We start from the raw sequence: 57149 nt of genomic DNA, 5'->3' as shown, positions 1-57149 counted from the left end.
CCGATAGGCTTTTCCGGGGGCGATGCCATGATTTTATTCAGCCTCGGCACGGTGTTGGTCCAGATTTTCCGATACCCTTTCAAGAATCTGCTGCAGCGTTCGCTTCTCGTCGGCGGCAATGTCGCGCCAAAGCAGATCATGAAGCCTATCCGCGGAGCCTCTCAGTTCGGGCAGCAGATCGTCAAGCTGCTCCGTGAGGATGAGCTGCCACGCTCGCCGATCCGTCTCAGCTCGAAGCCTTTTCATCAGCCCGCGTGCGCAAAGACCTGCAACCGCCTGGCCGATGGTCGCCGATTCCAGTTCCAGTTTCTTGGCGATTTCAGCCTGCGTAAGGGCAGGATCGCGAAGAAGTTGTCCGATGATCCTCCACTGTGTCTGATTGAGACCGATCCTGGCGACCCTCGCATCGTACACTCTGCGCGCGCCGCGACTGATCTCGTCCATAAGATAGAGAATGCGGTCATTATCGGTGATGACCTTCTGCCGACGCTGAGACCGTGACATGGTATCTGGTTTTTCATCCATAGCGCTGTGTAGTCGGATAGCCTCGGATGCCCAAATGCAAACTGCTAAATGCCTTTACTATTTGACTCACGGCTCATAGGGCGCGAGACGCGTTCACCTTTTACTGAGGCTGCCGAAAGAGTCAGATGACCGATAACTCCAACCAACCGGAGCAGGAGGGCACAACCCCAACGAAACCGCAATCGCGGCGTGGCTTGCGCATCGTGCTAATCATCGTTGGTCTTGCCGTGCTGCTTGGCGGGATCTGGTGGTACTACCGGCACGTAACCTACGGACAGTACATGCAGTCGACCGATAACGCCTATGTCGCTGCCGACAGCGTCGTTATCTCTTCCAAGGTAGCGGGATACGTCGAAGAGGTCTTCGTGGGGGAGAACGAGCAGGTTGCTCGCGGCGGAGCCCTCGTACAACTGGATTTGCGGGATTATCAGGCGCAAGCGCAACAGGCGCGCGCGCAGATCGCTGCGACCCTGGCCGGTGCCGACACAATCCGTTCTCAGGTAGCCGAACAGGATGCAGCCATTCGCCAGGCGCGGGCCCAACTCGCCGCCGCGCGCGCAGCACTGGACCTCGCGAACGACCAGGTGGCGCGATATCGGCCCCTTGCCGCGACAGGAGCCGAACCGCGGGAAAAGCTAGACCAGTATGAGGCGCAGGCGCGGCAGGCGCGGGCCGAACTCGCCGCTGCGCAGGCGGCGGTGGCTGCCGCGACCGCTCGCCGGGGGACCCTGTTCGAGCAGATCAGCCAGACCCAGGCGCAGGCGGACGCTGCCCGCGCTCAGCTGGAAACAGCCGACCTTACGGTTGAATCGACCTTGCTGCGCGCCAGCAAGGCCGGCCGCGTCGGCGATCTCTCGGTGAGGGTGGGCCAGTTCGTGCAACCGGGTCAACGTTTGATGACGGTGGTTCCGGTGAGCGCGATCTACGTGACCGCGAACTTCAAAGAAACGCAGGTCGGCCTCATCCGGGCCGGCCAGAGCGTCAGGCTCGAAGTTGACGCCCTGCCAGGCCTTGAGATCGCGGGACGAGTGGTCAGCATATCGCCGGGAACGGGCGCGGAATTTTCCATCCTCCCCCCCGAAAATGCCACCGGCAACTTTACCAAGATCGTTCAACGGATACCCGTCCGCATCGCTATCGATGCTCCCCCTGAAGTGCGGCGTCTGCTCGTTCCCGGCATGTCGGTAGTGGCTACGGTCGACACCCGGAATGCTGCCGGCGAATTGGAAGAGATCTCGAGTCGGACTCAATGACCGAGATACTGGCAGCGCAGGACACTTCGATCGGGCCGGCCGGGAGCCGAAAGAACGCAGACGTGACTGCCTGGGTCGCTGTGGCCGCGGGCGCGCTCGGCGCCATGCTCGCGACGCTGGACATATCAATCGTCAATTCCGCACTCCCCGTCATTCAGGGCGAGATCGGTGCCACAGGCGCCGAAGGCACCTGGATTGCTACGTCATTTCTCGTTGCTGAAATCGTCGTCATTCCGCTGAGCGCTTGGCTGGAACGGCTGTTCGGTCTGCGAACCCTCCTCATCATCGCTGTCAGCGCGTTCACCGCATTTTCGGTGCTATGCGGTGTAGCCACCGACCTTACGACCATGATCATCGGCCGAACGGGCCAGGGCTTCATGGGCGGAGTCCTCATTCCGACCGCAATGACTATTGTGGCTAAACGATTGCCGCCGCACCAACAGCCCATCGGAATGGCCCTGTTCGGCATGACTGTGGTTCTTGGCCCCGTGATGGGGCCATTGATCGGCGGCTGGCTGACCGAGAACCTGAGCTGGCACTATGCCTTTTTCGTCAATGTGCCAGTCTGCGCAATCCTGCTGCTCCTGCTGTTTATCGGGCTGCCTCACGAGAAGCCCAAGTGGGAATATCTCACGGACGCCGATTGGGCTGGCATTCTCGGGCTGATCCTCGGACTGGGCGGTCTGACTGTTGTACTCGAGGAAGGGCACCGTGAAGAATGGTTCGAGTCCTCACTCATTCGCTGGCTAACGGTGGTGACCATTATCGGCTTTGCCTGTTTGATTTACGGACAAGTGAAAGCACGCAAGCCGGTCTTGAAGTTGCAGCTCCTGTTCAATCGACAGTTCGCCAGCGTCGCGATCATGGCTCTCGCCCTGGGCATGGTGATGTATGGTTCAACCTACGTTATCCCCCAGTTCCTCGCGATCATCTCTGACTATAATGCTTTTCAGACGGGACTGGTCATCTTCTGGATGGGTGTCCCGGCCTTTCTCCTGATGCCGGTTCTGCCCCTGATGATCCGCAAGGTGGACATCCGCATTGCCGTCGGCACCGGAATGCTGCTGATGGCGATCAGCTGCTTTGTCAGCACGAGTCTGACCGCGGAATCCGGCGGCGCAGTCTTCACTGAAAGTCAGCTTATCCGCGGGGCCGGAATGATACTTGCGATGATGTTCCTGAATCAGGCAACGGTTGCGTCGGTGGCCAAGGAAGACGCGGGCGATGCCTCGGGCATTTTCAACGCGGCCCGCAATCTCGGTGGCTCTTTCGCTCTTTCGGCTCTGGCATCGTTCCAGGACCAGCGGATCTGGCATCATAGCCGGCGGATGGAAGAGACCCTGAATGCGAACAGCGTTTCGCTACAGGCCTATCTCGAAGGGCTGGCGCGAAACTTCGGCGGCATGGAGGGGGCGATGGCCGTCCTGAGCCGCACCCTCCAACGCGAGGCGTTCATAATGACCTACAATGATGTGTTCCTGGTTATGGGGATTCTGACCCTCGCGACGGTTCCGCTGGTCCTCTTCCTGAGGCCGCTTCCAAAAAATGTCTCCCTTTCGATGCACTGAGCCCTACACGATGCGCCACTTGCTACCTCCGCTTGTCACTATCGCCTTGCTAGCTGGATGCACGGCAGGGCCCGATTATGCAGGCCCCCCGGAAGTTATGTCAGCAGACACGGGCACTCGCTTTGTGCGCGCTGGCAGTGATGTGAGCGCATCTGATCCGGTTGTCGCTCGATGGTGGCTGCTGCTCGGCGATCCCGAGTTGACGCGGCTGGTGGAGGCTGCGCTGTCCGGCAATCCCTCGCTCGCCGCAGCGCAGGCGCGCATTGCTCAGGCACGGGCATCCATCAGGCAAGACCGTGCGGGTCGAATGCCATCGCTTGGGGCACAGGCCACCACCGTGCAGGGCCGGCTTCCTGGTCTCGACCTTCAAGGCGGGGCGCCCCCCCCGTCAGAGCAAACCAATTCCGACGCAGAAACCGATGACTCGCTCAGCTTTTACAATGTGGGCCTTAACGCCAACTGGGAGCTGGAGTTTGCCGGTGGCTCGCGCAGGCGCATTGAGGCCAGCAATGCCCAAGCTGCTGCAACGGTGGCCAATGCAGAGGACGCTAAGGTCCAGTTGACTGCCCAAGTGGCCAGCACCTACGTCAATTTGCGGGAGGCCCAATTCCGCGCAGAGCAATTTGAGGCGCAGATTTCGTTGCAGGAAGAGATCCTGGCGCTGACATACCAACGCTATCAGCGCGGTGCATTGCCGCTTTTCCCGGTAGGCACCGCGAATGCCGAACTGGAGGTGCTCAAGTCACAACTTGCCGAAGCTGAAGCGGATATCGCAGTCCTGTCTGATGCGCTCGCTATACTGACCGGACAGGTGCCGGGATCAGCTGATGCAGCGCTCACGACTGTGCGCTCCATTCCCATGCCGCCAGAGCAGGTCGCGATTGGCGATCCGGCAAGCCTGGTGGCGCGTCGGCCTGACATAAGGGCGGCCGAACGGTCTCTTGCCGCGTCGACGGCGCGGATCGGGGTGGCCGAGGCGGCGCGGTTCCCGAAATTGTCCTTCACAGGGATCCTGGGCCTCGGCGGATCCTCGTTGGACGACGTTGTCGATGTCGGCGAATTCTCCGCACTCGCGATCCCGCGCCTCCAGTGGAATTTTCTGGATTTCGGCAGGGTAGACGCTGCGATCGACCAAACCGGGGCGGCGCGCAACGAAGCAGTCGCCAATTACCAGCAGACGGTGCTTCTGGCACTGCAAGACGCCGAACGTGCCTTGGCTCGCTTCGGCCAGCAGCGTGTTGCGCTCGCTGCCAGTATGCAAATCAAGAAGCAGGCTGACGTCGCGGCGGACCTGAACCGCCAACGTTTTGCTGCAGGAGCGATCTCGAAGGCTGACCTCAACCGGGCCCTGCGAGAACAGCAGCAGGCCTCAGCAGACCTCGTCCGGGCAAAAGGCGCCCTTACGCTGGCGTGGATTGCGCTGCAGAAGTCGCTGGGCCTTGGGTGGCAAGAGCCTGTTCGAGATCAATAGTCCCGCCGCGCTGATCAATTGATCCGGTTGACGAGAAGTAGGCGCCCCTGCCGCTGGCGACCAACTTGCCGTCGGGCTCGAGAACCCGGGTTTCCGCCACCGAAATCTGTCGCCCGAGCTTCACGATCTGTCCGTGAGCAGTGAGAGGTCCTGAGGTTGCAGAACGGTGGTAATTGACATGCAGATCGGCCGTCGCTCTCGCCGCGACGCCCGCCGCAAGCAGAGTATAAAGCCCGGTGAGGTCGACCAGTGAAGCCAGGATCCCTCCATGCGCCGACCCAATCATAGGGTTCGACACGATCTCTTCGCGCCATGGCATGGTGATCGCGATTCCCTGGTCGGAGCATGTTGCAATCTCCAGCCCAAGCCATCGGTGAAACGGCGCTATATGCAGCATTTCCTGCAAGCGCTCTCGATCGATCATAGCTCCCTCGTCCCCTGTGGCTGAGCCGTATCGCGAGAGTGATGGCGCCCTAGGAAATCGACGATAGCGGCGGAAAAGGCATCGTTCGCATCGCCCACGACCATGTGCGTGGCATCGGCAATATCGGTGTATTCTGCATGGGGGACGAGTTGTCGCAGATGCAAAACGGCCTCTTCGGAAACAAGATCGCTAGAGCCGCCTCGGATGAGGTGAAGCGGAAGCGTGAGATTCGCCGCAGCTTGGCTCAGCATTGCCGATTGACGTTCTTGGCTGTCTGGGTCGCCTTGTCTGGCTGACATTATATTACGGATAAACACAGGGTCCCAGTGCCAATAGAAGCGCCCATCCGGCTTCTGCCTCAGATAGTTTTTCAGACCATCGCTCGCGCCCCGCCTGGGACGATGCGGCATGTAGCGAGCGATCACGTCGGCCGCCTCCTCTGGTGAGGCGAAGCCGCTATCGACATGCTCTTCCATGAAACCAACCACGCGCATCACACCGCTAGGCTCCATGCGCGGGGCAATGTCGACCAATGTGAGTGAAGCAAAGCTACCTGGAGCAAGCTCCCCTGCGGCAATCAGTCCGGCGAGCCCGCCCAGTGAAGCGCCGACCAGCGCTGGCTTCTGGTCCAGGCGCGACGCTGCAGCGACCAGATCCGCCGCGAAGTCGCGCATTTCATAAGCTCCGCATGGCGACCAATCGCTGTCTCCGTGACCGCGCATGTCGAAGGCGATTGCGCGAAAGCCGGCTTGAGCCAGCTCGCTGACCACCCTTCTCCACGCGCGCCGTGTCTGCCCGCCGCCGTGCGCAAGAAGGACGGGTATGGCGTAGGCATCCCCCTCAGCCTCGGCTGTAAGAGAAATTGCGCCTGCGCCCTCAATCGTAAAGGTTTCTCTCGCCATCACTGGATGGTAGGAAAGGCGCGCTAAATAGTAAACCGATTTACTTTGTGGCTCTCGGCTCCGTGTTGGCTGTCCTGCAAGTGCGTTTTAACGACGGCAAAAGTCTATTCCAAGAGGGGTTTCTCCAGACCATTCTCTAATGCACCGGCTTGCGATTCGGTCAGCAGTCGCTGTCCGCTTAATCCGCTCAAAGATATAAAAGCTGCCTTTCCGCTTCCGGCCCCAATTGTGGTCAGGGAGTAGTCTTCTTCCCAACGGCGAGCAGCCGCTCGGGTTTTGCGGGAATACTTTTCTTGATGCCTAATGCCTTCTGGCCGACGATAAAAGCGCGATGGAGGAACACCTCTAGCGATGAGAGCAGTTCGGAAACCTCCTGACTGTCGGGCTCCCAGCCGCGATGCGCAGCCGCATTACCCGCATCCGTAACAACGCCGAGGATGTCCCGCTCAGTTTGCCCGATCCACCCTCCGTTGCGCAGCTCGTTCAGTTTCTCATCAAATGTCTTGGCCGGGTCGATGCCGATGACTTCGGTTGCACGGTCCAGTGCCGTTCTGAGTCCTATCGCCGTGAGGATGTGTGCCTGGTTGTCGTGCGCTACGTACATCTGGCTCAGGATATTGCGCAGCTGGGGGTCAGCCTTTTGCATGGCGTCGAACCATACCGGCTTCGTCTTGGCCTCTGGCTTCGGATAAGTTTGTATCTCCCTCGGATGCTCATACTGCTCCTGCCCCGCCGCATCGTAGTAGTGATCGGTGTCTTCGCTGTTCCAGCTGGAAGTTTCGTAGAAGACCGTCTCGCACCCTTGACATTCGAGCAGAGAGTGGTCGACACCGCCGTTGACCGAATGGCCATATTGCTTGTCCTCCCAGTCCCAAGCCTTGTAGATCGAGCCGTGGATTTCGCAGGTGCGCTCGCCATCGCAGGTGGGACAGTGCCCCTTCTTCGTTGCGTTTGTTGCTGTTGGTGTCGTGGCCATAGAGCCCGATAGCGAGCACTGACGAACTTTTCCAACAGTGTGCGTGTAAGTCGGCGCATCCTAAGTCCGCTTTTTGGGTTTGGCCGCTCTAGAGCCGCCATTCTGCTTCCGGCCCACAGTCAGCCAATGGAGTTCGGTTGCGGAAAGGTCAGGAAGTGCGCCGGTTGCGGACTTTAGCAGTGACAGCAAAAACCTAGAGTAGTTCAGTCACCAGTGTCATCGCTTAGATCTAACCCGGGTGGAGGGGCCAGCGGCATGCGGGGCGGGGCCGTGCGCCACATGAGAGCAACTTCCTCGTCGGTCAGGCGACGATCCATTCATCAACGGTCGGCAGTATCAAAGCTGAGTCATTGACCATGTATTGGCCTTGGTCAGTGCAGACTTGGGCATAGAAAGCGATGCGCCGCAAAAGGACCTTCGGGCGGTCAAAATCCTCAAAGTAGTCGACAGCATCCTGAATCTCATACCAGCGATAACTTCCGGCCTTCCGACCTGGCCATTTCGCATCCTTCTTCGGAGGCTGCCAATTAGCTGGTTTGGGTTCTAGCTGTGTTCGGAAAGACTCGAGATGCCGAAGTACGCTCGGATATTCTTCAATGTCGATACCTCGCCGAGCGAAGATCATCCAGAGCCCGTTCCACTCCGGCAGCCAGCGGCCAATGTCCTGACCGCGCAGGTAGGGCTTGATGATGTCGGCTGCTTTCGGGTCATCGCCAACAAGCTGATCGCGTGTGGCGGTGTCGATCAGAAATGCCTCATTGAAGCCCGTCTTCACGCCGTAAAGCGGACTAGCCCCGGCATATTCCTCAAGCGATACGCCGCGCTCACGAATCTTCTTGAGCAGGGCGGCTACGTCTGGCGGCTCCAGCACCCATGCTTCTTCGGTCAGGTCGGAGCGTTCGGCACGATAGGTCGCGGCGTGGACTGCTGCCGACAGACCCTCAATCGCTGAACTACTGGAACCTGTTGCCTCCCCTGCCATCGCTCGAATAGAGGTCAGAAGCAATTTCTCGTCAAGTACTTGTGCCGTCTTTGACCTGGAATGCAGTGAGCAGAAATTCGCTGATGGACGCCAAGCCGGGAGGCTCATTGCGATGGCAGACCAAACGCCAACCATCTGCGCTTGAGTCCGAAACTATCATACAATTTTCGGACATGCCGCTTGTCTACCTTATGCCACCTCGGCGCATATGCCTCGCTATCATGACACTCGAGCGAGGCGTTCGCATGCAGGACCGATCAGCGTCCAAATGGCATCAACAACCTCCCGCAGCTCCACATGCTCGAGCTCAATCGAAGCTGCATAGGCCTTCCACTGTCGCTGTTTGTTGGCGTCATGCTTGGCGGCGGCATAGTCGGTGAAGATACCTGTCGAATTGCCGATCGCTTCGCAGATCGCCTTGTCGGCAAGATCGCCTTGCGGCCAGACGCCGCCGACGAGGCCTTGCGCCATTTCGCAGGAGTTGATCGACAGCTCGTTCATGAGCTGCGCCTTCTGGCTAAACTCCTGCATGATCTTGTTGCACTCGGGGCAGATCGTGTCGATCGCGAGGCTGAAGGCAAAGCCCACCGCATTGTTGGCGACGGCTTTGAGGAGTGCGACCATCTCGCTTGCATTGATGAAGGAAAAGGAGCCGGCGAAGATGTCGATCCCGCCGCAGCCTGCCCGCGCACGCGGCAGCTGGAGATTGGCAATGTTGGTGGTCTTCTGGGGAAAACGGGTCCAGACATTGCCCATGGAATAATAGCCTGCCGACTGGCCTTCGAAGGCAGTCGGGCCAGTGACATTGGCGGCCGCGCCCATGTCGTCCATGAAGCGGTCCATGCTGTTGCCGACATCCTGCGCACTTGCGGCTATCGGTGCGGTGGTCATGGCGAGCGCGCCCAGTGCGAGCGCGAGTGTTCCGATCCTAGTAGTCATGGCCGGCTTCCCTGGTGGTGAGGAGGTAGATGCGATCCTGCAGCTCGTCGGCCGAGAGCACGCCGTAACCGATGGGGATCGGGCGGCGGGTCTCGCTGTCCCACAGGACGACCGCAGGGGTGATGCCGGGCTCGAGACCCATGCGCGGACGTTGGCCGTTCTCGACGGTGTAGTTGGGGAAATGGCGCGAAGGCCCGCCATCGGTCGAGATCGCGCGCACCGTGATGCGCCAGCGCTCGGCAACCGACTTGACGATCGGGCTCATCACCTCGCAGGCGCCGCAGGTCTGGGCGAAGAAGTAGAACAGGCCGTAGCGCTCGGAGAGCCGCGCCATGACCACGTCACGCTCGGCAGCGCGCGCATCTTGCCATTGCCTTTTGGCGAGCGCGCCGACGGGGCGTTCGAGCGTATAGTCGAGCGCGGGATCCTGCCACAGCGCGCGCTGCCACACATCGGAGAACAGCGAGGCGCGATCGAGTTGTTCGCGCTGGAAACGGATATAGGCGGTGACGTTGGCGGGCGTCGGATAAAGGATCGCCTGGGCTTTCAGCTCGCGCAGCTCGCCGGTGATGGCGTCGAGCTCTTCGGCAGCGCTTGCCGTGGAGGCCTGTATTGCCTCTTCCCCGCGCGGCTCCGGCTCGGGGTCGATGCAATAGAACCAGTATCCGAGCCGGCGCTCCTGGCAGTAGAGCGCGTCAGCAGTACTGACGCTAGGCTGAGCATCCTGCGCGATGGCTGCATTGGTGGAAGTAAGCACGGTCATCGACAGCACCAGCGCGAGGCCGATGAATTGGGCGGCACGGCGCATCACGGGTTGCTCCTTGTGTAGTAGTCTTCGATTTTTTGCTGGATCAGCACGCTGGTCTCGAGTTCGTCGGGCAGGCGCGCCGCCTCGGTGAACTCGGCATAGACTTCGGAGAAATCCATCTGGCTGAGGTCGAGCTGCGCGAACTCGTCGAGCGTGAAGCCTTCGCAGGACTCTTCCTTGGGCTCGTCCCACGGCTTGGGCAGCTGCGCGCGGCCCTGTTCCTGTAGGATGCGCGAGAGCTTGGACTCAAAGCAGCAATAGGCTTTGCGCTTGGTGAGGCACACGCCAAGAAACTTGTCCGAGCAATAGGTGCCGATATAGGCGCAGAGGCCCTGCGCATCGCGCTCGTGGAGCAGCACTTCCTCGCGGTCGCAGCCCAGCGCCACGAGCAAGCTGATGCCGGGAATGAGAGGGAAGCCCTTGCCCTTGCAGCAGTTGAGTACGCCGAAGACCTTGGACGAGCAGGTGTTGCGGATACCGGTGAAGAGGGTGAGCGTTTGCGCGTCGAATTCGCCGCGCGCCTGGTTCATCGCATTGAGGGCAACGACCGCGTGCTTGAACTCGTCATTGGCAGTCCGCTCGATGGTCTCGCACGAGCCATCGATGCAGTAGACATCGCCGTCACAGATATATTGCGCAGGCGCCGAGCCATCGGGCGGCAAGGCGCATTCGTAGAGCCGCTCGCTGGTCTGGCAGGGTGTCTCGTCGGTGAGGCATTCCTCGCGCAGGAAGCGGCATTCGGGATTCGCTTCGATTTCACCGCAGTCATTGCCCGTGACCGTCTCGAGACACTGGTAGTCGCGCTGCCATTCCCAGCAACTACGGGTTATCGAGACACCATCGACCACGCGCGTCTGCGGGCTGGCATCGGTGCAGGTCTCGGTCATTTGTGAGCAGGTGGAGGCCTGGGCAAGCGGCAGGCACTGGCTGTCGTCGAGCCCGACATCGACCGTCCGGGTGGTCGTCACATCGTCGGGCGCGAAGCCACCGATCTGCTCGCCGCAGCGGAAGCGGTGGACTTCGATCATGTTCTGCCCGCGGCAGGGAATGCTCGAGAATGACGGCAGGCTCGCGCAATGCACGAAGGCAGTCTGGTAGAGATAGCAGCTGCCACCGGTATAGTTCGCGCACGACCACTTGCCGTCATCGGGCGCATTGTTGGGGAGGCAATAGTAGTCGTATTCGCTGATTGTGGTGACTTCCGGCACGAGGCCGGCAGTGCAGCTGGCATCGACGAGCTCGCCGGAGGTCCCGCTATTGCAGGTGGCGACATAAGTGCCTGCCGAGGACGCACCCGGCGGCAGTTCGACGCACTGGCCCTGGGCACCGTCAATGGCCATACCGCTGGTATAGTCGAGCGGTGCGTCGTTGATGGCGCCAGCCCGCGCGATCACCGCCTCGATCTCGGTGGGATCGAACCGTGCGCGGCGCGCGAGGCTTTCTTCCATCGCCCGGTAGCCTTCGTGGACCTGCGCAGCGCTTCGCGAGTTGCTCTCGATCCGGTCGGGATCGACGGCCAGCGTCTCGAGGCCCTGCACGCCTGCAGGATCGAAATTGGGCAGGCGATTGGCATCGACCGGGGCGGAAGCGCTACCGCGCGCGGTTTCAAGCAGATCGCGCGCGATCTCCTTGCCATCGGCGCGCGCGGCATCGGTCGATTGCGACAGGGCGCTTCCCGGCAAGGCGAGGGCCAGCAGGCAAGCGAATAGAGGTGCCAATTTCATGGCCGGGCTCCTTCAAGCTGCGTGAGATGTTGACGGGCTGCAGTGGCCCCGGGACCGCCGCCTCCGGCAAAGGTCTCGAGGACGTAGGCGACGCTGACATTGCCTGCGATGCGGTCGTGCGGGGGTACATGGCTGGTGCAATCGAACCCGTCGCAGGGAGAGAAGTCGCCGCCGAGCATGACGAAACTCGGCGCGGCCTCGACCCCGAAGGCCCGGAAGAGGCGTGGATCGATCCCGAGTGCGCCCGTTTCGCTACCGTCGCTCCAGATCGAAGCGAGGCGCCGCTTGAAGAGATCGGCATTGCCTTCGGGAAAGCCGCGCAGCACGGTGACGCCGCCCGCGCGCGCCATGTCCTGCACCAGCGCCTTGAGCGATGCTTCGGGCATGGAGAGCGAGGCGAAGGCGATAAAGCGCGGGCTGGTCCCCAATGCGCTGCGTTCGGCGGTCGCCTGTTCGCGAACCATGGCATCGAAATCGAGCACCTCGCCCGATGTGTTGGTGCCAACGCTTGCGACATAGGCCGCGCGGTTGGCTTCGGCCTCGCTCTGCGTGCTGCGCGCATCCTCGACGAGCGTCTCAGCACGGCTGAGCACACTGGTGGCGAGCGCCTCGGCATCCTCGGTGAATTCGCCCGCCCGCGCACGGATTTCTTCGAGATCGAGCTCCGGACCGGTATCCTGCGCGGCGACGGCAGCGAAGCCGGCGGCGGTCACAAGCGCAATGACGACAAGAAGGGGAAATGTGTGTTTCATAGCGCGCAGCAATTTCTCTTGCGCCAGACGAGGTAGCCCATGTCCTCGCCGATGGCGGGGATGACCTGTCCGGGTTCCTGAAGCGTGGTGGAGGCGCCAATCGGCGGGCAGGCATTGCGGCCCGATGTCGCCGGATTGGGGTTGGTCATCTGGAAGCGGTATTGCTGCTTCCGCATCACCGGCATGAGGTACTTGCCGCACAGCCCGGCGCTTCCCATCGTCCCCCAGGAGACGAGTTCGCGGTGGAGCTTGTAGGCAAAGCGCGAGAGCACGAGGCGCGAGGCCTGGACATGGCCGATCGAGGCCGAGACATTGCCGTTCATCGGGTACATCGAGCCCTGGCAGCCTGCACACCAGAACATCTCGTCAAGCGGCAAATTGGCGGTCGAGGCGGCGCAATCGGCGGCGCAGGCGGCCAATGCCAGCGGGTTGGCGAAGAGCACGGCTTCGGGGTTGATGATCGCGGTGAGTTCGGAATCCTGCCACAGCGGATCGATCTCGGAGATATAGAGAATGTCTATCGAGCCGGGCTCAAGGCACAGGAAATCGGCAACGATCTCCATCCAGTAGATCAGCGGATAGGCATACCAGTGGACGTGCCAGCTCGAATAATACTGGCTCGCCCCGCCAATCGCCGAGGGTCCCGAGATCGAGCGGAACCCGATATCGAAGCCGGGATCGAGCTTGGTGCCGCCAAGGTTGACGAAGCACCAGGGCTTCATGCTGACATCGGCGAGCCGTACCGGTTCCCAGAAGCCCATGGCGATACCAGGACGGATACCGCACAGGCACAAGGGCAGGTCGGGATTGTCGGGATCGGGACGGCTTGAGGGCCAGATATCAAGCGCACCGATCGAGATCGGGAACAGGCACGACCAGCAGATATCGGTAATCGGGTTGACGAAACTGCCGGTGCATTTGCCCGGTTCGCCGCCCGCTGCGGCAGGTGTAGCGAGGGCTAGCGATAGTGCGGCGAGGACGGCGGCAAGGAATTTGCGCAAGGCTGTCATTGGTCTGCCTCCGCCTTGGTGGACAACGCGATTTCGCTGACTTCAAGCTGGCGACCCTGCTGGCGCACGCGGGCAGGAATGGCCGTGATGCCGAAGTGCGCGGTTAGCGTGCCTTGCTGGTCGAAATAGAACCGCCGCTGGCGCGCGCGCATCAGCTGCAGCGGCGCGCCACTGACAAGGATCAGCTTGGGCTGGCCTTGCTGGCCCAGCGCCCAGGCGAGCTGTTCGGCATCGTCGCCGTCGAGGAAAAGGAGATCGGCACGCAAGGCGACGCTGTCGAGCGGATTGACGCGGGTTCCGGCTGCATGGATGAGTTCGCCGCGCGCACCCCGGATATCCTGTTGCAGCGCGATGGTCGGATCGAAGAGCCAAGAGCGGCTTTCGCTGGCGCGCGCAATTCCGGCAACGGGCGCGGGGCGCTCGACCCGCGCGAGCGTGCGGCGCTTCAGCTCCTCGTTGAGCCGCGCGGTCTCGCCCGATGCTTCCATATTTGTGAGGCGCGACTGGATCTGTTCGAGCAGGTCGCGCTCCACCACCGGAAAGACCGTGCCGCGCTGACCGTAGTCGCGGGCCTGGGCGGTCGCGGGCAAGGAGAGCGCGACGCCGAATATGAAAAGGGCGCGGCGCATCACAGGATCGCCCTTCCGCTGCCGAGGATCTGGCCCCGGCAGACAAAGCCGATCTCGGCGTAGCGGCTGTCGAAGCCGCGCGGATGGTCGGTCCCGACATAGAAGCAGTTTTCAGGAACCGGTCCGTCAGGTCCGCGCGTCAGCGCAATGCCGAGCCGGGTACGGGCTAGCCGCGTGGCGACCTGCTTTCCGTTGACGAAGACCTCCATGCCCTCATGGCTCACCACATCGCCCGGCATTCCGATCACCTTCTTGCCGAACATCTGCGGGTCTTCCCCGAAATGTTTCGCAACAAGCGCGCTTGCAGGCGGCTTGAAGAAAATGAGGCTGCCGCGCTTGATCGGTGCGGACTTGTCGAGCCAGAAGGCCCAGTTGGGGAGACTCGGGCTCGCATTGATGAGGAAGGCATGGCTCGTGCTGAAGGCGTCGATCGGCGCCCAGGCGAGCGGGAGCGCGACGAGGCCGCACAGCAGGGCCATGCGCTTCCAGTTGAAGAGGTGCCTCATGGCTGCGCCTCCGTTTCGAGCTTGACGGCGATGCGGGCTTCAAGTTCGGGGGTTGCGTCTTCGGCAGCGCCCGCAAGCACGGCTTCGGCGACCAGCACCACGCGCCCATCCTTGCCCATGTCGGCGACTGCCAATTCCGCAGCCTGGAGGTAGGCGAGGCTTGCCGCCTGCACGGTGGCGGAATCGGCATCGGCGCGCGCGGCCTCGTCGATGAACTCGCCGATGGTCTCCGCAAGCCGGACAGTCACGATCCGCGGCGGCTCGTCCATGAGCACCGAGCGGGTTATCCAGCCCGCCCAGAGCAGCACGGCTGCAATCGCGAGCGTGGCGACGATTTTCAGCGCCAGCGGACGCGGAGAAGCCCAGTCAGTCATGCGGCATCTCCCGATCAAGTTTGGAGCAAAGACGCCGGATAAAGGCCGGCAGGCGCAGCAGGGTGAACCCGCCGGCGAGGACCAGGAACGCCAGCTGCAGATCGCGGCTGAAGGCGATGCGCGCCGGTCCCTCGGCGCTGGCATAATGGTCGGCGAGATTGCCGAGCTGGGCGAACAGCAGCCCCAAATCCCATCCGGCGAGGAACAGGAAGACGAACAGCGGCAGGCCGAGCACCGTGAGCAGCGTACTCGCGGCAAAACCCGCCGCCTCGATCAGCACCAGACAGGTGCCTTGCACTGTTGGCCAGAGCGCGATCCTGGGGTTCGGGAAGGTGCCGTGCTCGATCCGGTCGAGCATGGTTTCGACATGCATGCACATCACGCCTCTCCCCCAAGAACGTCAGGGCGGCCAGCAACGAGCGCGATGGCTTTGTCGAGCGGCATGCCGGTTTCGACATGGCCATGGATCGCGGCGTAGGTGTCGGGATCGGAGGAGAAGATCGTCGCCGAAAGCGGGTCGAGCACGAGCCGCCCGACCGCCTCGACCTCGGCCCCCTTGATATAGAGCTCGCTGTACTCAGACCCCGAGCGCTTCAAGGAACGGATCAGCGTCTCGGTGCGGTCATCCATGTCGAGCCGCGCCTCTTTACGGAAATCCGCGATGGTCTCGGGCTTTTGCTGGAGCACCAGCATCCAGTCGCTGTTCTCGAGCGCGGCGCGCGCACCGTCGGACTTGTAATAGTCGTTGAGGGACTGGGTCGCGGTCGCAAGCGCGCCGCCATATTTGCGCGCGGTACGGGCATAGGTCTCGACGAACTCGCCCATCGAACCACCCTTGAGCATGGCCCAGGCCTCGTCGATCAGGAGCAGCTTCTTTGTGCTGCGCGAGCTGCGCGTCATCGCCTGGCCGGTCATGAACATGATCGCGGAGAGGACCACGCTCCTGAGTTCCTCGCGGCTTGCTAGATCGCTCATCTCGAAGACGGTGAAGTCGTCGTCGAAGGCAAAGCTCGCCTTGCCGGAAAAGAACCCGGCATAGCTGCCGCCGCGGCAGAAGGGCGCGATTGCAAGCGCGAGCTCCTTGCCGGTCTCGTTCTCGCTTTCGTGCAAGGCATGGGCGACATCGTCGATCGATCCGCCACTCCCAAGGCTCGCCCAGACCAGCGAGATCGCCTTGTCGATAAGGCCGCGTTCGGTGTCCGACGGCGCAGTGCTCGGCCGCGCCATCTGCCCGACGATCGCTTTCACCATGGCGAAGCAATCGAGGCGGTAATCTTCGTCTCCTTCCGCGCGGGCATCGTCGATCAGCGAGAAGGGATTGAGCGAAAAGCCCGAGGCCAGCGTGAACTCGACGAAGCGCCCGCCCTGGAGCTTCACCGAATGCTCGAAGCTCCTCCCGTCATCGATGACGACGACCTTGGCGCCCGCACCGCGCAGCGCGGCGCACAGTTCCTGCAGCAGCACCGATTTGCCCGAGCCCGACTTGCCGCAGATGGCGATGTTGTGATTGCCCGCACCGTTCTCGAACGGCGACCAGAAGAAGGGCTGGCCGCGTCTGCCGACAAGCAGCAGGTGCGGGACGGGGCCGCCGAGATACTCGCCCTGCAGCGGTGCGATATTGGCGGCCGTGGCCGAAAGCATGGTGCGCAGGCGCTTGAGACGCGTCATGTCCGAGGCGAGACCGTCGGCTAGGCTGAGCGGAAAGGCCGCGACCAGCCCCTGCAATTGCAGGAACCGTTCGTCGGCGAGATCCCAGCCTGCCGCCTTGTAGATGGCCTTGACCACCCGTTCATGGGCATCGCCTTCACCAAGCGGCGAATAGGTGGTGAGCCCGTAGAAAAGCTTGACCAGCTTCTTGCCTTCCTGGAGCTCGGCCTGGACGTGTTTCCATTCGGCGGACTGCTCGCCAAGCCGCGGCAGGAAGCGCGCGCTCTTCGTATCGGCAAGGCTGGTGGTGCGCATGAACTTGTAGCCCGCGCGCGCGGCAGCGGCCTCCTGGTCGGGATAGACAAGGCACAGCATGGTCGCGGCAGGGCAGGGGAAGCGCAGCTTGTCGGTGAACATGTCGCCGATCAGCCGCGCGCATTCCCACGGCGCCCAGCGTTCGGGCGCGGTGCGCAAGGCATAGTGGCGCAGGTCAAAGCGGTCGGGATAGCATGCACCGACCTGCGGCACGCCCTGCCGGTCGCGTCCGGTCTCACGGAAGCGTTCGGTGCGCAGGATCAGGCGGTCGTCCTCGACCTCGAGTTCGATGTCACGGCGGATCGCCTGGACATCGAGGGTTTCGTGCGGGTTCCAGTCGATGCGGTCAGGCTCGCGCGCGGTGGTTGGCGAGGTCAATTCATCGATGAGCGCAAGAAGCCCTGCCGGTTCGAGCGGCGCCGCATGCAAACCTAGCGAATGCAGCATGCCCAGGAGGCCCTCGCGGCATTCAGTAAGCTCGGCATCGCTGATGCTTCCTGGAACCGGAACGCCGAGCGAAACCACGAGACGGCTGCAGCGGGCATGGAACGGAGCATGCGCGCTACCCGAGCGCCAGGCGAGATCGTAGAGGCGGCTCGTGCGTGCCCGCGCGATTGCCTCGTAAATCCCGCCCTGTTCATAGCGCGGAGCGAACCAGGGACTTACGACATTGCCGATCCTAGGGCTCGCGAAGTTGAGCACCTGCAGGCAGGCACCGGGCGGCAGGCCTTCGGAGAAAAATTGACCGAGGATCTCGCCGGTGCGCTCGTCCGCACCCACCAGCGGGGTCACTTCGAGCACGAAGCCTTTGGACACACGGTTACGATAGAGTCCCGCGCGTTCGTCATAAACGCGGTAGGGCAGCCAGTCCGAGAGCATGTCGAGCGCGAAATGCGCAGCACCCTTCTCGGCACGGTCGGTATCGGCGAACAGGCCTGCCATAAGCGCATCGCGCGCGGCAGCGAAAGAGAGGGTCATTCCTCGTCTCCATGGGTCTGGGAAGGGTGGGGCACCCGGACGCGGGCCGCCTGCTCGGCGCCGGGTGCCCCTGTTGCCGGCGCATCAGCGCCGGGCTCTGCCGGAACGGGCTGCCAGGGGGGAAGCAGCACGTCCGGCATTTGCTCGGGGGTGTTGGTGGAAGCGTTTGCGGTGGCTGGCTTGCCGCTACCGGCAACCGAGTTGCCGATCGCGCGCAGCACCTCTCCCGTGCGTTGCGGCGCGCGCCAGTTCACGCCTGCCGGTTCGGGCAGAGTCACATGGACCACGCGCGCCTCGTGCGTGCGGCCTGCTTCGTCGCGCCAGGCGGCGAGCACGATCCGCAGGCTCTGGCCGCTCGCATCTGCGGGCGTTCCTGCTGGTACCGGGGCAGCGCTTGGCTGCGCATCGATCCCGGTGGCTGCCGCATCGATCAGCGTCGTCGGCGCGCACGATCCCTCGGGGGCGCGGCAGGCGAAGTCGCCCGACACATTGCCGCCCAGTGTCGAGCAGCCGGCTGTCAGCATAAGCAAGGCAAGGCCCGGTGCGCGCAGGTGCGAGAGCGCGCTCACTTGCGCTGCTCCTTGGCCGGCCGAGCAAACTCGCGCAGCGTGGCAGCATCGCGGTAGCCGTGGAGCACTGCGCCATCGCTTGAGCGGACGATGACCGGGGTTCCGGCAAAGCCATTTGCGCGCGCGAAGGCCTCGTTGGCATCGAGCCCGCGCGTCTCAGCACAGCTTGCTCCGCTCGGATCGAGCGCGCCTTCATAGGCTTGGTGCAGCGCGCTCGCGGGATTGCTCGCGCAGATCACGGTCTCGGCAAGGCGGCGGCTTTGAGAGCCGAGGATGGAGATGGGGCGCTCCTCGACGAGCACTCCCGCCTTGCCGAGTTCGTCTACCAGGCGGCGGCAATAGCCGCACTGGAAATCGGAGAAGATGACAAGCTTTGGACCCTTTTTGTTCCCCCAATGAATTGCCCCTTCGGCGGGCAGGGTGGAAAGATCGACCTTTTCCGCTACCGGCGCACTGGCGGCAGCGGCATTTTCGTTTGCCGAAGGCTTGGCGCGCGCGGCGCCCGCTGCAATCAGGTCGGGGTTGAGTTCGAGCAGCCGCGAGGCGGTGACATCGCGACGCTCTTCCATGTCGTAGAGACGCCCGACCAGCAGGTAGCGCGCGCTCTTGTCGATATAGAACAGCGTCTCGCCCGAGACGACCTCGCACCAGGGACCGAACCTGTCGCAGGCGATCTCGTCGATCGGCGTCCTGGGCAGGCGCAGCTGCAAGGCCTGGGCTACATCGCTGGCCAGATCCTGTGCCGTTGCAGGCATGGCGGTGACCGCGCTGACGCCGACAGTCAGCACCGCGGCCGCGCTGCTCGCAGCAATGGCGACATGCGCAAGGCGGGCCTTGAGGCCGGGCTGGTTCTCGGAATATTTCATTGGGGTGTGCTCCTGACATGGACGCCGTCGAGAAAGACGATCTCGACCTCGATGCCGGTCGGCATCTCGACGACTGGTTGGTATTGTTCGGCGCGTTCGATGAGGTAGCGGCTGACCGTATCGGCCGCTTCGCCCGCGCCCTGGCCGATGCCACCGGCAAGAATGTCGGTCGGCGAAAGCGCCTCGCGCTGGCCGTTGGCACCGACCTGGCCCGTGAAAATCCCGTTGGCATTGGCGGAAAAGCCGCGCCCGAACCCGCCGACGATCCCGGCAAGCAGCGCCTGGCTGACCAGGCTACCTTCGCGGCTGACCACGCGGCCGCGCACGCCCGACTTGCCGGCAAAGGCGATGAAACCCTTGACCTCGCTCACCGCGAAGCGGCCACCGGGCTGGGCGCAGGTCATGCGCACCAGCTGGACATAGACCTTCTCCGCCGAGAGATCGCCGCGCGCCGCGCCATTGACGAGGCAGCCGGTGATATCGGTCGACAGCAGTTCGTTTCCGCGCATCACGGAGCGCGCGGGTCCTGTGATCCTGAGGACCACGGGCAGCGGATCGGTCTGGCTGGCGACCCCGGTCGAGGCGTCGACCCCGACGATAACGCGCGCGGGCGCATAGGAATTGGGCGGAAGGTAATCGCGGCTTGCTTCGAGCATCAGCGCGGGCGCACGCTCGGCATTTGCGGGCCGGGTACTCGCTGGCGTAGGCTCGCCAAAGGTCAGCATGTCCAGCCCGCCGGGCCGTGTGGAAGAGACATTCGCGTCGCCGCTGCCCGCGTCAGGCGGTGTGACGCCGGGGCCGTAAGCCGGCGGCGGCAAGGCAGGCGCTGGCGTACCCGCTTCGCGCGAGCGTTCGAGTTCGGTCCTGAGTGCAGCATTCTCGGCCGAGATCGCGTCGATTGCGACCTGGCCGTCGCTCATCATCCGCGCGTTCTCGCCGCGCAGGGCTTCGAGTTCCTGCTCGATCTCGGGACGCGGGAGCTGGGTGTCCTGCAAATCCTTGATTGCGCGGCCCTGCGCATCGAGGCGGTTGCCATAGGTGGCGACGAATTCTCGTTGCGAGAGATTGCGATTGACGAGCCCGCCGGTGTCGATGCTTGCGACACTGTCGCTGTTACCCGGCGCGCTGTCGTCATCGTCGAGGATGAACCAGGCCCCGGCCAGCAGCGCCACGCCGCCAATCCCGGCGAGCAACAGCTTCTGGCGCTGCGCGATATTTGCGTTGAGGTTGCGCCGCGTATCCTTGCGTTCGGTCGATCGGACGTTGGTCTCGTGCTTTGTGTCTTTGTTCTCGGCCATCACTCCGTCCCTCCCGCCGCAAAGACGAGGAAGGCGCTGGTCGCTTCGCCTGGAGCAAGCGTCTCGCGGCCATAGGCAAAGGCGAGCGCGCCTGCGGGTGCTTCGCGCTCGCTGACAAGGTCGAGCGGCGCATCGCCGAGATTGCGGATCAGGAAACGCTGGCCGGTAAGTTCGGCGCCGTCATATTGCGCGACCTGTTGTACTTCGATGCTGCCGGTCCGGCGCGGGCGCGACAATTCGGCGCGCGCGGCAAAACCCGGAAGGACAGCGTCGCTCGCCATGGCCTCGATCAGGCGGATGGCATTGTCGGAAGGGTTCGCTCCTGCCTGCCATTCCTCGACCTCGCTATGTGCGAGCGCGGGATTGGTGATGAAGAGCTGGGTCGCTTCATCGCCCGCAAGACGGCAGGCAAACTTGTAGACATGGCCCGCCTGGCTCGTCGCGAAGAAGCTGATCCGGTCCGAGGCATATTGCGGCGGAACCGAGATATAGATGTCTCCGCGCACCGGTTCGTGCGTCACCTGGAAATCATTATAGGGAAAGCCGCTGGCGATCTTCGAGACATTGGCAAAGCCGTCCTCGATGAGCGCGATGCGGGTGAGCTCGCCGCGCGCCAGTTCGCAATCGATCGTCGAGCCATCGCTTGCTTCGATAAACTGTTCTGCAAAGGCTGGTGTCGGCACGAGCGCAAGGCCCAACGCGGTGAGGCCGGCGAGCTTCAATGCGACGTTGCGGCGTTGACGTGCGCCCACGCTGAAGAGCGCGAGACCGCCCGCGGCGAGTACGGCGGATGCGGGATTGCTGAGGAGGTTCATTGGTCCTGGTCCTCTTGCGTGGAATTCTGCTCGAAGCCGGTAAGCGCGAGGCTGAGCCCGCGCTTCGACCAACGGAAAATGAAAGTGCGCTCCTGGCTCGCGATCACCTGCGCGCCGACAAAGGTCTTGAGCGTGCCGCTGACGGTCGAAGTCAGCGCCATGGTGTCGACGTCCATCGCGCGGATGACGAACGCCTGCGAAATGTCCGACCCGCGCTGTTCCTCGACGATGGCGACCAGCTCGGCCTTGAGGCGGCCGTGGGCTGCGGGATCAGCTACATTCAGGATCTGCTCCATCCAGTAGTCGAGGCTTTCGGGTGCGCGATTGAGCAGCATCAGCGCGGTGTCGCGGGTGACGAGCTCGAGATAATGCGCGTCGACCCCGCCACTCGAAACGGTCAGCGTCTCGGCGGTGATCGGGACAAGCACGACGGCTTCGTCGCCGGTAACGGCGGCACCGATGCCAATCAGGCTGGTGACGCAAAGCACGCCCGCAAGCGCGGCAAAGCGGTTGCGTTGCGCCAGATGGCGCTGGGCCTGTTCGTGAGCGAATTCGGATTGCATGTGTAGGTCCTCCCCTCAGCCTGCGAGCAGGCGGCAATGGGAGGGCGGCGTGGCCTTGAGCCCGAGGAAAGACCCCGGCAGGTACCAGTACGCAGCATGCACCAGCTTCGCGCCCTTGTTGCCTGACTTCGCCTTCCGCAGGCCGAACCAGGCAATGACCGACAGGCCTGTGCCGATGATGATGTGCTGCGTAAGGATGCCCCAGGCAAAAGGGATCAACATCCCTGCAAACTCGTCCACGGTCCAAAAGCCGATAAGCTCCGGATCGTCGAGCCGCCGTGGAACAATATACCTGTCGGCCATGCCGCCCTCCTTTGCGTGACCTGCGATCAGATGGTCGCCGTCACGACGGAGGTGACGATCGGCACGCCGGTGCCGACGCCGATTCCGACACCGACGGGCACCGCCACCTGGCCGAGAGCGAAGCGTCCCGAGGCAAGCGCAATGAGGCCGCCGGCGAGCGAAAGCACGGTGATGATCTTGCCGCCCGAACCTTCGAGGAAGTCGGTGAACATCGTCAGCGCGGGATCGAAGGTGGTGTCAGCGCCGGCATAGGCGGCGCCGGCGATGGCGAGCGCCAGCGCGGCGGGCACGAGATAGTCGCGCATCCGAGGTGCCGAACGGGTCAGGGACTTGGTGGTCATGAAGGAAAACTCCGGTTGGTTGATCGACAACAGCGAGCCTTTTCGTTCGCTGTATGTTCCTTCCTTCACCTGGAGTGGGGATGTAGGAAATGGGGCGGCGCGTATTCGCGGCCTGCGACCAAGCAAAAAGCGACAATTCGCGTGATTGAGGCCGCACTGCGCGCCAGCGCGACAGGATTTCGAGCGTGCTGGGCCGGATACCGCGCGCGGTCTGCCGGATTTTGCGTTTTGGCGACCGAATTCTGCGCGAATCATGGGCAGGAGGTGATTCGACGCTTCCTCGATGTTCCGTATATGTTCTTTTCGTTTTCCTACATCTCTCCTTCGTCGTAATTCTCGATTCGGACAGGAGAAGAATGTGAAAGGAATTCGTCCATGCCTGGCGGGCCAGAGTTTTCAGAAAACCAATTGAGGGCGGGACTGGCGCGCTTGCTTGCCGCGGCAGTAGATGCGAGCGGGCGCGCAAAATACAACATCGCTGCCGATGCAGGGCTTCACAAGGACGCCTTGCGGCGGGTGCTACGCGGTGACCGCTCGGCTACACTGGGCGAGGTGCTGCGCATACTCGAGGCGAGCCGTACCGCTCCTCGGGCTCATCTTATGCTGTTCCTGGTCTGTGGTTCCGAACGGGCGATTGACTGGTTGCAGTCGGACCTCGCCGAATTCTTCGAGGAGTTTAGTGCTGAGTTTCCAACCGCGCTGGAGCGATTGTTGGGGGATCAGCTTGCCAACGTAAAGCCACGCTGGGCGAAAGGTGCTGCGAACCGCGTGGCGAGGCTCTTATCGGATCACATCATGGAACTTGAACGAAAGGACGAGTTCCTCGGAAACTTCTTCGCTGGAGAACGAGAGGACGAGAATGTTTGAGGAACAGCATCCTGTTCGTGATGAAACAGATCGTCCGACCAGACTGATCAGGATCAGGGAAGTCCAGCATCGGGTAGGCTTGGGGCGGTCGACGATTTATCGCTGGATGGCGGAGGGGAAGTTTCCGAAGCCGGTGCGGTTAGGGAGCTATGCAGTTGCTTGGAACGACGCTGACATTGAAAATTGGGTTAAAGAACTGACCGCGCCGAAGCCAAAAAAATATGGTGCATTACGCGATAGCGAGATCCCAAGGAGCGGAAGGTGCGCCGACTCCTGAAATTTTTCTGAGGATGGTCCCCTTCAAGGGGGAATGAGCGGCAGACCTGAATAGGCCAAAGAGGTAACTCAACCATTGGCTTAATTTTGCGCGTGGCGATTTACGGGCGCATACTAGTCAAGTCGAATTCGGTAGCGCTCGCAAATGATGCCTCGTTTATGGGCCTGATAATGGGTTATTTTCATTTGTCTGCCAATATCGCCGAAATGGAACGCCGCCGCGCCGCCTCGAAACTGGGCGGCGGGCAAAAGCGCATCGACGCCCAGCACGCCAAGGGCAAGCTGACCGCGCGCGAGCGACTGGACGTGCTGCTGGACGAAGGCAGCTTCGAGGAACTCGACACCTACGTCGAGCATGACTGCGTCGATTTCGGCATGCAGGACCAGAAGATACCGGGTGACGGTGTGGTGACCGGCAGCGGCACCATCAACGGGCGGCTGGTCTATGTCTTCAGCCAGGATTTCACTGTTTTCGGCGGCTCTCTGTCCAAGCGCCATGCGGAGAAGATCTGCAAGGTGATGGACAACGCCATGAAGGTTGGTGCGCCCGTGATCGGTCTCAACGACAGCGGCGGCGCGCGCATCCAGGAAGGGGTTGCTTCGCTGGGTGGCTATGCGGAGGTGTTCCAGAAGAACGTGCTGGCTTCGGGCGTCATTCCGCAGCTCTCGCTCATCATGGGCCCCTGCGCGGGCGGGGCGGTGTACTCGCCGGCCATGACGGACTTCATCTTCATGGTGAAGGACTCCAGCTACATGTTCGTGACCGGGCCGGAGGTGGTGAAGACTGTTACCAACGAGGAAGTCACGCAGGAAGACCTTGGCGGCGCCGTGGTGCACACCACCAAGACCAGCGTTGCAGACCTTGCGCTGGAGAACGACATCGAGGCTCTGCTGGCCGCGCGCGAGTTGATCGGCTTCCTGCCGGAGAGCAACCGCGACCCGCTGCCCGAATTGCCGACCGATGACCCGTGGGACCGAGTAGAGGACAGCCTCGACACCCTGATCCCGGCCAGCTCCAACATGCCTTACGATATGCACGAGCTGATCCGTAAGGTCGTTGACGACGGCAATTTCTTCGAAATCCAGCCCAAGCACGGCGCGAACATCATCACCGGCTTCGGCCGCATCGAGGGCAAGCCCGTGGGCTTCGTTGCCAACCAGCCGATGGTGCTCGCTGGCGTGCTCGACATCGATGCCAGCCGCAAGGCCGCGCGCTTCGTGCGGTTCTGCGATGCCTTCAGCATCCCGATCGTCACCTTCGTGGACGTGCCCGGCTTTCTTCCCGGGACCGGCCAGGAGCACAACGGCATCATCAAGCACGGCGCAAAGCTGTTGTTCGCCTATGCCGAGGCGACCGTGCCCAAGATCACTGTCATTACGCGCAAGGCCTACGGCGGCGCATACGACGTGATGGCATCGAAGCACCTTCGCGGCGACCTCAACTACGCCTGGCCCACCGCCGAGATCGCGGTGATGGGGGCCAAGGGTGCAGTTGAGATCATCTTCCGCCAGGACCGCGACAACCCCGAGAAGATCGCCGAAAAGACAAAGGAATACGAAGACCGCTTCGCCAACCCCTTCGTCGCAGCATCACGCGGCTACATCGACGAAGTGATCTACCCCCACTCCACCCGCCGCCGCATCGCGCTGGGCCTGCGCAAGCTGGCCGGCAAGAAACTCGAAAACCCGTGGAAGAAACACGATAACCTGCCGCTATGACCGACATGACCGAAAAACCCACCAAACAAGACTGGCATTCGCGCGCTGACAGGGAAGTGAAGGGGCGTGATCTGACGTGGCACACGCCCGAGGGGATTGCGGTGCAGCCGCTGTATGCGGCGGGGGATGCAGAGGGGCTGGATCCGGGTTTTCCGGGGTTCGCGCCGTTCACGCGCGGGCCTTATGCGAGCATGTATACAGGCCGTGCCTGGACGATCCGGCAGTATGCGGGGTTCTCGACGGCGGAGGAGAGCAATGCCTTCTATCGCCGCAACCTTGCGGCGGGGCAGAAGGGGCTTTCTGTTGCCTTCGATCTGGCGACGCACCGCGGGTATGACAGCGATCATCCTCGCGTGGTGGGGGACGTGGGCAAGGCCGGCGTTGCCATCGATACGGTGCGCGACATGGAGATCCTGTTCGACCAGATCCCGCTCGATCAGATGTCGGTCTCCATGACGATGAACGGCGCGGTGATCCCGGTGCTGGCGTTCTACATCGTTGCAGCAGAGCGTTCGGGCGTTGCGCAGGAGAAGCTCTCGGGCACGATCCAAAACGACATCCTGAAGGAGTTCATGGTCCGCAACACCTACATCTATCCGCCGGAACCCTCGATGCGGATCGTGTCGGACATCATCGCCTACACCAGCCAGCACATGCCGCGCTTCAACTCGATCTCGATCAGCGGCTATCACATGCACGAGGCCGGGGCGACGGCGGTGCAGGAGCTGGCCTTCACCATTGCCGACGGCAAGGAATACGTGAAGCGCGCGATGGCAACGGGCCTCGACATCGATGCCTTCGCACCGCGGCTGTCGTTCTTCTGGGGCATCGGCATGAACTTCTTCATGGAGATCGCCAAGATGCGCGCAGGCCGCGTGCTGTGGCACGACGTGATGGACGAGCTTGGGGCCAAGAACCCCAAGTCGAAGATGCTGCGCACCCACTGCCAGACCTCGGGCGTGTCATTGCAGGAGCAGGACCCCTACAACAACGTGATCCGCACCACGCTGGAAGCGCTGGCCGCGGTGCTGGGGGGCACGCAGTCGCTGCACACCAATGCGCTGGACGAGGCGCTGGCGCTGCCGACCGACTTCTCCGCCCGCATTGCGCGTAACACGCAGCTGGTGATCGAGGAGGAAAGCGGAGTGACGAACGTCGCCGATCCGCTGGGCGGCAGCTATTACATCGAGAGCCTGACCAACGAGCTGGTCGAAAAGGCCCGCGCGCTGATCAACGAGGTGGACGAACTTGGCGGCATGACGGCAGCGGTCGCCAGTGGCATGCCCAAGGCGCGGATCGAGGAGGCCGCGGCGCGCAAGCAGGCGAGCGTCGACAGGGGCGAGACGGTGATCGTGGGGGTGAACAAGTACCGCCTCGATGAGGAAGCGCATATCGACACGCTCGATATCGACAACCACAAGGTGCGCGCCAGCCAGATCGCGCGGATCGAGGCGGTGCGGCGGGGGCGCGACGAGGAAGCCTGCCGCGCCGCGCTCGATGCGATCACGAAGGGCGCGAAGGGTGATGGCAACATGCTCGCCCTTGCCGTGGAATCCGCACGCCAGGACGCTACTCTGGGCGAGATCTCGATGGCGATGGAGGCAGCGTTCGGCCGCTACGATACCGTGCCGACCCCGGTGAAGGGCATCTACGCCAGCGCCTACGAAGGCAATGCGCGCTACGCCCAGGTGACAGAAGGGGTGGAGGCCGTGGCCCGCCGCCTGGGTCACAACCCCCGTATCCTCGTCGCCAAGATGGGCCAGGACGGTCATGATCGCGGCGCGAACGTGATCGCATCGGCCTTTGCCGACATGGGGTTCGAGGTCATCAGCGGCCCGCTGTTCCAGACGCCGGAAGAAACCGCGACAATGGCGCTGGAGCATGAGGTGGACGCGGTGGGCGCATCATCGCTGGCAGCAGGCCACAAGACACTGATCCCCGAACTGATCGGTCACCTACGCGATGCGGATCGCGGCGATATCAAGGTGGTGGCAGGAGGCGTGATCCCGCCGCAGGACTACGACTTTTTGAAGAAGGCCGGCGTGCAGGGTATCTACGGCCCCGGCACCAACGTGGTCGAAGCCGCCGCAGACCTGCTGCGCCTGCTCGGACACAACATGCCGCCAGCGGGTGAGGAACTGGAGGCTTCACGATAATGTTCAAGAAAATCCTCATCGCCAACCGGGGCGAAATCGCGTGCCGGGTCATCAAGACGGCGAAGGCCATGGGTATCGAGACCGTCGCAGTCTATTCCGATGCCGATGCGCGTGCGCCGTTCGTGCAGATGGCGGACGAAGCCGTGCATATCGGCCCGCCGCCTGCAAGCGAGAGCTACCTGCTCGCCGACAAAATCATCGCTGCCTGCAAGCAGACCGGGGCCGAAGCGGTGCATCCGGGCTATGGCTTCCTGTCCGAGCGCGCCAGCTTCGTCGAGGCGCTGGAGAAGGAGAACATCACCTTCATCGGCCCGCCCGCCAGCGCGATTGCCGCGATGGGCGACAAGATCGAGTCCAAGAAGCTGGCCAAGGAAGCGGGCGTCAACACCGTGCCCGGTTCCGAGGATGCCATCGACACCACCGAGGAGGCGCTCAAGGTCTCCAACGAAATCGGCTACCCGGTGATGATGAAAGCCAGCGCGGGCGGCGGCGGCAAGGGGATGCGCCTCGCCTGGAACGATCAGGATGTGAAGGACGGGTTCGAGGCGACCAAGCGTGAGGGTCTCAACTCCTTCGGCGACGACCGCGTTTTCATCGAGAAGTTCATCGAGGACCCCCGCCACATCGAGATTCAGGTGCTGGGCGACAAGCACGGCACGGTGCTCTACCTCAACGAACGTGAATGCAGCATCCAACGCCGCCACCAGAAAGTGGTTGAGGAAGCGCCGTCGCCATTCGTGACACCGGAAATGCGCCGCAAGATGGGCGAACAGGCCGTCGCACTGAGCAAGGCCGTGGGCTACCATTCGGCGGGCACGGTGGAACTGATCGTCAGCGGGGCGGACCCGACTGGCGAGAGCTTCTACTTCCTCGAAATGAACACCCGCCTGCAGGTGGAGCATCCCGTTACAGAGGCGATCACCGGCATCGACCTTGTCGAGCAGATGATCCGCGTGGCTGCTGGCGAGAAGCTTCCGATGACGCAGGACGACGTCGGCATCGACGGCTGGGCCATCGAGAACCGCATCTACGCCGAGGATCCCTATCGCGGCTTCCTGCCCAGCACCGGACGGCTGGTGCGCTATTCCACTCCGGTCGAGCCCTGGACGGGCGATCTGCGCGGTGTGGACGGGGTGCGCTTCGATTCGGGCGTACAAGAAGGTGGCGAAGTGTCGATCTTCTACGACCCGATGATCGCCAAGCTGGTGACCTGGGGCGAGACACGCGACGAGGCGGCTGACCTTCAGATCAAGGCGCTCGATGCGGTCGAATTGGAGGGCCTCGGCCACAACGTCGATTTCCTCTCCGCGCTGATGCAGCACCCGCGCTTCCGCTCAGGCGAACTCACCACTGGTTTTATTGCGGAGGAGTATCCCGACGGCTTCGACGGCGCGGCTACGACCGAGGAACGGCTGCGCGTGATCGCGGCGATCGCTGCGGGCATCGAGTTTACCCACCAGGCACGCCAGCGGCAGATCAGCGGACAGCTCGATGGCCCGCAGCCGGTCACCCCTGCATGGATCGTGCGGGTCGATGGCACGGACCACACGGTCACGCTGGGTGATGGCCATGCCATGGTCGACGGGCACACGGTGGAGATCACCTGCGACTGGGCCCCCGGCCAGCGCACCGCCAGGGCAACGCAGCCGGAAGGCCCTACGCTGGGCCTTACCGTGACGCGGCATCGTCCCAGTTGGTCGATCAACACCCGCGGCCGCACTTACGACGTGTTTGTTCTTCCCGTCCGCTTGGCCAAACACGCGGGATATATGATCGAGAAGGTACCGCCCGATACCTCCAAGATGCTGCTTTGTCCGATGCCCGGCCTGCTGGTGAAGCTCCACGTGGGTAAGGGCGAGGCTGTCGAAGCTGGCCAACCGCTCGCCACCATCGAAGCGATGAAGATGGAAAACATCCTGCGCGCAGCGAAATCCGGTACTGTGGCCACTGTCAACTTTGGGGAAGGCGAAACGCTATTGGTAGACGCCGTGATACTCGAACTTGAATAGGCCCAACCCCATGAAGATCCTCTTACCCGTACAGCGGTTGATGATCGAGGTGATCAACAATTTTCCCGACGCGCGCAGCCCTCCAGGTCGTCGGTATCGGGCCAGTCGGCGATCTATTCTACGTCGAGTCGGAATTCATCGAAACGCTTGAGAAGGAGAAGAGAAATGATAAGGGCCGACCAGCCAGATGTACTAATCGTCGGCACCGGGCATGCTGGGGCGCAGGTGGCAGTTTCTCTACGGCAGCATGGCTTCGAAGGCAAAGTTACTATGCTCAGCCGTGATAGAGAACTGCCTTATGAGCGACCTCCGCTATCGAAGGAGTATCTGGCACGAGATAAGCCGTTCGAACGGATCATGATCCGTCCTGCGAGATTTTGGGAGGATAAGGGCATTGATTTGCGTCTGGAAGCCGACGTTGTAGGCATTGACCCAGTCGCGCATGTGGCGAAGCTTCGCAATCGCGGCTCTTTGAGATATGGCAAGCTGATATGGGCTGGCGGTGGTGATCCGCGCCTCATGAACTGCCCTGGCGCAGACCTTGCCAACATACACTCCGTTCGAACTCGGGCTGATGTTGACGCCATCATGGCCGCAATCGACGGCGGCGCGCGCCGTGTAGTAGTGATCGGCGGCGGCTATATCGGCCTCGAAGCGGCGGCGGTCCTGCGCAAGCTGAACTGCAAAGTCACTGTTCTGGAAGCCCAGCCGCGCGTTCTCTGTCGCGTTGCCGGTGAAGACCTGAGCCAGTTTTTCCATGAAGAGCATCGCCGACAGGGTGTAGACTTGCGGCTTGAAACTGCTGTCTCATCGTTCAAAGGCGAAGATGGCTCGGTAACCAGCGTGCAGTTGGCAGATGGTGCGAATATCCTCGCGGACTTGGTTATCGTGGGGATCGGCATCTTACCATCTGTGGAGCCGTTAATCGCTGCCGGAGCCGAAGGACAGAATGGGGTTGATGTGAACCAGTTTTGTCAAACAACCCTACCCGATATATATTCAGTGGGTGACTGTGCGGCACACAAGAACGCATATGCCGATGGTGCGCGGATCCGTTTAGAATCCGTCCAGAACGCCAATGACATGGCCACTGTCGTAGCTAAATCCATTTGCGGTCAATCCAGTGCGTACGATGCAGTGCCATGGTTCTGGTCGAACCAGTATGACCTTCGCCTTCAAACCGTTGGTCTTTCGATTGGTCACGATGCTACCGTCTTGCGCGGTGAGCCGGCTGAGCGGAAATTTTCAGTTATCTACCTGAAGGATGGCCGGGTGTTGGCGTTGGATTGCGTAAACAGCACCAGGGATTACGTAGAAGGCCGTAAGCTTGTCGAGGCGCGGGCGAAGGTTTGCAGGAATGAGCTCGCCAACGCGCAAGTTCCCCTAAAGTCGTGTATTTCCTGATTAGAAAGCCTAGCATTGCTTAACTGACCATACGACATTGAGATTAGCTTTGGCATAGTTCTCCGTCTTCCTTAGTGCACGGGATGAGCAACCCTCCATCAGTGCCGCAATCGTGAACAAATCTTCTAGGCTTCGTGGACAAAGGGTATCCAGAGTTTGATTGATGCGAGTGCGACAAAGCCGAGGTAGGACTCTTTGGTTTTGTCGTAGCGGGTGGCGACCCGGCGCCAGTTCTTCAGTTTGTTGAAGAGCTGCTCGACCAGGTTCCGCCAGCGGTATTTTACACGGTCGTGCGGAGCGGGCGTGCGGCGGTTGGCCTTGGGAGGGATGACCGCTTCGACGCCGGCAGCGGCGATCTCTTCGCGGATGGCATCGGCATCATAGCCGCGATCGGCGAGGAACGCTTCGATCCGATCGCTGATCATCCGGAACAGCGGCGAAAAGCCTTGAACGTCGTGCGCCTGGCCGGGCGTCAGCACGAAGCCGAGTGGGAGGCCTCTGGCGTCGCATCTGGCGTGGAGTTTGGTGGTGAAGCCTCCCCGCGATCGGCCGAGCGCCTCTGTTTGCTGAGTCCCCTTTTTATGCCGACTGCACAATGATGTGCTCGAACCACCGTGCTATCAATCATGTCGGCGGCGGTGTCCCGTCCCGCCAGTTCGGCCAGCGTCTCGAGCATGGCATCGAACACGCCGATCGAGACCCATCTTCGATAGCGCCGAAAGACGCTGTTCCACTTGCCATACTCGTCCGGCAGATGCCGCCACTGCGCACCCGTGCGCGCGATCCACATCATACCTTCGAAGTAGCGTCGATTATCCTGCGCAGGTCGGCAGCCACGTCCGCGTTCCGGTGGCAACAGCGGCCCGATCAGTTCCCACTCGCTATCCGATACCCCGATCCGCTCGCCCAACGCCGCCTCCAAAAGGTAGCCTTGAATCGAAGGACGAGTCTCAGGTCAAGCTTTGTCCACGAAGCCTAGCATCACAGGATGCTGATTCTAGTCCGGACCAATAAACAGGTTTTACCGCGGCATTTGAATGTGAACCAAAGGCTTTCAGCAGGGAGGCATGTTTGATGGTAAAATTCTTCAAGTTCTAGGATGAGCAATGGGTTCGAAGCGAGCCATTCTTGCCGCAGGATACGCGGGGGATGCCGAGCGTGGATGACCGACGCGTGCTTTCCGAGATTGTTCACGTGCTGAAGAGCGGCGATCGCAGGAGCGACTGCCCGGAGCACATCTGTGGGCCGAAGAAGGCACCATACAACAGTTTCCGGCGCTGGGTGGAGCGCATATTTTCGAGCCTAGCTGGGGTCAAAGGGGGTGCCTGCCAGCCTGTCCATCGATAGCTCCTGCATCAAGGTCGACCGTACTGCTGGAGGCGCAAAAGTGGGGCTTGGCACAAGATATCGGCATCTCCAAAGTCGTGAGGAACACCAAGCTCCACGCAGTCTGCGACGAAAAGGGCGGTCTCACCTCATCCTCCCGACACCCTGCAAACCGCACGATGCCAAAGTCGCTATTCTGGCAATTAATGCCACTCTGCCAGCGGAAAACCTGTTCGCTTTCAAGGACTAAGATGGCAACGCTCTGCGCTCCAGGCTGATCGAGCGAGAGGCAAGGCCAGTTATCCCGTCGAAGGCCAACCGCAAGATCCAGATCGAGCACGACTGGCAGATCTGCCGCCAACGCTTGGTCGTCGACAGCATATTTTTCCGCTTCAGAGCCTGGCGGCGGGTTGCCAAGCACTTCGACCGCAACATCAAGACCTGCATGGGCACGATCGCCACCGCAACCACCGTCACGTAGTGGCCCTAATGAGTCCGAACTCTATAAAGTGACGCCGGCATTTAGGGAAGTGCTGTGAGGAAGGCTAGCTACATCGGTAAATTAGCAGTTCGCCGCCTGGCAATGTAAGTACAGTAAGGACAGTGGCAAGCTGTATGGAAGCGCGCTCTAACCGAAATATAGAGCTAGATCTAAAGCGGGACCGCTAATAGAACTTTGCGGTTTATCTCACTTTTTCCAGATCAACGGTAGCCGATCCAATGTACCAACGATACCGCTGCGATACGTGAGGCGCGCATTTGGCGCCAAGCTGAATTCGGGAATGCGCTTGAGCCATTCTTCGATCGTGATGCGCAATTCGGTTACCGCGAGATGTGTGCCGGGGCAGAAGTGTACGCCTTTGCCAAAAGTGGTATGTTTGGATCCAGCCCGATCGAAATCGACATCGAAAGGGCATTTATTCAATTTCTCATCGGTACCGACAAGCGAACTGATCATCATAACTACATCCCCTTGTTTCAGCTCGGTTCCGTCACATTCCAGATCCATGCGAACTTCACGGGCGACGTTCACCACTCCAAAGCGGCGAATCAATTCGTTCACAGCGCCGGGAATGAATTCCGGAGACTCGCGTAGCTTAAGCACATGATCGGGGCTTCTTGCCAGAAATTCGAATGTGAAGCCCAGCATGTTCACAACTGTATCCAGCCCGGCCATCAGCGCCTGCATGCTGAGGATAAGACATTCTTCCTTGGTCAGCGGGCGGCCATCGACTTTACCGTGAACGAAGACGCTCAACATATCGTCGGCATTGCCATTGCGCCGCTCCTCAAGGTGCGGTTCGAGATAATCGAAGAATCCCTGCTTTGCATCAGGATAGTCGACTGTACCGTTAGGATGGACGATATCATCGGCCAGTTTCTTGAGCAGCTTGGCGTCGCTCTGCGGTAAATTAACGATCCCAAGAAAAACCGCGATGGGCAAGAGTTCGGCATATTCGGTTGTGAAATTGCATCTGCCTGCCTCTACGAACTTGTCGATCAGGTCTCCAGCCATTCGCCGGATATCATCTTCTTTGTTCTTGATAGCGCTTGGTGACAGCGTCGTATTCAGCAGATTGCGGAAATCGCGGTGATGCGGAGGGTCAAGTGTGGAAGGCAACATCTGGTGCTGTTCGCCAACAGATTTAGGAACAACTATGATGCGGCTTGAAAACTTGCGATGGTCAGGCCAGATGTCGAGCATGAGTTCGCCGCCCAGCGCGATCCAGTGCCCTTCGTTTCTGGGCGTCCAGACCAGATCATGACCGGCATCGTCATGCAGTTTCTGGAATATCTCGTGGAAACCTTCTTCCACTCCTTCCGGGTTGTAGACGTCAAAATCCACTATTCGGTCTTCTGGCACGTGAGCTGGTCGTTCAGTCAATTGGGTCATCGGCATCCTATTCGTCCATTCTCGCTTTCCATCGCAATTCATTGATTGCGAAAGTCCAGCATCTCGCAAAGGAGTTGCGTCTGAAGATACTCATGGTTCAGCAGCTTCGGAATCCTCCCGCCAGCCCGCCATCAATGTGGTAGCTCATTTTAGAACGCTGCGGCCCAAAAAATGTCCCGTCTTATAGGGACAGGCAATTCGCATATGGGTACTCCAACAAAATAGAACCTTTTGCGAGTGAGGCATAACGGACTGTTCGCTCAATTGAGCGAGCTGGCGGCCATCGCCGCAATATAGCCGAAAACGAGGCTTCGGCCGATTGCCATCCCGCTATTGTAGCCGCAGCCCATCTCGGTGCGGGCCGCTGAATTGCCCACCGCATAGAGGCCTGGAACACGATCGCCATTCATCCCGATCACCGCGCCAGTTGCATCTGTCTTGAGGCCGGCCGATGCGAGGCCAGTGCCGACCCTTTCCAGCGAAATGGCGTAATATGGAGCCTTGTCGAGGGCGCCAAGGTTGGGGTTAAGCTGGCGGATGTCGCCCCAGCTATGGCTCCACAATTTGGTCCCTCGATTAAACTCAGGATCCACTCCTTTGTCGGCATTTTTGTTGAAGCGGGCAACTGTCTCGCAAAGCCCCGCAATATCGATACCGGTTGCCTGCGCAAGTTCCTCTATACTATCGGCGATAACGCCCATTCCTTCGGGCAGTGGATCGCCTGGCGCGATCGGGCCGATTGGATATTTGTCCTTATAATTCTGATCGAACAAGAGCCATGCGGGCCAGTTGGGGAAGGTCTGACGGTGACCGTCAAATTCATAGGCATTGCTGCTGTAGGTGTGGAAGAAGGATTCATCGCCAAACCGGCGGCCCTGCTTGTTGACCATTATGCAGTGCGGCAACCCCATGATCATCATGCGGTAGAACGGTTTGCCGCCCCATTCCTCGCCTGGGATATTGATTCCGACATGGCGTGAACATCCCTGCGGCAAAGTCGTGGCGGTCATGGCACGAAATTGCGCTGCGAGCCGGAAATGATCGCCGGTAATGGTTGGCGGGGTCAGGCTGAACATGTTTTTCACAAATTCGTGCGTCTCGACCAGTTCCGGTGACCAGTCATAGGCGCCCGTTGCGAGCAGCACATTGCTGGTCTTGATCGTGCGTTCCTGACCCTCATGATCAACCACGAGTCCCTCGATACGCGTATCGCCGAGCAAGCGTATAGCTGGCGAATCCGTTCTAATATCCACCGATGTACGAAGCGCCATGTCGACAAGATTTGCGATTAGGCCCGATCCCATGCACCGTTCGTTGCTGGCCAAACGCGCGGCCTTTTTGGTTTGCAGTGCCTCCGGATCGGATGCGGCACCGGCGAGTTCGGCATTTGTGAGGCTTGCTCCGCCATGCTGGGTGGTCATGGCACCTTGCCCCACGACTATGCGGTCCTGCCAGTCGCCCAGCTGTGATGCCGGGAACGGCATAGGTTCAAGGTATCGCCCATAGGCTTTGGAGCCGGGTGCTTCGGGATAGTAATAATCGGCGTAGTCGGGGATGGGGCAAAGCTGCAGTCCAAGATCGCGAAGATATAACAAAGCTTCGCCGCCGCGTGTGACATAGGCCTTTCGATTTTCTTCATTGCCCATTCCTGCAGCAAGGAAATCTATATATGCAAGCGCATCCTCGAAGCTGTCTTTGACCTGTCGATCATGTTGGTATGGGTTTGGCGCGATCCATATCTGTCCACCTGTCAGCGCCGTCACGCCTCCGACCTTGGTGTCTTTTTCTACCACTAGAGCTTTGGCACCATTTTGAGCAGCGACAATGGCTGCGGCAAGACCTCCAGCGCCGGAGCCGACGCTGACAAAATCGTAGTTCTCATCCTTGCGCATGCGTTCTCTCCGAACTTTCGACTTTTCTCACAATAAGGTGCAGTCGACCGGGCTCTTGCGGTCTCTGATCCTTTGAGAGCTAGCGGTGTCAGCTCTAGAGGCTGTCCCCATAGGCCGTGACAACCGGCAAGGGTACATGCCACCTAAAGTGCCCTCAGGCTGTGATCTGCTTTGAAAGCAAAATGCACTGCTACCCAACGTCGGACCACTTGGGTCTAGAGTTTTCCGCCTTTCTGCACTGCTACCCAACCTCGGACCACTTGGGTCTGGAGTTTTCCGCCTTTCCCAGATCCGGCGGGCTGGTTTCACCGGCTGAGTTTGCCAGCATGATCGGGGGGATATTCCCGATCGCGCTGTGCGGTCGTTCTTCGTTGTAGTGTCTACGCCAGGCCTCCAGCTTTTCGCAAGCATCTTGCAGCGACAGGAACCAGTGCGCGTTCAGGCATTCGCTGCGCAGCTTGCTGTTGAACGCCTCGATAAACGCATTGTCTGTGGGCTTGCCAGGGCGGGAGAAGTCCAGCGTGACACCCCGCTGGTAAGCCCACAGATCCATGTCCCGAGAGATAAACTCGCTACCGTTGTCCACCCTGATCACCTTCGGATAGCCGATCTTCCTGCATGCCTGTTCGAGCGTGGCAACCACGTTCTCGCCACGATAGCTGAACCGGGGATCGATCACCGGCGATAGCCGCGAGAACGTGTCGACCACCGTCAGGATGCGCAGCTTGCGCCCAGTCGCCAGCTGGTCGTGCACAAAGTCCATCGCCCAGACATCGTTCGGCCTGATCGCCGGCGCACGATCTTCCCGCAGCTTCGCCTTCACTCGCCGCTTGGGTGTTTTGTTGCGCAGCTGCAGGCCCAACTCCCTGTAAAGCCGGTAAACCTTCTTCATGTTCACAACCCAGCCATCGCGGCGAAGGATGTAATAGACCCGCCGATAGCCATAGCGGACATGCGTCTCGCAGATCTCCTTGATGCGCTTCTTCAGAAAGGCCGGATCGGTACGGCGGGACTGGTAGTGGTAGGTGGATCGATCGAAGTGCAGTGCTGCGCACGCCCTGCGGATCGTCACCTGCCAGTCCTGCCGTACCGCGTCGATAATCTCGCGCTTCCGATCCGGCCTCAGAGCTTTCGTTTGATAACATCCTGCAACATCTCGCGATCAAGCGTCAGGTCCGCCACGATCTTCTTCAGCCGACCGTTCTCGTCTTCCAGATCACGCAGCCGCCGCATCTCCGATGGCATCAACCCCGCGTACTTCTTTTTCCAGTTGAAGTAGGTAGCCTGGCTGATCCCCGCCTTGCGGCATATCTCCGCCACCGGCGTCCCTTCTTCACCCTGCTTGATGACAAACGCCTTCTGCGCGTCCGTGAACTTCAATGCCTTCATGCCGTAACTCCTCGTCCAGCCAAGGATGTCTACGGCGGAAAACTCTATTCGCGAATGGTCCAGTTTTCAGGTGGCAGAGCAAAAATTCACAGAGTCCCGTTGATCGGGGACAACGCACCTTAAGCAAAGGGGGTAGTGCGCAAGACTGCAACAACCATTTATTCCATTCGGGAGCTATCATGCCGACACCGCCCAAATTAACTCCTCAGATGCTCAATCATGCAGCCTGGGTTACCCACAATGTTGAGGCGACTGCCAACTTTTATACCGAGATCATGGGTATGGACTTGGTCAGCACGGTGTTCGATGATCAGATACCCTCCACCGGTGACGCCTTTGCCTACTTCCATATCTTTTTTAGAATGCGCGACGGTTCGACTTTGGCATTTTTTGAAGCTCCGGGTTTGCCCGCCCGATCTGAGGTTTCGCATCCAGCCTATGATATTTTTGACCATATCGCTTTGCAGGCAGAGGACCGCGACGAAGTTGATCGTTGGGCGAAATGGCTCACGGAAAATGATATCCCCTTTGTCGGACCTACCGATCACAGCGGATTGATATACAGTATTTATTTTCAAGATCCGAATGACATTCGGTTGGAAATCACGACCCCGCTAGACCCCCATTGGAACAATCACCGTGATAAGGCCGAAGTTGATCTCAAAGCCTGGTGCGACGCAAAGAAGGATGCCGACGAGAAGGGCGAAGATGTAGGAGAAGCACTGTTGGCCCTCATCCGTAGCCGGCGCCACGCAAGAAGTGTTCTTTGATGAGTTTGAAGTCTCCGCGATCTCAGCAGACTACACATGGAGCGCTTGGTCGCGCCCATAGCTGCAGAATGAGAGGTTGGCGTGGTCGCGCATGATGAAAGTCCGTGAGAATGAAGTTGCAAAGAATGCCCCACTCCTGCTCGCAGCATCAGTGGGAATCGGCTGCAGTGCCATGGCGCTTCCATTTTATGCTATCGGCGCGCTCACTAAACCACTGACCGAAGCTTATGGATGGAGCAGGGCCGACGTCCAGACCGCAATTCTGCTAAGCATCGGTGCAGGGGCGCTGGCGTCGCCGCTGGTGGGGCGCGCAGTTGATCGCTGGGGAGCGAGAGTGGTCGCGCTTTTTGGCCTTACAGGCGTAAGCGTTTCCTTTCTTCTGGCAGCATCCGCAGCTGGATCGTTGCCAATTTTCTACTTGGCTTTTATCCTCATGGCGACCCTCGGCAGCGGTTCAAATCCGGTTAGTTGGACGCGCGGAATTACTTTGAGTTTTGACCGTCAGCTGGGGCTTGCGCTGGGTATTGCTTTAACCGGGACAGGGCTTTGCGCAATTCTTGCCCCGCAGCTCACAACATGGTTAATCGGCAATTACGGTGTGACTGCCAGCCTTGTTGGTTTGGCAACAGTACCTGTCGCTTTGGCGCTTCCCCTTGCGCTCGCATTTTTCCGGATGCCAATTAACAAATCCAACGTGCAAGGTGTTGGACCATCATCGCCCGAAGTGCCTTCATCGCTGACGGGCTTTACAGTCAAGCAGGCGCTTAAGGGATATCGCTTCTGGCTCCTGTTCGCGGCGATCACCTGTATCTACCTTGCGCAAGCGGGGATCATTACGAACCTCATTCCGTCGCTTTCCGACCGTGGATTGTCGGCGCAACAATCTGCAAACCTACAGAGCGTCCTGGGCGTATCGATCATTCTTGGCCGACTGGTTGTCGGGCTTGTCATTGATCGGCTTTGGGCACCCGGGGTTGCCGCTTTTGTAACGATGCTGCCAGTTTTGGCCTGTGTCATCTTGCCAGGTGATTACAGCTATGCACTTGTCACTCTGGCCGTCATCCTGATCGGCGTTGCGACTGGTGCAGAATTGGACTTTCTCTCGTTTCTCACTGCGCGCTATTTCGGGTTACGTCACTATGCGACCATTTTTGCAGTGACCTATGCCGCAATGGCGCTGGCGGCTGGCTTTGCACCTTTTGCATTCGCGGCCGCTCATGACCATTTCGGCAGCTACGACATTGCCTTCTTTGCAGCCGCGATGCTTTATACACTGGGCGCGGTGCTTCTGTTATTTATGGGCCGCTATCCTCAGGTGTTTGAGCACAAACCCCGTATATCAAGTGGCGATGGTGCGGCCAAATAGGTTTGACCACTGATTTGGTGTCAATTGCATTCGCTTCTGTGTGTAACCAGACGGTACAGCCAGCTCATCTGCATTTAGCACATGCTGCACGGCTGGGCGTGACCTGATTGTTTCGAACCATTGCTGCACCTGCGGATACTCAGCGCGGTCAATTCCAATATTTGCGACATTCTGTAGCCAGGGCCAACAGGCCATATCCGCGATGGAATACTCGACCGCTAGATATTTCCGATCCGCTAGCCGGGCTTCCATCACCGACAGCAAACGGCGTGCTTCGCGTGCATAGCGATCGACCGCATACTTCTGGCCGCCAGGTGCGTATCGGGCAAAATGATAGGCTTGACCCAACATTGGGCCAAGGCCAGAGATTTGCCATGCTAGCCATTGCACGGCTTCCATCTTTCGATAGATGTCTGGCGACAGAAATTTGCCGGATTTCTCGGAAAGGTAGAGCAGCATTGCGCCGGTTTCCGCGAGGACAAGTGCCTGACCACCACCACCGACCGGTGCAGGATCAACAAGAGCCGGTAGCCGCTGATTGGGGTTTATCTCACGGAAGGCCGGGATGAGGTGATCGCCAGCAAAAATGTCATACTCTACCGTTTCGTAGTCGATGCCGGCTTCTTCAAGCAGGATAGCAATTTTTTGCCCATTAGACGTGCGCACATAATGAAGAATCAGTTTTTCGTCTGATTGGTTGATCGACATCGATCGAGTCATCCCACCTTCCCCTGTGATTATCCCTCGGCCGCAACCGCCACGCGAATTCCATTGAGTTCCGGGGTGACGGGGATCTGGCAGGAGAGACGAGACGTTGGCTGACGGTGGTCTGAGCTGTCCAGCAGGTCGTCTTCGTCATCAGACATAGATGGAAGATTGCTGGCAAAAGCTGGATCGACAACGACATGGCACGTCGCGCACGAACATTGCCCCCCGCATTGGGCGAGCAATTCGTCGATGCCGCCATCACGCAGGGCTTCCATAAGTGATGTACCTTCCTCACCCTGAACTGAAACATCCGCACCGTCGCGCGTCAAAACTTGAATCGTAATCATTCGCACACTCCTGTTGGCTCCCCGTAGGTGCCCTTAGAATGCGATCCCGGCTTGCCAGCTTAACTGCAAACCGAGATCGCACGACAATCAGCAAAGTTTGAGAAAGACGCCTTCAGACGTCCCACTCAAGCGGAACACATTTAACGGTTGCCACCATCCCGGAAGCGTATTCGGGCTTTGCATTGGAGCCGAGCCGAAATTCGGGGATACGCGCAATCCATTCCTTCAGGGTGATCGCGATTTCCATCCGCGCCAGATGCATACCGGCGCAGCGATGCGGCCCGTCTCCAAATGTATTGTGGAGCGGTCGGCGGCGATGGAAGTCCACAGTCCACGGATCATCATTAAGCGATTCATCCAGCCCACTATAGACTGTTGGCACTTGGATCATGTCGCCCTTTTTGAGAGTTACGCCTTCATATTCGGTATCACGAGCAACCATGCGAGCATCCGCCACAATCGGGAACCGCCGCAGCAATTCTTCGGCAGCACGTGGAATCATGCTGGGATCGTCACGAAGCTGCTTCACATGGTCCGGGTTGCGGCCAAGGAAGATCATCACGAAGCTGAGAAAGCTGACAACCGTGTCGAGGCCAGCAAGCAGCAAATTGGCGATGATGTTCAATGCTTCGCTATGGATCATCGGCTCGCCGTTGATTTCGCTATTGATGATCCTGGAAATCATATCATCGCCATCTTTACCTCGCCGCTCGTTCAGGATCGGATCAAGGTAGTCATAAAAACCCTTGATCGCTCTCTCGAGAGATACGGCCATTTCTGCTGGAGTGGTTCCTGCCGGACGCAGAATCTGCCCTGCAAATTCCATCAGGATCGGCGCATCGCTAAGCGGCAGATCGACCATCGCCATGAAAACTCGAACAGGGAATTGTTCGGCATATTCAGTGGTAAAGTCGCATTTCCCCTTCGCCGCGAAAGCCTCGATCAGGTCGATCGATGTCTGCCGCACTGAATCTTCAATATTACGCATCTGCCGAGGATCGAGGACGTTGTTGATGACCTTGCGATAGGCCTTGTGTTCTGGCGGATCGAGTCGCGTCGGAATGAAGTCATATTTCTCGCCAGCTTCTTTGGGCAGTACGATCACTTGGGAGCTGAAAGGATCGGGGTTTTGCAACACCTCTTGCACCGCTTGCGCGCGCGTTACGATCCAGTGACCGCCGTTGCGAGGTGTCCATATGATGCTAGGTATTTCGGGTTTTTGCAGCTTCATCATTGCTTCTTGATAGCCGTCTTCAACCTGGTCGAGTTTAAACAGGTCGATATCAAAGACCCTGTCCTGAGGTACGTTATCAGGAAGGGCGCCTTCCGGAGTGATAGCGGGGTTGACGGAATTCATGGCATTCTCCTGTAAGCACTATTATCTTGGAACTGACTGGTCGCAATTACGTCAGCATTCCGCCCAGATACAATACCTGCGGGCGAGCGAGCGTCCCCATTGTCAGGGACAATCGACTATTACCTCAGGTGCCGGCGCGACCGGATGCATGCAGGCCGGCGATGTATCCGCCCGTGATTGCAAGGCCGAGCGAAGTCCCTGGCCCAGGGTAATTTCCGCGAAAAATGGCATCGGCATCATTTCCGGCAGCATAGAGCCCTTCGATAGGCTCGCCGTAAGAATCTAGAACGCATGCGGAGAGATCTGTCTTTAATCCTCGGCTAGTCCCAAGATTGCCTGGATAGAGCTTTAAGGCAAAGAATGGTGATACTTGCAGAGGGGCGATGCACGGATTTGGGCGTACATCTGGATCTCCGACAGAACGGTTGTAGCTGCTCCTTCCTTTCCCAAAATCCTTATCTTCTCCCTTTTTGGCGTGGCTATTGTATCGCTCAATTGTATGTTTGAGCGCCACCGGATCGACGTTTATCCTCATAGCCAATTCCTCTATCGTATTCGCCATGAGAATATAACCATCGCGCAACAGGTGGCGACGGGGAAATGGCCAGGGACGAGCAAGGCCAAGGCCATAATGGTTCATGGCTTTTCGGTCACAGATCAGGTAGGCATGGGACATTGGGCCGCGCGTCGCTCCCAACATTGCGCGGACGAATTCGTGGTAGGAATCGGCCTCGTTCACGAAGCGCGTGCCAGCAGGACTTACGGCAATGACCCCCGGTTTCGCACGGTCTGTTACGAAATGCGGGAATGTAATTACAGTACCCTCTCTGGACTGCCAATGTGAGACAGGCACGCCATAGGCGGTTTCGCGATCCGTCGAAAAATCTTGCGTGCCCCCTGCTGCCAATCCCATTTTCAGGCCATCGCCGGTGTTCTCGGTAGCTCCCACAGCATGGCGCAAAGCTATATCGGGGAGCCATTTACTAAGCGTTTTTTGATCCATTGCAAAACCACCCGCAGCAAGCACTACGCCGCGCCGGGCACGGATGCGATATGCCTCGCCACCAATCAGCGCTGTCACACCGCAGATGACCCCTTCGGTTGTGTCCAGATCGACAACGTCAGCATCGGTGATAATAGAAACGTTTAGAGCCCGCGCTGATTTCAGCATTCGGCCAATCAGCGCCTGCCCCAGAACGAGCCTTGTATCCCGCCCATGCAAAAGGCGCTGAAACGCGAAACGAAGCACCAACTTGGCTGAATGCACGAAAGCAGAAGCAGAGCGAGACAATGCTCTTAACCGAGCGATATCTGTCCCTGACACGGCCATCCCGCCCAAAATCGTTGCTTCGAGGCCAGGTGGACGCAGTAAAGCAAGGTCACAACCCAAGGATCGGCCATCCAGTTCGACACTGTCAATCGCCCTGCTGGTATCGGTGGCATCGGCCAGTTCGGAGTAATAGTCTGGAGAAAACTCTCTGGCAGCAAACTTCAGTGCGGTATGCTCTTGAAGAAAGCGGATGGCTTTCGGGCCCTGATCGAGAAATTCCTCTATCGCGCGAGTGTCGCAATCGGGCCCGATCACTGATTGCAAATAGGCCAGAGCAGTCTGATCTTGTCGGGCATTCTGGGCGCTCTCTCCATTGGTGCTGCCCTTAACTTCACTTCCGGGAATCCAAACCCCGCCGCCGGAAATTGCACTTGTGCCACCGATCCATCGTGATTTTTCCAGCACAACAACTGTTGCCCCGTGCGATGCTGCAGTGATTGCTGCGGTTAAACCGGCCGCGCCAGAGCCAACGACAACAAGGTCGGCAGCTGGAGGAACCTGCTCCGTCATTTGCAGGCCCGCCTTAGTTTCAAACCGTGATGCCCGAAAATATCGCCCAGGTCTCGCTGGCAGCTTCGATAGGTGTCTGATGGCCTGCGCCGGAAATTGTGTGCACGTTAATGCCCGATGCTGAAAAATCAGCCGGCGGTGCCAGCGGATCATTTTCGCCAGTTGCAAGCACCACCGGACAACGAGGCAGCTTCAATATCTCCGGCACACCCATAGCAGCGCTGCCAAAGATGGCTTGATCGGCGGCTAATCGGAAGCCGCCATTGTATTCTTTAACGCCGATTTCACCCGATCTTTGCATTTGCGCAGCGTGCCCTAATAGGCCTGACATCTTGAAATAGCGCTCTATGGCTTCTTCGCGGGTCGCCATAACCCGCGAACTGCCCTTGGCAATTTCGTGCGCCATAGCGATTTCTTCGGGCGCCCAAGAAACCTTTACAGAAAGCGCCAATACACGGGCGATTTGCGGGCCGAACCAACCGCTTGCCAACATTGCGCCAAGCGCCCCACCAAGCGAATGGCCAATTATGCTGACGCTGCTGGCATTTTGCACTACGGCACCAAGGTCGGCTGCCATTGCGCCGTAGGAATAGGTATCAAAATGGCCGGATCGGCCATGACCGCGCAGGTCCGGCACAACAATCTTGCCAGCCCATTCGCGACGCGCGATTTTCACCACAGGATCCCAGGTCGCTCCATTGGTACCGAGACCATGGATTAGTAATAATATCTCGCTGCCTGAACCGTGTTCCTCGGTGAAAATAGTCTGCCGCGTTCTGGTGTTCATCCTTGTATCTCCCGCTCACGCCTTATTCGCAGCAACTACCGGCTCTTGCGCGTGTTCATAAATCTGCGCACGGCGATTAAGTGATCGGGGTGCTGCTGAGTGGTGCATTCATAAGTGATGTAACTGTCCATTGCTGATCGTACTGCCTGCTTGAGGGCAATATTCACAGACGCCTTGGTCATGGCGACAGAAAGGCGCGGCTTTTCAGCAATCAGCTGCGCAATCTCAAGCACGCGATCATCAAGCTGTTCAGGCCGGCAAACTTCATTGACGAGACCCCATCGCTCCGCCTTCACAGCCCCCATCAGCTCGCCGGTCAACAAATACTGCTTGGCTCTGGGATAGCCAGCCAATTGCGGCCAGATCACCGAAGCTCCGTCGCCGGTGGATAGACCGACATTAACGTGGGGGTCACCGATTTTGGCCTTGTTGCTGGCGATAATGATATCGCAAAATAGCGCCATGGTTGCTCCCCAGCCGACCGCATGACCGTTCATCTTGCAGATGATAGGCTTGCTGCACGAAAGAATCGCCATCACGGTTTCGGCGAACATTTCCAGTTCTAGCCGGAAAGTGTGTGCAGTAAATGTCTCCTCCAAAGCCAGATCGCCCCCAACTGAAAAGGCGCGACCGGCACCTGTAAGGATGCCGACCGATGCGGTATCGTCGCCATCCAGGTCCGCAATGGCTGCCAATAGCTCGCGCGACATTTTGGCTGTGAGCGCGTTGAGCTTCTCCTGCCGATCGTAAGTAATCGTTGTGATGGCACCGTCTTTTTTGACAGTGATTGCACCATCATTACTCATACTGGATTCTCCGGTTAAGTGTTGCTTGTCGCAATTGGCATGCTTGCGCGCTCATTAAGCCGGGCTGGTTGGTATTTCCTGATACATATTGCGCAATTCGGCCTTGAGTAATTTGCCGGTCGGATTGCGCGGCAGGGCATCGGTGAACTTGACCGATTTGGGACATTTGAAGCTCGCTAAATCTGCTTTGCAAAAGCTGATTACATCGCCTTCTGTAATGTGGGCACCACTATGCAAAACGATGATGGCTGTAACGGTTTCGCCCCAGCGATCACTTGGCACACCGATCACCGCCACCTCGGCCACCGCGGGGTGCGAGGTGATCAGGCTTTCGACTTCGGTGGGATAGATGTTCTCACCGCCGGAAATAATGACATCTTTCAGCCGGTCGGTAAGGAAGATATATCCATCTTCGTCAATGTGCCCGCCATCGCCGGTTTTCAGCCAGCCATCTGGGGTGATCGTTGCTGCGGTTAATTCAGGCAAGTTATAATATCCCGGCATGTTTTGTCCGGACCGCGTCCATAGCTCCCCAAACTCGTTGGGTCCGCAATCCTTTCCGGTCAATGGATCAACAACCTTAAGTTCTATGCCCGGATAGGCCTTACCGACAGAGCGTAACAGATAGGCCCGCGGACCTCCAGGATCATGGTCGCAAGCATCAAGTTGAGCAAAGCCGCCAGTTGTTTCAGCCAACCCGTAATTCTGGATGAATTCTGCATCAAAGACCTTCATCGACGCGACCAGATCATGTTCCGATATGGGGGAGCCAGTATAATTTACTTGCCGCATTGAGCCTGTGAAGCTTTCTGCGTCTGTCTGCGCACACAATTGTGCCAGCATTGCAGGGACGAACATGGCGACCGTAATGCCCCTGTCCGCAATCAGTTCAAGCACTGGCCGTGCTGAAAACTGCCGCAGACAAACAGAGAGGCAACCATTAATCATGCCGCAAAGCGCCCAGCCTGTTCCGCCGCTATGATAAAGCGGCATTATCAGCAAGCTTACGTCATCGCGAAGGATGCCATAATGCCTGCTAGTATCGCGAAGCAGATATTCCGCATTGGCAGCACTCCACAAAATGCCTTTCGGTTTTCCAGTCGTTCCGCTGGAGTAGAAATGTATCGCTATATCGCCGGGTTTAACGGGCAGCATCGGGTCGGCAGGGTCGCCCGTCCCGCACCACTCGGTGTAATCTGACCAGCGATCATGCTCGCCAATAGCGATCACTTGCAACTGCTCGGAAATGCTACCCTCTATGGATTCAATCGCTGGCCAGAACTCTTCCCCAGCGATCAGCAGTTTTGAGTTGGCGTCCAGCAGGGTTTCTTTGATTTCGGTCGGAGTGAGCCGCCAGTTTATGGGTACGGGGATCACATTGGCAAGCGCGCAGCCGAAAATGAACTCGAAATATTCGATGCAATTGCGATCGATAAAGGAAACGCGATCCTGCGGGTTTATCCCGGAGTTGGTGAGCGCGCTGGCAACCCGACGTGCAGCCAAGTACATGCCTGTCCAGTCAATATCCCTGTCCTCCGAACTGATCGCCAATCGGTCCGGATCCGTCCTAAAACGCTCGCGGACGATATTTGCAACTGTGTACTCCATCAACTCTTCACCCCAATTGGCCGATCGGTCGGATCATTATCTCGTTTAGTTGAACGTGGGCCGGAGCTTCGAGAACAAAAGTCACCGCACGTGCGACATCCTCGGGCGTCAGGCGTTCGAAAGGCAGCTTTTCGGTAGGATCCTTGTCGCTTCGCGCGAAGAGTTTGTGAAACTCGGTAGCGACCGTGCCCGGGGAAATGCTGGCGATCTTTGTCGGGCTAGAAAGCTTGACGCATTCCATCCGCAAAGCCTCCATAATTGCGCGCAATGCATGTTTGGTCGCAGAGTAGATGCCAAAGCCGCCGGGAGGAACCCTGTGAGCGGCCATAGATGAAACTGTTATGATTGCCGTGCCTGGTCGATGCTCCATCAATGCAATTGATTCACGGATACAAATTGCTGCGCCGGTAACGTTTACGGCAAGCGCAAGGCTTAACTCGGCGGTTTCAAAATCACCGATATCACTTTGATATCCCATACCGGCATTGTTGACGAGTATGTCCAGTTTACCAACTTTGCTGCGAATATCGGCAAACATCGCTTCCAATGCCGACGCATCTGCGATGTCACATGCCATGACATGAGCGTCTACGCCTTTGGTTCGGATCGTTTCGGCCACCGCTTCTAGCCGATCTATGCGGCGCCCGCTCACGATGACAGATAGGCCCAAATCGGCCAGCGCATAAGCAACAGCCTCACCAATGCCTGTCGTTGCACCAGTGACCAGCGCAACCTCGCCCTGCCGCTTGTTTGTGGAATGCGTCACTGGGACTCCTTGAAACCCGGAGAATACGTCCTGCATATAACCCATTGGGTAAATCGTCTGGAACAGATCACTGTCGGGTCTTTAAAAATGTCATTCGTCATCTTGGTGAACTGACATCAGGATTGTGACAAAGTCTGTCCCGCGACTTGGGGACATGGATGCAAAGAGACAGGACATGCTCCGAGCGACTGCTAGGGTTCAGACTCATCCATAGCCAGAATGCGACCGCTATGGCGAGCGCCACGCCGAGAGGAATTTGGCTGCGAGCTTATCGTAGCGAGTGGCGACGCGGCGGAAGTCCTTGAGGCGACAGAAGGCGTTTTCGACGAGATGACGCTCGCGGTGTCGCTGCTTGTGGTAGCGCACAGTGCGTTTGCGATTCCTGCGGCTGGGTATGACAGGTATGGCGCCTGCTTCGCGTAGCGAGCGGCGTAACCGATCAGCATCATAGCCCTTGTCGCCGAGCAGGTAGCGCATACGCCCGGCGTGTTCGAGAAGCGCGGGTGCTGCCGTCACGTCGCTGATGTTGCCGAGCATCAGCATCAGCGAGTAGGGGCGGCCGATGACGTCGGTGAGCGCGTGGACCTTGGTCGTCCAGCCTCCGCGCGAGCGGCCGATCGTCTGATCGCGGCGTCCCCTTTTCCGCCAAACGCCGAGCGCTGCGCCTTGATATAGGTGCTGTCGATAGCCGTGCTGCCATGTCACGGCACCGGCATCGATAAGCACATCGAGCAACTTCAACCAGAAGCCCCGCCGGCAGCAATTGAAAGGGTTGTAGATCTTCGTCGATGGTCCATTGTCGACCGGACAATCGCACCAGCGACAGCCGACCTTCAGCACGTGCAGAATGCCCGATATCACCCGCCGGTCATCGACCCGTCGCGCACCCGGTTAATTGCGTGGCAGATGCGGTTCGATCGCCGCCCACGCTTCGTCCGAAAGCCAGAACAACGCCGTCGCGTATCTCCCATGATCCGAAATGACTCTGAATCAGGAAAACCGCCGACGTTCAAGCTGCTGATTGGGTTTGGGCCCTTGAAAAGGCAAGCAGTTCAAAGCCAGGGCGCATCCCCGAAGTTGGTGAGATGATTGAAACAAACAGATTGTCTTGGATCATTCGCGCGGATTGCGGCAGCGGAAGGCAGTTATAATTGATCATCATTCAGAATTGGACGCCAATCGGTATTGTCGCTAAACAGCCTTGCGGAGCGATCGACCAAAAGGCCCATAATCCTGCGAAGTGTAACCGCATCGGCTTCCGATAGTTCGTCGATCAAACGGTTCTCACATGCATGGAGCAAAGGCATTACCTTATCGAAGATTTCCTGGCCTCTCCTGCTGAGCCTGAGAGCGACTCGTCGCCTGTCGGTATGGTCAATATCGCGTAGGACGAGCTTCTGGTTGGTCAGATGATCGATCGCACGACTTACGCTTACCTGGTCCATCGCTGTCAATTCAGCAAGCGCCTTTGCCGACAGCGGATGATTAGATCCCAAGATGGCAATTATCCGCCAGTCAGCAACTGTTATTCCGAACAATTCACCATACATTCCCTGCAGCATGTGACTGACACGGTTGGCGATTACGCTAAACGCATGAGGTAGAGAATGCTCCGGCGAGAATTGGTAGAGGCGCGGATGTGGATCGTGCTTCACAGGCCTTGTTGCAGCACCTTCTGATGTCACCATTTCTTTTCCGCGGGCGGAAATTTTCCCGCCATTTGACGCTTTCATTACATCCTCTCCGGATGGCTTTCTGGTTGCGATAGCTGTGCTTGGATAAAAGCTCGTGCCCCATCGCCGCCCAATACTTTCAATGGTTCTTTATCCTTGGGTTCTCTGCAACTTGCAAGGCTTAACTCGCCCACAGTCGGCGCCGCCGGAAAAATTTTTATTTGCAATAGTTTCATAATGAAAGTATATCTTCCATAAGGTCGAACGAACCGATCGGACGAACCGATCGGACGAACTGGGAGAGCGAGAGATGGCTTCGGCATTTGTTGAAATTACGGCGAACGAGACAGGCGAGAGTCATCGAGCGAAGTGCGCTCTACCAAGGCTAGTCGAAGTCATTGGCCGCCCTCAATTCGAGGACGCGCTTATGACGTTTCTAGCGCATGTTGCTAAGGCCGAGCAGTATGAGATCTTTCAAGAAGAAGGTTATGAGTTCCAAAAGATCGCAAACGGGATGCGGATTAACAGCTCCGTCAACAGACCAAGCGCAGGCGCTGCTGATGGATGCCTTGCGACGTACGATGTGCGGCGTGAGTTCCGACGGTTTGCATCTGAGGATGCGCTTGTAAAAGTGTTCACTTTACCCCGAGCTAATGAAAGCGGGGCCATTCCCATTTCGCCGCGACACTCGATCTTGGTTGTGGGTAAAGGGCAGGGCGCATTGTTTGGAATTAGGATGATTCGGTGCGGCTTGCACCACCAATCGGTTGATATCGATGTCGAGAATCTGACGGGCTTTGCGAATCTGCTTGTGTCCCTGGTTGCGCGGCACCACGGACTAATTTCCGCTCGGTTTGATGGTTTCAATGCTCTCGCTTCGCTTGCCAAAATCGAGGAGAATATTCACGCGATGCAACTCCTCTCACGCCGTGAGGCAGAAGTATGCGCGAGGATTCTGTTCGGCTTCTCATCGCGAGAAATTGCTGCGGATCTCGGCATCGGCAAGGAAAGCGTGATGACCTATCGCAAGCGCGCTTACCAGCATCTCGAAATCGCCAGTCAGCGTGAGCTAATGCTTTGGTATTTTGAGCAACCACCCAGTTTATGCGCGGCCTGACATTACTTACGGGGCATAAACAACACAGCTAGGGGCAGCCTTCGCTTCTGGGCCTAAGAGCTTGTCGATACCATCACGACAAACATGATGCAGGGCTTTTCGCCACGGTTGCTCCAACCGTGGCGGGTGCCCCTTTGAACCAACGTATCACCGGGGCTGAGTAGGGTCTCGTCATCGTCCAGCATGACGTAGATTTCGCCCGAGACGATGTGCACATAGTCGATCGTGGCAGTCGCGTGCGTCGTTACATTCTTTGCTACAGCGGGATCTTTAGTGCCAAACAATTGTGTGTCAGGAGGCCATTCGAGCATCTGCGCCACGGTGCCGCCTTCGGGCGGTCCAAATACCAGGGGTTTAGAGCACATTTCCGGGCCATCTGGCGCGAAGCCTAGCTCGACTCCTGTGCGCCACAAATCTGTGACCACGATGGATTCGGCGCCCTCAACCGACATTTGGAACGGACATTCACCATCGTCTATTGAAACCAAAGAGCGGCCAATCTTCTCGCCCGTGACGACTCGACGCCAACTTTGCGCGTTCGCTGGCACGGCATCAATCATATTTGGCTTAAATTCACTCATTCCTCAGCCTCATCTCAAGATTAGGAATCCTAATGGCGTCACAAAGCAGTTCGGCGGCGCAAAGGCTGTCCCTTTTGGGTGGGACCAGCTTTGACGTGGGATCAGTGTAGTCAGCAGGGCCTGAGCAGTAAATTCTTAAAGGAATTAAAATGCGTCTTTTGGCTTCAGAAAAAGCAGAATCAAGCAAGGCGAACGTCTCCGCACTGGCTAAGAGCTTCGATCCTTTCGCGCCCGGATTTCTCCGCGATCCTTATCCTTCTCTTGCAAAAATGCGAGAAAAAGAACCTGTATTTTACTCGCCAGAGATCGACAGTTGGGTAGTTACTCGATATCAAACTGTTCGCGCCGTGCTGCGCGATACGGCTCGTTTCTCGCCGCGAATTGTTTCCGACCCGCTGACGCCGTTAAGCCCTCGTGCGCGCGATATGATCGCCAATTCCGAATTCGACGTGCCAGGATTGCTGGTTAATAACGATACTCCAAGCCACCCGCATTGTCGCAAATTCTTTGGCGAACCACTTAAGCCCAATCGGCTCAAAAGCCTACAACCTTTTGTTGAGGCGACAGTATCCGCTCAGATTGACAAGATGGTCGAGCAAGGGCCGCCTGCCGACCTTGCGACGGGGCTTACCTGGGAAGTGCCGGCGCTTGTCCTTTTTCGTCTGTTGGGCATTCCTGATGAGGATGTGCCGCAGGTGAAGGAATATGCCGATAGCCGTGTGGTGCTGCTTTGGGGACGACCTACCGAGGAGGATCAAATCCGCCTAACGAAAGGTGCGCTCGAATTCTTCCGTTATACTAAGCGCTTGGTTAATTCGCGTATCGATAACCCTGCGGACGATTATCCTAGCGCGGTCCTAGCTCAGCGCGATGGTGACGATTCAGTTGCGACGATCCGTGACATCATTGCGGTTACCTTCAATTTGCTGTTTGCCGGGCATGAAACAACGTCCAGTGCATCGGCAAATATCCTGTCGAATATCCTTGCCGACCAGGAACTTTGGAAAGGAATCGTCAATGGAAGCGTCGAGATAGCCAAAGTGGTAGAAGAAGGGCTGCGCTTCGATCCCCCAGTTCAGGCATGGCGCCGCCTTGCGAAAGAAGATGTGGAACTGGATGGCGTGGCAATTCCCAAAGGTGGCCATGTTCTGCTGCATTTCGGCGCCGCCAATCGCGACCCCGAACGGTTTGACCAGCCCGAAATTTTCGATCCGGGCAGGACCAATGCCGGCCAGCACACCAGTTTTGGAATTGGCGCGCATTTTTGCCTTGGTGCGACGCTAGCACGCATTGAGATCGAAACGATGATTCGGCAATTAGCGCGCCGGCTGCCAGACCTTCGCTTGGTTCCCGATCAGGTGCCGGATTATCTGCCTAACACATCATTTCGCGGACTGCGCAACCTTCAGGTGCATTGGTAAAAGGAAAGGAGCAGCGTGGGCTCCTGAATTACAACCGCCTTGGGCTCTTTCAGAATCTGGTGTTTTGCGCGATTAGTCCGCGATCAGCTTGCGCTCAACCAGCCATTTTTGTGTCAGATCAGTTACCTTGCGCAAGTGACCTGGCTGACCGGCATAGTAATGCGTTGCGCCTTTCATGACGTGAAAGCTCTTATCGCTGCTGGTTGCTGCATCAAAAATTCTGCGCGCATGCGGCTGCGGCACGGCGTCATCCGCGGTGTTCTCAATAGCCAATAACGGGACACTGATCTGCGCGGCGCATTTTACGCCGTCGGCATTGCTGTCATCGATCGACCACTGCGAAAGCCACGCGCGCAAGGTGGAAAAACGGGCGAGGCCAACGGGGCCAGAATTCACCGTCTCAGGATTGCCGAGATAGCACCAGCCGATTCTACGATCGTTTGGATCAAGCGTTGGGTCGAGAAATCTTGGATCGGCCAATGTGCGGTGCGTGATAAAGCCGCGTTCCATTTCCGGGCTGTCTTTGGCACGCAACATTGCCAGTGTGTCTTTGACTGTTGCCGTAATCTTTCGGATTCGCGCCAATTGTGCGCGGCGATATTTTTCAATGAAGGCCGTGCCGTAAGGGGGCTGATTGGGGTTCTCCGGGTTGTAAATGTCCAGCTCTAGGTCGCGGTCATCCGGATTGAGCTCATCGCGAACGGACGGATCGATGATGTCGAGTAACAATTGCGCGCGAGAGATATGAGCGGCTTGAAATACTATAGCATCAGCGGGAATCAAATCACCACCAAGAATGTTAACCAGGTCGCCGGCAGGGGTGTGGGTGATGGTCGGATTTTCGGCCTGTGCTTGGTAAAATAATGAAAGGGAGCCACCACCTGACCAACCGACCAGGACGACCTTTTCGTAACCAAGTTCTTGCCTTGCGTGCCTAATATAGGCGCCTAGATCAAGAAGCACATTCTCAAGAATTGCTGCGGTATCGTTGCGAGCGTAACGGCTACCCGCGCAAAGTACATGTGCGCCAGCTCGTGCCGCTTCCCGCGGAACGGGGAGCAATTGGAGCGTTGATGCAGGATGCATGAAGATCAGCAATGTAGAAGAGGGACGGTTCCGAGGACGGATCAACACTCCTTCAAGGTTTATCATCCCCTGATTGCCCGAAAAGCCATATGTCTCAACGAACTTCGTGGATTCTCGATAGGCGATATGCAGCCATTGAAATGAGAGGTCTGGATCTGAATCCATTATGCGGCTCCTAAGGCTGCTAGGCTGCTGCCAAGCTCTGCGTGTGGTGAGAGGTCCTGTGTCAGTGCAGGCACCATTTTATCGTATGGCGATATCTGCGGGTATCGTGGGAGAAATGACCTTAGCTTCGCGTTCCCACTCAAGAATGTCTGCCTTGAATTGCAGGCTGCTGCTAATTTCATCGATCCCATTCAGTAGTGCCGTCTTACGGTCCGGCTCGATGTCGAAATGGACGATGGTACCGTTGCTGCGAGAAATTGTCTGAGTGGGTAAATCTATCGCCATCTGGCAGGTCGCCGGATTACCAGCCTCTGACAGAAGAATTTCAATGACGCTTTGGTCCAGCGTAATTGGAAGCATGAAGTTCTTAAAACAATTATTGTAGAATATATCGGCAAAACTAGGGGCGATAATGCAGGCTATGCCAAACTCGCTAAGTGCCCATGGTGCGTGTTCCCGGCTGGAGCCGCAGCCAAAATTCTCACCTGCAATCAATATGCCGGCTTTGCGCCATGGCGACCGATTGAGAATGAAGTCCGGTTTTTCCTCACCCTTCGCATCATAGCGCATGGTTGAGAACAGTTTCGAACCCAGCCCTGTGCGCGAAATGGTTTTCAGATGTTCGGCAGCTAGTATTTTGTCCGTATCGACATTGGCTTGTGCGAGCGGGGCTGCAACGGCTTTTATTCTTTCAAAGCCAACCATCAGCTCAACTTTCTGACATCGGTGATTGTGCCAGTAACGGCGGCAGCGGCAGCCATGGCCGGCGACATTAAATGAGTTCTACCGCCTGGGCCCTGCCGCCCTTCGAAATTGCGATTCGACGTGGATGCGCAGCGTTCGCCTGGACTGAGCTTGTCGGGGTTTCCGTCCAGGCACATCGAGCAACCAGCCTCGCGCCATTCAAATCCAGCGGAGCGGAAGATCTGGTCTAGCCCTTCCTCCTCCGCCTGCAGTTTGATTGCTCCTGATCCGGGTACAACCAGCGCACGGACGCCGGGTGCAACTTTGCGATTGGCGGCAATGGCCGCTGCGGCTCGCAGATCTTCGATCCGGCTGTTGGTACAGCTGCCTATAAATACGACATTAATGGGAAGGCCTTCCAGTGGTGTGCCGCTCTCAAGACCCATATAGGCCAGCATGTTGCGCGCTTGCGATGCATCAGCTGGGCTGGGCAGGGAGGAGGGGTCAGGAATTGTCCCAGCCACGCCTACTACCGCTTCGGGTGTTGTGCCCCAAGTCACCATTGGTGTGACCGAAGCCGCATCGAACTCGATCACCCTGTCATACATTGCACCCTCATCAGAGCATAGCTCACGCCAATTAGCGACTGCGTCATCGAAAGCTTTGCCGGAAGGGACCAGTGCGCGTCCCTCCAGATAGGCGAATGTCGTGTCGTCGGGGGCAATTAGCCCGGCGCGCGCGCCAGCTTCGATCGACATGTTGCAAACCGTCATGCGTCCGGCCATGTCCAACGATGTGATCGCATCACCAGCATATTCGATGACATGCCCAGTGGCTCCATCCGTGCCGATCTCGCCAATCAGCGCCAGAATTAAGTCTTTGGCTGTTGTGCCGGTGGGAAGTTCACCCGTTACACGAACAAGCATGTTCTTCGCTGGCTTTTGAATCAGCGTCTGGGTTGCGAGCACATGTTCGGCCTCCGAAGTACCAATGCCAAAAGCCAATGCCCCAAAAGCTCCATGTGTCGATGTGTGGCTGTCACCGCATACAATCGTAAGACCCGGTAAAGTCAGTCCGAGATCGGGACCGATAACGTGCACGATCCCTTGCGATTTATGCAGCAGCGGAACATAGGGGATGCCAAATTCAGCCACATTCTGTTCTAGTGCTTGAACCTGCAAGCGGCTGTTTTCGTCGGCAATTGGCAAGTGTCGTTCTTGGGTTGGCACGTTGTGATCAGCGACTGCAATTGTGGCGTGGGGGCGAAAGACATTCCGTCCGGCCTGACGCAATCCTTCGAAGGCCTGCGGGCTCGTGACTTCGTTAACCAGATGCCGGTCAATATACAGCAGGACATTGTCGCCGGTCAGCTGCGTGACCTTATGGGCATCCCATATCTTCTGAAATATCGTGCGCGGCGCATTCACGAGGTTGCATCCTCACATGGTTTTGCAGGATTAAGCGCATCGCGCACGCGCCCACCGGCAACGCCGCCCGGAATTGATGCACCATCGCATGCAACAGGGACCAGTGCAGCAATGTCGATGCCGGTCGAAACATTCATCGCCTCAAACATCCAGACGACGTCTTCGGTAGAAACATTACCAGTTGCGCCCGGTGCGAATGGGCAGCCGCCAAGCCCGGCAAATGCTGCATCAATTGTGCGCACTCCGGCTTGCCAGGCGGCGAGCACATTGGCGAGGCCAAGACCATAAGTGTCGTGACCGTGATAGGCCCAGGACTTCACCTGGGGGTATCGCCTAATTGCTTGTGAAAGCAGAGCCCCCACACGATCAGGCGTGACGCGGCCGGTTGTGTCGCAAGGGCAGATTTCGGCGTCAGGCTTTATGTCGATCAGGGCATCAAGCAGAGCGAAAGTTGTGTCAGGTTCCATGGCGCCGTCGTAGGGGCAGTCAAATGCTGTGGCGACGTTTAGCCGCAACGCGGTTCCTTGTGGAAGCAGATCGACGATGCGGGCATATTCCTCAACCGATTCAAAGGGTGCCCGGCGGACATTGCTGCGATTGTGTTTTTCGGAAGCGGACAAAACGAAGGCGAGATGTTTGGAACCAGCGGCAAGCGCGCGTTCTGCATGGCGAAGGTTTGGTACCAGCACCTGAGCGTCCATGCCTGGCAGAGCCTCGGCTGCTGCCATAACTTCTGCCGCATCGGCAAGTTGCGGAACAGCTGTTTCGCTGACGAAGGCGGTGGCTTCGACTCGCCTGATTCCACAGTCATACAGACGCTGGATGAAGTCAATTTTACGCGCAGTGGGGATCTGCTGCGCGATTGACTGAAACCCATCACGCGGCCCTACTTCGACAATGGTGGCGGCCTGGCTGGTTGTCATCGGATTACTCCCTGACCTTTGAGGGTATCGATTTCGGTGGGGGAATATCCCGCGTCGCTAAGGATTTCGGCACTGTGTTGTCCGATATCAGGCCCCGCCCAGCGGATCGTTCCGGGGCTTTCAGGGATGTGGGGAACAATGCCGGTGTGGAGCACTTCGCCAAGGTTAGGATCTTGGACCTCTCGCACCATTTTGCGGAAGCGGTATTGTTCGTCCTGTGCCGCATCCGCAGCAGTGTAGGTTTTCG

General features: G+C 58.8%; 54 protein-coding genes and 3 pseudogenes (2 of these 57 running past the window's edge). 14 read left to right on the top strand and 43 right to left on the bottom strand.

Annotation, left to right across the window (positions count from 1 at the left end; translation table 11 throughout):
- Nucleotides 1-83, bottom strand: the start of a protein-coding gene (locus D2V07_RS06900; RefSeq protein ID WP_231679530.1) for an ABC1 kinase family protein. The gene continues 1558 nt to the left of window position 1, outside the view; the window shows 83 of its 1641 coding nt (coding positions 1-83); the start codon lies at nt 81-83; the stop codon falls past the left edge of the window.
- The gene (locus D2V07_RS06895; RefSeq protein ID WP_054523095.1) at nt 34-525 is read right to left on the bottom strand and encodes a MarR family winged helix-turn-helix transcriptional regulator; all 492 of its coding nucleotides are present in this window, start codon (nt 523-525) and stop codon (nt 34-36) included. Before D2V07_RS06895 ends, D2V07_RS06900 begins: the two co-directional genes overlap by 50 nt.
- A gap of 125 nt (nt 526-650) precedes the next feature.
- Here D2V07_RS06895 and D2V07_RS06890 point away from each other — a divergent pair, with 125 nt between their 5' ends.
- From D2V07_RS06890 to D2V07_RS06880, 3 genes are read left to right on the top strand one after another with little or no spacing between them, the layout of a single operon-like run.
- Nucleotides 651-1778, top strand: coding sequence for an HlyD family secretion protein (locus D2V07_RS06890; protein ID WP_054522878.1), 1128 nt, complete (start codon nt 651-653; stop codon nt 1776-1778).
- Nucleotides 1775-3346 (top strand): MDR family MFS transporter, encoded by a 1572-nt coding sequence (locus D2V07_RS06885; RefSeq protein WP_054522877.1) that lies wholly within the window; start codon nt 1775-1777, stop codon nt 3344-3346. The genes D2V07_RS06890 and D2V07_RS06885 overlap by 4 nt, the downstream gene beginning before the upstream one ends.
- 10 nt (nt 3347-3356) lie before the next feature.
- Nucleotides 3357-4817: an efflux transporter outer membrane subunit gene (locus D2V07_RS06880; RefSeq protein WP_064305672.1), complete on the top strand. Its 1461-nt coding sequence runs from the start codon at nt 3357-3359 to the stop codon at nt 4815-4817.
- Here the strand turns inward: D2V07_RS06880 and D2V07_RS06875 are convergent.
- From D2V07_RS06875 to D2V07_RS06775, 21 genes and pseudogenes are all read right to left on the bottom strand, one after another.
- Nucleotides 4747-5241 (bottom strand): hotdog fold thioesterase, encoded by a 495-nt coding sequence (locus tag D2V07_RS06875; RefSeq protein ID WP_082379178.1) that lies wholly within the window; start codon nt 5239-5241, stop codon nt 4747-4749. The genes D2V07_RS06880 and D2V07_RS06875 overlap by 71 nt on opposite strands.
- The gene (locus tag D2V07_RS06870) at nt 5238-6143 is read right to left on the bottom strand and encodes an alpha/beta fold hydrolase (protein ID WP_054525565.1); all 906 of its coding nucleotides are present in this window, start codon (nt 6141-6143) and stop codon (nt 5238-5240) included. Before D2V07_RS06870 ends, D2V07_RS06875 begins: the two co-directional genes overlap by 4 nt.
- 232 nt (nt 6144-6375) lie before the next feature.
- Nucleotides 6376-7119, bottom strand: coding sequence for a DUF4145 domain-containing protein (locus D2V07_RS06865; RefSeq protein ID WP_054522875.1), 744 nt, complete (start codon nt 7117-7119; stop codon nt 6376-6378).
- Between the two features lie 301 nt (nt 7120-7420).
- On the bottom strand, nt 7421-8101 hold the full coding sequence (locus D2V07_RS06860; protein WP_119585986.1) for a hypothetical protein: 681 nt from the start codon (nt 8099-8101) through the stop codon (nt 7421-7423).
- A 333-nt stretch (nt 8102-8434) separates the two neighbouring features.
- Nucleotides 8435-8992: pseudogene (locus D2V07_RS06855) on the bottom strand (conjugal transfer protein TraH); the annotation flags it as partial.
- 37 nt (nt 8993-9029) lie between these two features.
- Entirely contained in the window at nt 9030-9848 is an 819-nt protein-coding gene (locus D2V07_RS06850) for a conjugal transfer protein TraF (protein ID WP_119585984.1), read from the bottom strand.
- A complete protein-coding gene (locus D2V07_RS06845) occupies nt 9848-11572 on the bottom strand; it encodes a conjugal transfer protein TraN (protein ID WP_119585982.1) in 1725 nt (574 codons plus the stop codon). Before D2V07_RS06845 ends, D2V07_RS06850 begins: the two co-directional genes overlap by 1 nt.
- Nucleotides 11569-12324: a type-F conjugative transfer system pilin assembly protein TrbC gene (gene trbC / locus D2V07_RS06840; protein ID WP_119585980.1), complete on the bottom strand. Its 756-nt coding sequence runs from the start codon at nt 12322-12324 to the stop codon at nt 11569-11571. Before trbC ends, D2V07_RS06845 begins: the two co-directional genes overlap by 4 nt.
- Nucleotides 12321-13334 (bottom strand): conjugal transfer pilus assembly protein TraU, encoded by a 1014-nt coding sequence (gene traU, locus D2V07_RS06835; RefSeq protein WP_119585978.1) that lies wholly within the window; start codon nt 13332-13334, stop codon nt 12321-12323. The genes trbC and traU overlap by 4 nt, the downstream gene beginning before the upstream one ends.
- Nucleotides 13331-13963: a type-F conjugative transfer system protein TraW gene (gene traW / locus D2V07_RS06830; protein WP_119585976.1), complete on the bottom strand. Its 633-nt coding sequence runs from the start codon at nt 13961-13963 to the stop codon at nt 13331-13333. The genes traU and traW overlap by 4 nt, the downstream gene beginning before the upstream one ends.
- On the bottom strand, nt 13963-14469 hold the full coding sequence (locus D2V07_RS06825) for a S26 family signal peptidase (RefSeq protein WP_119585974.1): 507 nt from the start codon (nt 14467-14469) through the stop codon (nt 13963-13965). Before D2V07_RS06825 ends, traW begins: the two co-directional genes overlap by 1 nt.
- Entirely contained in the window at nt 14466-14843 is a 378-nt protein-coding gene (locus D2V07_RS06820) for a TrbI F-type domain-containing protein (protein ID WP_119585972.1), read from the bottom strand. Before D2V07_RS06820 ends, D2V07_RS06825 begins: the two co-directional genes overlap by 4 nt.
- Nucleotides 14836-15216 carry a hypothetical protein gene (locus tag D2V07_RS06815; protein ID WP_407641586.1) on the bottom strand — a complete coding sequence of 127 codons (381 nt, stop codon included), beginning with the start codon at nt 15214-15216 and terminating at the stop codon, nt 14836-14838. Before D2V07_RS06815 ends, D2V07_RS06820 begins: the two co-directional genes overlap by 8 nt.
- A gap of 5 nt (nt 15217-15221) precedes the next feature.
- Nucleotides 15222-17783, bottom strand: coding sequence for a type IV secretion system protein TraC (traC, locus tag D2V07_RS06810; protein WP_119585970.1), 2562 nt, complete (start codon nt 17781-17783; stop codon nt 15222-15224).
- The gene (locus tag D2V07_RS06805) at nt 17780-18352 is read right to left on the bottom strand and encodes a hypothetical protein (RefSeq protein ID WP_233548268.1); all 573 of its coding nucleotides are present in this window, start codon (nt 18350-18352) and stop codon (nt 17780-17782) included. Before D2V07_RS06805 ends, traC begins: the two co-directional genes overlap by 4 nt.
- On the bottom strand, nt 18349-19218 hold the full coding sequence (locus D2V07_RS06800; RefSeq protein WP_119585968.1) for a DsbC family protein: 870 nt from the start codon (nt 19216-19218) through the stop codon (nt 18349-18351). The genes D2V07_RS06805 and D2V07_RS06800 overlap by 4 nt, the downstream gene beginning before the upstream one ends.
- A complete protein-coding gene (locus D2V07_RS06795; RefSeq protein ID WP_119585966.1) occupies nt 19215-20516 on the bottom strand; it encodes a TraB/VirB10 family protein in 1302 nt (433 codons plus the stop codon). The genes D2V07_RS06800 and D2V07_RS06795 overlap by 4 nt, the downstream gene beginning before the upstream one ends.
- Nucleotides 20516-21331, bottom strand: coding sequence for a type-F conjugative transfer system secretin TraK (locus tag D2V07_RS06790; RefSeq protein ID WP_119585964.1), 816 nt, complete (start codon nt 21329-21331; stop codon nt 20516-20518). Before D2V07_RS06790 ends, D2V07_RS06795 begins: the two co-directional genes overlap by 1 nt.
- Nucleotides 21328-21894 (bottom strand): type IV conjugative transfer system protein TraE, encoded by a 567-nt coding sequence (locus D2V07_RS06785; RefSeq protein ID WP_119585962.1) that lies wholly within the window; start codon nt 21892-21894, stop codon nt 21328-21330. The genes D2V07_RS06790 and D2V07_RS06785 overlap by 4 nt, the downstream gene beginning before the upstream one ends.
- Nucleotides 21895-21909: 15 nt before the next feature.
- Nucleotides 21910-22197: a type IV conjugative transfer system protein TraL gene (gene traL / locus D2V07_RS06780; protein ID WP_119585960.1), complete on the bottom strand. Its 288-nt coding sequence runs from the start codon at nt 22195-22197 to the stop codon at nt 21910-21912.
- A 26-nt stretch (nt 22198-22223) separates the two neighbouring features.
- The gene (locus D2V07_RS06775) at nt 22224-22502 is read right to left on the bottom strand and encodes a hypothetical protein (RefSeq protein WP_199698746.1); all 279 of its coding nucleotides are present in this window, start codon (nt 22500-22502) and stop codon (nt 22224-22226) included.
- Nucleotides 22503-22913: 411 nt separating this feature from the next.
- On the opposite strand from D2V07_RS06775, the gene D2V07_RS06770 reads away from it, so the two are divergent.
- The 6 genes from D2V07_RS06770 (at nt 22914) to D2V07_RS06745 (ending at nt 30969) form a co-directional block, all read left to right on the top strand.
- The gene (locus D2V07_RS06770; RefSeq protein WP_119585958.1) at nt 22914-23405 is read left to right on the top strand and encodes a hypothetical protein; all 492 of its coding nucleotides are present in this window, start codon (nt 22914-22916) and stop codon (nt 23403-23405) included.
- The gene (locus tag D2V07_RS06765; RefSeq protein ID WP_119585956.1) at nt 23398-23682 is read left to right on the top strand and encodes a helix-turn-helix transcriptional regulator; all 285 of its coding nucleotides are present in this window, start codon (nt 23398-23400) and stop codon (nt 23680-23682) included. Before D2V07_RS06770 ends, D2V07_RS06765 begins: the two co-directional genes overlap by 8 nt.
- Before the next feature lie 185 nt (nt 23683-23867).
- On the top strand, nt 23868-25400 hold the full coding sequence (locus tag D2V07_RS06760) for an acyl-CoA carboxylase subunit beta (RefSeq protein ID WP_119586151.1): 1533 nt from the start codon (nt 23868-23870) through the stop codon (nt 25398-25400).
- A gap of 5 nt (nt 25401-25405) precedes the next feature.
- Nucleotides 25406-27556 (top strand): methylmalonyl-CoA mutase, encoded by a 2151-nt coding sequence (gene scpA, locus D2V07_RS06755; protein ID WP_119586149.1) that lies wholly within the window; start codon nt 25406-25408, stop codon nt 27554-27556.
- Nucleotides 27556-29565: an acetyl-CoA carboxylase biotin carboxylase subunit gene (locus tag D2V07_RS06750; protein WP_119585954.1), complete on the top strand. Its 2010-nt coding sequence runs from the start codon at nt 27556-27558 to the stop codon at nt 29563-29565. The genes scpA and D2V07_RS06750 overlap by 1 nt, the downstream gene beginning before the upstream one ends.
- A 165-nt stretch (nt 29566-29730) precedes the next feature.
- Nucleotides 29731-30969 (top strand): NAD(P)/FAD-dependent oxidoreductase, encoded by a 1239-nt coding sequence (locus D2V07_RS06745; protein ID WP_119585952.1) that lies wholly within the window; start codon nt 29731-29733, stop codon nt 30967-30969.
- Nucleotides 30970-31094: 125 nt separating this feature from the next.
- Here D2V07_RS06745 and D2V07_RS06740 read toward each other — a convergent pair.
- Nucleotides 31095-31825 (bottom strand): annotated as a pseudogene (locus D2V07_RS06740) (IS5 family transposase).
- Nucleotides 31826-32079: 254 nt separating this feature from the next.
- On the opposite strand from D2V07_RS06740, the pseudogene D2V07_RS19110 reads away from it, so the two are divergent.
- A pseudogene (locus D2V07_RS19110) lies at nt 32080-32316 on the top strand (transposase); the annotation flags it as partial.
- A 667-nt stretch (nt 32317-32983) separates the two neighbouring features.
- Here D2V07_RS19110 and D2V07_RS06730 read toward each other — a convergent pair.
- The 3 genes from D2V07_RS06730 to D2V07_RS06720 all read right to left on the bottom strand — a co-directional run bounded on the left by D2V07_RS06730 (nt 32984) and on the right by D2V07_RS06720 (nt 37470).
- Nucleotides 32984-34189: a cytochrome P450 gene (locus D2V07_RS06730; RefSeq protein ID WP_158586781.1), complete on the bottom strand. Its 1206-nt coding sequence runs from the start codon at nt 34187-34189 to the stop codon at nt 32984-32986.
- Nucleotides 34190-34449: 260 nt separating this feature from the next.
- Nucleotides 34450-36081, bottom strand: a complete 1632-nt coding sequence (locus tag D2V07_RS06725; RefSeq protein ID WP_119585944.1) for an FAD-dependent oxidoreductase — start codon at nt 36079-36081, stop codon at nt 34450-34452.
- A gap of 241 nt (nt 36082-36322) precedes the next feature.
- Nucleotides 36323-37470, bottom strand: a protein-coding gene (locus D2V07_RS06720) for an IS3 family transposase (RefSeq protein ID WP_456061942.1) whose coding sequence is annotated in 2 segments (ribosomal slippage) — nt 36323-37215 and nt 37215-37470 — 1149 coding nt in all. Because the reading frame shifts where the segments join, the coding sequence is not laid out codon by codon here.
- Between the two features lie 179 nt (nt 37471-37649).
- On the opposite strand from D2V07_RS06720, the gene D2V07_RS06715 reads away from it, so the two are divergent.
- Both D2V07_RS06715 and D2V07_RS06710 read left to right on the top strand, forming a co-directional pair.
- On the top strand, nt 37650-38240 hold the full coding sequence (locus D2V07_RS06715; protein ID WP_199698737.1) for a VOC family protein: 591 nt from the start codon (nt 37650-37652) through the stop codon (nt 38238-38240).
- A gap of 91 nt (nt 38241-38331) precedes the next feature.
- Complete coding sequence (locus D2V07_RS06710; protein ID WP_119585938.1) at nt 38332-39606, top strand: MFS transporter; 1275 nt, start codon at nt 38332-38334, stop codon at nt 39604-39606.
- Here the strand turns inward: D2V07_RS06710 and D2V07_RS06705 are convergent.
- The 10 genes from D2V07_RS06705 to D2V07_RS06660 form a co-directional block, all read right to left on the bottom strand.
- Nucleotides 39580-40314: a glutathione S-transferase N-terminal domain-containing protein gene (locus D2V07_RS06705; protein WP_119586147.1), complete on the bottom strand. Its 735-nt coding sequence runs from the start codon at nt 40312-40314 to the stop codon at nt 39580-39582. The two genes, D2V07_RS06710 and D2V07_RS06705, sit on opposite strands and share 27 nt — an antisense overlap.
- Before the next feature lie 29 nt (nt 40315-40343).
- Nucleotides 40344-40661, bottom strand: a complete 318-nt coding sequence (locus D2V07_RS06700; RefSeq protein WP_119586145.1) for a 2Fe-2S iron-sulfur cluster-binding protein — start codon at nt 40659-40661, stop codon at nt 40344-40346.
- 112 nt (nt 40662-40773) lie between these two features.
- Nucleotides 40774-42018, bottom strand: coding sequence for a cytochrome P450 (locus tag D2V07_RS06695; protein ID WP_119585936.1), 1245 nt, complete (start codon nt 42016-42018; stop codon nt 40774-40776).
- A gap of 124 nt (nt 42019-42142) precedes the next feature.
- On the bottom strand, nt 42143-43858 hold the full coding sequence (locus D2V07_RS06690; RefSeq protein WP_158586780.1) for an FAD-dependent oxidoreductase: 1716 nt from the start codon (nt 43856-43858) through the stop codon (nt 42143-42145).
- Nucleotides 43859-43877: 19 nt separating this feature from the next.
- Entirely contained in the window at nt 43878-44645 is a 768-nt protein-coding gene (locus D2V07_RS06685; protein WP_119585932.1) for an alpha/beta fold hydrolase, read from the bottom strand.
- A 35-nt stretch (nt 44646-44680) separates the two neighbouring features.
- A complete protein-coding gene (locus tag D2V07_RS06680; protein WP_119585930.1) occupies nt 44681-45451 on the bottom strand; it encodes an enoyl-CoA hydratase/isomerase family protein in 771 nt (256 codons plus the stop codon).
- A 54-nt stretch (nt 45452-45505) separates the two neighbouring features.
- The gene (locus D2V07_RS06675) at nt 45506-47059 is read right to left on the bottom strand and encodes an AMP-binding protein (RefSeq protein WP_119585928.1); all 1554 of its coding nucleotides are present in this window, start codon (nt 47057-47059) and stop codon (nt 45506-45508) included.
- Nucleotides 47060-47066: 7 nt separating this feature from the next.
- Nucleotides 47067-47825 carry an SDR family oxidoreductase gene (locus D2V07_RS06670; protein ID WP_158586779.1) on the bottom strand — a complete coding sequence of 253 codons (759 nt, stop codon included), beginning with the start codon at nt 47823-47825 and terminating at the stop codon, nt 47067-47069.
- Between the two features lie 228 nt (nt 47826-48053).
- Nucleotides 48054-48665 (bottom strand): IS5 family transposase, encoded by a 612-nt coding sequence (locus D2V07_RS06665; RefSeq protein ID WP_233548267.1) that lies wholly within the window; start codon nt 48663-48665, stop codon nt 48054-48056.
- 305 nt (nt 48666-48970) lie between these two features.
- On the bottom strand, nt 48971-49558 hold the full coding sequence (locus D2V07_RS06660; protein ID WP_119585924.1) for a MarR family winged helix-turn-helix transcriptional regulator: 588 nt from the start codon (nt 49556-49558) through the stop codon (nt 48971-48973).
- Between the two features lie 250 nt (nt 49559-49808).
- Here D2V07_RS06660 and D2V07_RS06655 point away from each other — a divergent pair, with 250 nt between their 5' ends.
- Nucleotides 49809-50615 carry a helix-turn-helix transcriptional regulator gene (locus D2V07_RS06655; protein ID WP_233548266.1) on the top strand — a complete coding sequence of 269 codons (807 nt, stop codon included), beginning with the start codon at nt 49809-49811 and terminating at the stop codon, nt 50613-50615.
- Between the two features lie 53 nt (nt 50616-50668).
- On the opposite strand, the gene D2V07_RS06650 is transcribed toward D2V07_RS06655, so the two are convergent.
- A complete protein-coding gene (locus D2V07_RS06650) occupies nt 50669-51196 on the bottom strand; it encodes a cupin domain-containing protein (protein ID WP_119585920.1) in 528 nt (175 codons plus the stop codon).
- A gap of 149 nt (nt 51197-51345) precedes the next feature.
- Between D2V07_RS06650 and D2V07_RS06645 the strand changes: the two genes are divergently transcribed.
- Entirely contained in the window at nt 51346-52617 is a 1272-nt protein-coding gene (locus tag D2V07_RS06645) for a cytochrome P450 (protein ID WP_119585918.1), read from the top strand.
- A 72-nt stretch (nt 52618-52689) separates the two neighbouring features.
- Here the strand turns inward: D2V07_RS06645 and D2V07_RS06640 are convergent, their stop codons facing one another.
- The 5 genes from D2V07_RS06640 to D2V07_RS06620 all read right to left on the bottom strand — a co-directional run.
- Complete coding sequence (locus D2V07_RS06640; RefSeq protein ID WP_119585916.1) at nt 52690-53868, bottom strand: alpha/beta hydrolase family protein; 1179 nt, start codon at nt 53866-53868, stop codon at nt 52690-52692.
- A 78-nt stretch (nt 53869-53946) separates the two neighbouring features.
- On the bottom strand, nt 53947-54573 hold the full coding sequence (gene leuD / locus D2V07_RS06635) for a 3-isopropylmalate dehydratase small subunit (RefSeq protein WP_119585914.1): 627 nt from the start codon (nt 54571-54573) through the stop codon (nt 53947-53949).
- On the bottom strand, nt 54573-55979 hold the full coding sequence (leuC, locus tag D2V07_RS06630) for a 3-isopropylmalate dehydratase large subunit (RefSeq protein WP_119585912.1): 1407 nt from the start codon (nt 55977-55979) through the stop codon (nt 54573-54575). The genes leuD and leuC overlap by 1 nt, the downstream gene beginning before the upstream one ends.
- Entirely contained in the window at nt 55976-56902 is a 927-nt protein-coding gene (locus tag D2V07_RS06625) for a hydroxymethylglutaryl-CoA lyase (protein ID WP_119585910.1), read from the bottom strand. Before D2V07_RS06625 ends, leuC begins: the two co-directional genes overlap by 4 nt.
- Nucleotides 56899-57149: the final stretch of a CaiB/BaiF CoA transferase family protein gene (locus D2V07_RS06620; protein ID WP_119585908.1), read on the bottom strand. It continues 970 nt past the right edge of the window; only the last 251 of its 1221 coding nucleotides appear in the window; its start codon lies beyond the right edge, outside the window — the gene reads right to left on this strand; it ends in the stop codon at nt 56899-56901. The genes D2V07_RS06625 and D2V07_RS06620 overlap by 4 nt, the downstream gene beginning before the upstream one ends.

It is taken from the genome of Aurantiacibacter zhengii (assembly GCF_003584125.1).
GTDB lineage: Bacteria > Pseudomonadota > Alphaproteobacteria > Sphingomonadales > Sphingomonadaceae > Alteraurantiacibacter > Alteraurantiacibacter zhengii.
This window is presented reverse-complemented; position numbering and strand designations above follow the sequence as displayed.

Coding starts and splice junctions, on each gene's coding strand:
- D2V07_RS06795 (WP_119585966.1), bottom strand. CDS start 20,516: ATGGCCGAGAACAAAGACACAAAGCACGAGACCAACGTCCGATCGACC.
- D2V07_RS06750 (WP_119585954.1), top strand. CDS start 27,556: ATGTTCAAGAAAATCCTCATCGCCAACCGGGGCGAAATCGCGTGCCGG.
- traU (WP_119585978.1), bottom strand. CDS start 13,334: ATGACAGCCTTGCGCAAATTCCTTGCCGCCGTCCTCGCCGCACTATCG.
- D2V07_RS06660 (WP_119585924.1), bottom strand. CDS start 49,558: ATGAAAGCGTCAAATGGCGGGAAAATTTCCGCCCGCGGAAAAGAAATG.
- D2V07_RS06790 (WP_119585964.1), bottom strand. CDS start 21,331: ATGAACCTCCTCAGCAATCCCGCATCCGCCGTACTCGCCGCGGGCGGT.
- D2V07_RS06700 (WP_119586145.1), bottom strand. CDS start 40,661: ATGATTACGATTCAAGTTTTGACGCGCGACGGTGCGGATGTTTCAGTT.
- D2V07_RS06710 (WP_119585938.1), top strand. CDS start 38,332: ATGATGAAAGTCCGTGAGAATGAAGTTGCAAAGAATGCCCCACTCCTG.
- trbC (WP_119585980.1), bottom strand. CDS start 12,324: ATGAAACACACATTTCCCCTTCTTGTCGTCATTGCGCTTGTGACCGCC.
- D2V07_RS06730 (WP_158586781.1), bottom strand. CDS start 34,189: ATGACCCAATTGACTGAACGACCAGCTCACGTGCCAGAAGACCGAATA.
- D2V07_RS06825 (WP_119585974.1), bottom strand. CDS start 14,469: ATGAGGCACCTCTTCAACTGGAAGCGCATGGCCCTGCTGTGCGGCCTC.
- D2V07_RS06785 (WP_119585962.1), bottom strand. CDS start 21,894: ATGCAATCCGAATTCGCTCACGAACAGGCCCAGCGCCATCTGGCGCAA.
- traL (WP_119585960.1), bottom strand. CDS start 22,197: ATGGCCGACAGGTATATTGTTCCACGGCGGCTCGACGATCCGGAGCTT.
- D2V07_RS06880 (WP_064305672.1), top strand. CDS start 3,357: ATGCGCCACTTGCTACCTCCGCTTGTCACTATCGCCTTGCTAGCTGGA.
- leuD (WP_119585914.1), bottom strand. CDS start 54,573: ATGGTTGGCTTTGAAAGAATAAAAGCCGTTGCAGCCCCGCTCGCACAA.
- D2V07_RS06870 (WP_054525565.1), bottom strand. CDS start 6,143: ATGGCGAGAGAAACCTTTACGATTGAGGGCGCAGGCGCAATTTCTCTT.
- D2V07_RS06680 (WP_119585930.1), bottom strand. CDS start 45,451: ATGAGTAATGATGGTGCAATCACTGTCAAAAAAGACGGTGCCATCACA.
- D2V07_RS06885 (WP_054522877.1), top strand. CDS start 1,775: ATGACCGAGATACTGGCAGCGCAGGACACTTCGATCGGGCCGGCCGGG.
- D2V07_RS06675 (WP_119585928.1), bottom strand. CDS start 47,059: ATGGAGTACACAGTTGCAAATATCGTCCGCGAGCGTTTTAGGACGGAT.
- D2V07_RS06640 (WP_119585916.1), bottom strand. CDS start 53,868: ATGGATTCAGATCCAGACCTCTCATTTCAATGGCTGCATATCGCCTAT.
- D2V07_RS06655 (WP_233548266.1), top strand. CDS start 49,809: ATGGCTTCGGCATTTGTTGAAATTACGGCGAACGAGACAGGCGAGAGT.
- D2V07_RS06685 (WP_119585932.1), bottom strand. CDS start 44,645: ATGAACACCAGAACGCGGCAGACTATTTTCACCGAGGAACACGGTTCA.
- D2V07_RS06695 (WP_119585936.1), bottom strand. CDS start 42,018: ATGAATTCCGTCAACCCCGCTATCACTCCGGAAGGCGCCCTTCCTGAT.
- D2V07_RS06725 (WP_119585944.1), bottom strand. CDS start 36,081: ATGCGCAAGGATGAGAACTACGATTTTGTCAGCGTCGGCTCCGGCGCT.
- D2V07_RS06690 (WP_158586780.1), bottom strand. CDS start 43,858: ATGACGGAGCAGGTTCCTCCAGCTGCCGACCTTGTTGTCGTTGGCTCT.
- D2V07_RS06820 (WP_119585972.1), bottom strand. CDS start 14,843: ATGACTGACTGGGCTTCTCCGCGTCCGCTGGCGCTGAAAATCGTCGCC.
- D2V07_RS06625 (WP_119585910.1), bottom strand. CDS start 56,902: ATGACAACCAGCCAGGCCGCCACCATTGTCGAAGTAGGGCCGCGTGAT.
- D2V07_RS06800 (WP_119585968.1), bottom strand. CDS start 19,218: ATGAAATATTCCGAGAACCAGCCCGGCCTCAAGGCCCGCCTTGCGCAT.
- D2V07_RS06890 (WP_054522878.1), top strand. CDS start 651: ATGACCGATAACTCCAACCAACCGGAGCAGGAGGGCACAACCCCAACG.
- D2V07_RS06645 (WP_119585918.1), top strand. CDS start 51,346: ATGCGTCTTTTGGCTTCAGAAAAAGCAGAATCAAGCAAGGCGAACGTC.
- D2V07_RS06815 (WP_407641586.1), bottom strand. CDS start 15,216: ATGCATGTCGAAACCATGCTCGACCGGATCGAGCACGGCACCTTCCCG.
- D2V07_RS06850 (WP_119585984.1), bottom strand. CDS start 9,848: ATGCGCCGTGCCGCCCAATTCATCGGCCTCGCGCTGGTGCTGTCGATG.
- traC (WP_119585970.1), bottom strand. CDS start 17,783: ATGACCCTCTCTTTCGCTGCCGCGCGCGATGCGCTTATGGCAGGCCTG.
- D2V07_RS06650 (WP_119585920.1), bottom strand. CDS start 51,196: ATGAGTGAATTTAAGCCAAATATGATTGATGCCGTGCCAGCGAACGCG.
- D2V07_RS06865 (WP_054522875.1), bottom strand. CDS start 7,119: ATGGCCACGACACCAACAGCAACAAACGCAACGAAGAAGGGGCACTGT.
- D2V07_RS06860 (WP_119585986.1), bottom strand. CDS start 8,101: ATGGCAGGGGAGGCAACAGGTTCCAGTAGTTCAGCGATTGAGGGTCTG.
- D2V07_RS06705 (WP_119586147.1), bottom strand. CDS start 40,314: ATGTCGATCAACCAATCAGACGAAAAACTGATTCTTCATTATGTGCGC.
- D2V07_RS06845 (WP_119585982.1), bottom strand. CDS start 11,572: ATGAAATTGGCACCTCTATTCGCTTGCCTGCTGGCCCTCGCCTTGCCG.
- D2V07_RS06895 (WP_054523095.1), bottom strand. CDS start 525: ATGGATGAAAAACCAGATACCATGTCACGGTCTCAGCGTCGGCAGAAG.
- scpA (WP_119586149.1), top strand. CDS start 25,406: ATGACCGAAAAACCCACCAAACAAGACTGGCATTCGCGCGCTGACAGG.
- D2V07_RS06770 (WP_119585958.1), top strand. CDS start 22,914: ATGCCTGGCGGGCCAGAGTTTTCAGAAAACCAATTGAGGGCGGGACTG.
- D2V07_RS06715 (WP_199698737.1), top strand. CDS start 37,650: ATGCCGACACCGCCCAAATTAACTCCTCAGATGCTCAATCATGCAGCC.
- D2V07_RS06745 (WP_119585952.1), top strand. CDS start 29,731: ATGATAAGGGCCGACCAGCCAGATGTACTAATCGTCGGCACCGGGCAT.
- D2V07_RS06875 (WP_082379178.1), bottom strand. CDS start 5,241: ATGATCGATCGAGAGCGCTTGCAGGAAATGCTGCATATAGCGCCGTTT.
- traW (WP_119585976.1), bottom strand. CDS start 13,963: ATGCGCCGCGCCCTTTTCATATTCGGCGTCGCGCTCTCCTTGCCCGCG.
- D2V07_RS06765 (WP_119585956.1), top strand. CDS start 23,398: ATGTTTGAGGAACAGCATCCTGTTCGTGATGAAACAGATCGTCCGACC.
- D2V07_RS06775 (WP_199698746.1), bottom strand. CDS start 22,502: ATGCGCGACTATCTCGTGCCCGCCGCGCTGGCGCTCGCCATCGCCGGC.